Annotated in this window: 53 protein-coding genes (1 of these 53 cut by a window edge); 21 read left to right on the plus strand and 32 right to left on the minus strand. The window is 60.0% G+C overall.

Translation table 11 applies throughout. From position 1 onward, the window contains the following. Positions 1-144: 144 nt before the first annotated feature. The 6 genes from GRI44_RS00640 (at position 145) to GRI44_RS00665 (ending at position 5,654) form a co-directional block, all read left to right on the plus strand. Entirely contained in the window at positions 145-2,337 is a 2,193-nt protein-coding gene (locus GRI44_RS00640) for a hypothetical protein (RefSeq protein ID WP_160599383.1), read from the plus strand. Between the two features lie 192 nt (positions 2,338-2,529). Beyond that, positions 2,530-3,072: a hypothetical protein gene (locus GRI44_RS00645; RefSeq protein WP_202386111.1), complete on the plus strand. Its 543-nt coding sequence runs from the start codon at positions 2,530-2,532 to the stop codon at positions 3,070-3,072. 115 nt (positions 3,073-3,187) lie between these two features. Continuing rightward, complete coding sequence (locus GRI44_RS00650) at positions 3,188-3,586, plus strand: SnoaL-like domain-containing protein (RefSeq protein ID WP_160599384.1); 399 nt, start codon at positions 3,188-3,190, stop codon at positions 3,584-3,586. A 16-nt stretch (positions 3,587-3,602) separates the two neighbouring features. Then, a complete protein-coding gene (locus GRI44_RS00655) occupies positions 3,603-3,995 on the plus strand; it encodes a hypothetical protein (protein ID WP_160599385.1) in 393 nt (130 codons plus the stop codon). A 61-nt stretch (positions 3,996-4,056) separates the two neighbouring features. Beyond that, positions 4,057-5,031, plus strand: a complete 975-nt coding sequence (trhO, locus tag GRI44_RS00660) for an oxygen-dependent tRNA uridine(34) hydroxylase TrhO (protein ID WP_160599386.1) — start codon at positions 4,057-4,059, stop codon at positions 5,029-5,031. Further along, positions 5,028-5,654 carry a glutathione S-transferase gene (locus GRI44_RS00665; protein ID WP_160599387.1) on the plus strand — a complete coding sequence of 209 codons (627 nt, stop codon included), beginning with the start codon at positions 5,028-5,030 and terminating at the stop codon, positions 5,652-5,654. Before trhO ends, GRI44_RS00665 begins: the two co-directional genes overlap by 4 nt. A gap of 32 nt (positions 5,655-5,686) precedes the next feature. Here the strand turns inward: GRI44_RS00665 and GRI44_RS00670 are convergent, their stop codons facing one another. From GRI44_RS00670 to GRI44_RS00705, 8 genes are all read right to left on the minus strand, one after another. Further along, positions 5,687-7,507, minus strand: a complete 1,821-nt coding sequence (locus GRI44_RS00670) for a methyl-accepting chemotaxis protein (protein ID WP_232842932.1) — start codon at positions 7,505-7,507, stop codon at positions 5,687-5,689. Next, on the minus strand, positions 7,504-9,039 hold the full coding sequence (locus GRI44_RS00675) for a putative bifunctional diguanylate cyclase/phosphodiesterase (RefSeq protein WP_332872320.1): 1,536 nt from the start codon (positions 9,037-9,039) through the stop codon (positions 7,504-7,506). The genes GRI44_RS00670 and GRI44_RS00675 overlap by 4 nt, the downstream gene beginning before the upstream one ends. Positions 9,040-9,120: 81 nt before the next feature. Then, on the minus strand, positions 9,121-10,032 hold the full coding sequence (locus GRI44_RS00680) for a CheR family methyltransferase (protein ID WP_160599388.1): 912 nt from the start codon (positions 10,030-10,032) through the stop codon (positions 9,121-9,123). Further along, positions 10,023-11,057 carry a chemotaxis-specific protein-glutamate methyltransferase CheB gene (cheB, locus tag GRI44_RS00685; protein ID WP_160599389.1) on the minus strand — a complete coding sequence of 345 codons (1,035 nt, stop codon included), beginning with the start codon at positions 11,055-11,057 and terminating at the stop codon, positions 10,023-10,025. Before cheB ends, GRI44_RS00680 begins: the two co-directional genes overlap by 10 nt. A gap of 172 nt (positions 11,058-11,229) precedes the next feature. Then, positions 11,230-11,595 carry a response regulator gene (locus GRI44_RS00690; RefSeq protein WP_160599390.1) on the minus strand — a complete coding sequence of 122 codons (366 nt, stop codon included), beginning with the start codon at positions 11,593-11,595 and terminating at the stop codon, positions 11,230-11,232. A gap of 54 nt (positions 11,596-11,649) precedes the next feature. Next, on the minus strand, positions 11,650-12,096 hold the full coding sequence (locus GRI44_RS00695; RefSeq protein WP_232842933.1) for a chemotaxis protein CheW: 447 nt from the start codon (positions 12,094-12,096) through the stop codon (positions 11,650-11,652). Then, positions 12,093-14,471 carry a chemotaxis protein CheA gene (locus GRI44_RS00700; RefSeq protein WP_160599391.1) on the minus strand — a complete coding sequence of 793 codons (2,379 nt, stop codon included), beginning with the start codon at positions 14,469-14,471 and terminating at the stop codon, positions 12,093-12,095. The genes GRI44_RS00695 and GRI44_RS00700 overlap by 4 nt, the downstream gene beginning before the upstream one ends. 87 nt (positions 14,472-14,558) lie before the next feature. After that, positions 14,559-15,938, minus strand: a complete 1,380-nt coding sequence (locus tag GRI44_RS00705) for an MATE family efflux transporter (RefSeq protein WP_160599392.1) — start codon at positions 15,936-15,938, stop codon at positions 14,559-14,561. A gap of 143 nt (positions 15,939-16,081) precedes the next feature. On the opposite strand from GRI44_RS00705, the gene GRI44_RS00710 reads away from it, so the two are divergent. Then, the gene (locus GRI44_RS00710) at positions 16,082-16,843 is read left to right on the plus strand and encodes a class II aldolase/adducin family protein (protein ID WP_160599393.1); all 762 of its coding nucleotides are present in this window, start codon (positions 16,082-16,084) and stop codon (positions 16,841-16,843) included. Positions 16,844-16,870: 27 nt separating this feature from the next. Further along, positions 16,871-17,431, plus strand: a complete 561-nt coding sequence (locus GRI44_RS00715) for a (2Fe-2S)-binding protein (protein WP_160599394.1) — start codon at positions 16,871-16,873, stop codon at positions 17,429-17,431. A gap of 15 nt (positions 17,432-17,446) precedes the next feature. Here the strand turns inward: GRI44_RS00715 and GRI44_RS00720 are convergent, their stop codons facing one another. After that, a complete protein-coding gene (locus GRI44_RS00720; RefSeq protein WP_160599395.1) occupies positions 17,447-19,552 on the minus strand; it encodes a TonB-dependent receptor in 2,106 nt (701 codons plus the stop codon). 178 nt (positions 19,553-19,730) lie between these two features. Here GRI44_RS00720 and GRI44_RS00725 point away from each other — a divergent pair, with 178 nt between their 5' ends. Further along, a complete protein-coding gene (locus GRI44_RS00725; protein ID WP_160599396.1) occupies positions 19,731-20,075 on the plus strand; it encodes an ArsC/Spx/MgsR family protein in 345 nt (114 codons plus the stop codon). A gap of 60 nt (positions 20,076-20,135) precedes the next feature. On the opposite strand, the gene GRI44_RS00730 is transcribed toward GRI44_RS00725, so the two are convergent. Then, entirely contained in the window at positions 20,136-21,572 is a 1,437-nt protein-coding gene (locus tag GRI44_RS00730; RefSeq protein ID WP_232842934.1) for an MFS transporter, read from the minus strand. 179 nt (positions 21,573-21,751) lie between these two features. Between GRI44_RS00730 and GRI44_RS00735 the strand changes: the two genes are divergently transcribed. Beyond that, positions 21,752-22,321: a class I SAM-dependent methyltransferase gene (locus GRI44_RS00735; RefSeq protein ID WP_160601133.1), complete on the plus strand. Its 570-nt coding sequence runs from the start codon at positions 21,752-21,754 to the stop codon at positions 22,319-22,321. A 92-nt stretch (positions 22,322-22,413) separates the two neighbouring features. On the opposite strand, the gene GRI44_RS00740 is transcribed toward GRI44_RS00735, so the two are convergent. Then, positions 22,414-23,229, minus strand: a complete 816-nt coding sequence (locus tag GRI44_RS00740; RefSeq protein WP_160599397.1) for a glycerophosphoryl diester phosphodiesterase membrane domain-containing protein — start codon at positions 23,227-23,229, stop codon at positions 22,414-22,416. A gap of 66 nt (positions 23,230-23,295) precedes the next feature. Here GRI44_RS00740 and lipB point away from each other — a divergent pair, with 66 nt between their 5' ends. Together lipB and GRI44_RS00750 are read left to right on the plus strand one after the other, a co-directional pair. Then, complete coding sequence (gene lipB, locus GRI44_RS00745; protein WP_160599398.1) at positions 23,296-23,967, plus strand: lipoyl(octanoyl) transferase LipB; 672 nt, start codon at positions 23,296-23,298, stop codon at positions 23,965-23,967. After that, positions 23,964-24,293: a hypothetical protein gene (locus GRI44_RS00750; RefSeq protein WP_160599399.1), complete on the plus strand. Its 330-nt coding sequence runs from the start codon at positions 23,964-23,966 to the stop codon at positions 24,291-24,293. The genes lipB and GRI44_RS00750 overlap by 4 nt, the downstream gene beginning before the upstream one ends. A 65-nt stretch (positions 24,294-24,358) precedes the next feature. Here the strand turns inward: GRI44_RS00750 and GRI44_RS00755 are convergent, their stop codons facing one another. Further along, on the minus strand, positions 24,359-25,459 hold the full coding sequence (locus GRI44_RS00755; RefSeq protein ID WP_160599400.1) for an alkene reductase: 1,101 nt from the start codon (positions 25,457-25,459) through the stop codon (positions 24,359-24,361). A 58-nt stretch (positions 25,460-25,517) separates the two neighbouring features. On the opposite strand from GRI44_RS00755, the gene GRI44_RS00760 reads away from it, so the two are divergent. After that, on the plus strand, positions 25,518-26,483 hold the full coding sequence (locus GRI44_RS00760; protein ID WP_160599401.1) for a DMT family transporter: 966 nt from the start codon (positions 25,518-25,520) through the stop codon (positions 26,481-26,483). Positions 26,484-26,520: 37 nt separating this feature from the next. Here GRI44_RS00760 and GRI44_RS00765 read toward each other — a convergent pair whose 3' ends face one another. The 4 genes from GRI44_RS00765 to GRI44_RS00780 all read right to left on the minus strand — a co-directional run bounded on the left by GRI44_RS00765 (position 26,521) and on the right by GRI44_RS00780 (position 30,555). Then, positions 26,521-27,837: a DUF2254 domain-containing protein gene (locus GRI44_RS00765; RefSeq protein ID WP_160599402.1), complete on the minus strand. Its 1,317-nt coding sequence runs from the start codon at positions 27,835-27,837 to the stop codon at positions 26,521-26,523. 140 nt (positions 27,838-27,977) lie between these two features. Next, entirely contained in the window at positions 27,978-28,964 is a 987-nt protein-coding gene (gene nadA, locus GRI44_RS00770; protein WP_160599403.1) for a quinolinate synthase NadA, read from the minus strand. Next, the gene (locus tag GRI44_RS00775) at positions 28,961-29,701 is read right to left on the minus strand and encodes a DUF4230 domain-containing protein (RefSeq protein ID WP_232842935.1); all 741 of its coding nucleotides are present in this window, start codon (positions 29,699-29,701) and stop codon (positions 28,961-28,963) included. The genes nadA and GRI44_RS00775 overlap by 4 nt, the downstream gene beginning before the upstream one ends. Then, complete coding sequence (locus GRI44_RS00780; protein WP_160599404.1) at positions 29,686-30,555, minus strand: MBL fold metallo-hydrolase; 870 nt, start codon at positions 30,553-30,555, stop codon at positions 29,686-29,688. Before GRI44_RS00780 ends, GRI44_RS00775 begins: the two co-directional genes overlap by 16 nt. 78 nt (positions 30,556-30,633) lie before the next feature. Here GRI44_RS00780 and GRI44_RS00785 point away from each other — a divergent pair, with 78 nt between their 5' ends. Next, positions 30,634-32,118, plus strand: a complete 1,485-nt coding sequence (locus GRI44_RS00785; RefSeq protein WP_160599405.1) for a glycerol kinase — start codon at positions 30,634-30,636, stop codon at positions 32,116-32,118. Positions 32,119-32,123: 5 nt separating this feature from the next. Here GRI44_RS00785 and GRI44_RS00790 read toward each other — a convergent pair whose 3' ends face one another. Both GRI44_RS00790 and GRI44_RS00795 read right to left on the minus strand, forming a co-directional pair. Next, entirely contained in the window at positions 32,124-32,585 is a 462-nt protein-coding gene (locus tag GRI44_RS00790; RefSeq protein ID WP_160599406.1) for a DUF1465 family protein, read from the minus strand. 162 nt (positions 32,586-32,747) lie between these two features. Next, positions 32,748-32,945, minus strand: a complete 198-nt coding sequence (locus GRI44_RS00795; RefSeq protein WP_160601137.1) for a YdcH family protein — start codon at positions 32,943-32,945, stop codon at positions 32,748-32,750. Between the two features lie 204 nt (positions 32,946-33,149). On the opposite strand from GRI44_RS00795, the gene GRI44_RS00800 reads away from it, so the two are divergent. The 5 genes from GRI44_RS00800 (at position 33,150) to tilS (ending at position 38,819) form a co-directional block, all read left to right on the plus strand. Next, positions 33,150-33,305, plus strand: a complete 156-nt coding sequence (locus GRI44_RS00800; RefSeq protein ID WP_160599407.1) for a YdcH family protein — start codon at positions 33,150-33,152, stop codon at positions 33,303-33,305. Positions 33,306-33,409: 104 nt separating this feature from the next. Beyond that, positions 33,410-35,680 (plus strand): phosphoenolpyruvate--protein phosphotransferase, encoded by a 2,271-nt coding sequence (gene ptsP, locus GRI44_RS00805; protein ID WP_160599408.1) that lies wholly within the window; start codon positions 33,410-33,412, stop codon positions 35,678-35,680. 127 nt (positions 35,681-35,807) lie between these two features. Continuing rightward, the gene (locus tag GRI44_RS00810) at positions 35,808-36,692 is read left to right on the plus strand and encodes a helix-turn-helix domain-containing protein (RefSeq protein ID WP_160599409.1); all 885 of its coding nucleotides are present in this window, start codon (positions 35,808-35,810) and stop codon (positions 36,690-36,692) included. A gap of 173 nt (positions 36,693-36,865) precedes the next feature. Further along, positions 36,866-37,858 carry a tetratricopeptide repeat protein gene (locus tag GRI44_RS00815; protein ID WP_160599410.1) on the plus strand — a complete coding sequence of 331 codons (993 nt, stop codon included), beginning with the start codon at positions 36,866-36,868 and terminating at the stop codon, positions 37,856-37,858. A gap of 91 nt (positions 37,859-37,949) precedes the next feature. Then, positions 37,950-38,819, plus strand: coding sequence for a tRNA lysidine(34) synthetase TilS (gene tilS / locus GRI44_RS00820; RefSeq protein WP_160599411.1), 870 nt, complete (start codon positions 37,950-37,952; stop codon positions 38,817-38,819). 24 nt (positions 38,820-38,843) lie between these two features. Here the strand turns inward: tilS and GRI44_RS00825 are convergent, their stop codons facing one another. The 13 genes from GRI44_RS00825 to GRI44_RS00885 all read right to left on the minus strand — a co-directional run bounded on the left by GRI44_RS00825 (position 38,844) and on the right by GRI44_RS00885 (position 55,882). After that, complete coding sequence (locus GRI44_RS00825; RefSeq protein WP_160599412.1) at positions 38,844-39,497, minus strand: L,D-transpeptidase family protein; 654 nt, start codon at positions 39,495-39,497, stop codon at positions 38,844-38,846. Positions 39,498-39,595: 98 nt separating this feature from the next. After that, positions 39,596-42,391, minus strand: coding sequence for a phosphoenolpyruvate carboxylase (locus GRI44_RS00830; protein ID WP_160599413.1), 2,796 nt, complete (start codon positions 42,389-42,391; stop codon positions 39,596-39,598). Then, a complete protein-coding gene (gene eda / locus GRI44_RS00835; protein WP_160599414.1) occupies positions 42,388-43,002 on the minus strand; it encodes a bifunctional 4-hydroxy-2-oxoglutarate aldolase/2-dehydro-3-deoxy-phosphogluconate aldolase in 615 nt (204 codons plus the stop codon). Before eda ends, GRI44_RS00830 begins: the two co-directional genes overlap by 4 nt. A gap of 13 nt (positions 43,003-43,015) precedes the next feature. After that, entirely contained in the window at positions 43,016-43,984 is a 969-nt protein-coding gene (glk, locus tag GRI44_RS00840; RefSeq protein WP_160599415.1) for a glucokinase, read from the minus strand. A gap of 13 nt (positions 43,985-43,997) precedes the next feature. Further along, a complete protein-coding gene (gene edd, locus GRI44_RS00845; RefSeq protein WP_160599416.1) occupies positions 43,998-45,809 on the minus strand; it encodes a phosphogluconate dehydratase in 1,812 nt (603 codons plus the stop codon). Positions 45,810-45,864: 55 nt separating this feature from the next. Next, positions 45,865-47,304 carry a glucose-6-phosphate dehydrogenase gene (zwf, locus tag GRI44_RS00850; RefSeq protein ID WP_160599417.1) on the minus strand — a complete coding sequence of 480 codons (1,440 nt, stop codon included), beginning with the start codon at positions 47,302-47,304 and terminating at the stop codon, positions 45,865-45,867. Positions 47,305-47,452: 148 nt separating this feature from the next. Beyond that, positions 47,453-48,250 carry a transglutaminase-like domain-containing protein gene (locus GRI44_RS00855; protein ID WP_160599418.1) on the minus strand — a complete coding sequence of 266 codons (798 nt, stop codon included), beginning with the start codon at positions 48,248-48,250 and terminating at the stop codon, positions 47,453-47,455. Positions 48,251-48,296: 46 nt separating this feature from the next. Continuing rightward, positions 48,297-49,664: a 30S ribosomal protein S12 methylthiotransferase RimO gene (gene rimO / locus GRI44_RS00860; protein ID WP_160599419.1), complete on the minus strand. Its 1,368-nt coding sequence runs from the start codon at positions 49,662-49,664 to the stop codon at positions 48,297-48,299. 93 nt (positions 49,665-49,757) lie between these two features. After that, positions 49,758-50,849 (minus strand): potassium channel family protein, encoded by a 1,092-nt coding sequence (locus GRI44_RS00865; RefSeq protein WP_160599420.1) that lies wholly within the window; start codon positions 50,847-50,849, stop codon positions 49,758-49,760. Then, on the minus strand, positions 50,846-51,676 hold the full coding sequence (locus tag GRI44_RS00870) for a M23 family metallopeptidase (protein ID WP_160599421.1): 831 nt from the start codon (positions 51,674-51,676) through the stop codon (positions 50,846-50,848). The genes GRI44_RS00865 and GRI44_RS00870 overlap by 4 nt, the downstream gene beginning before the upstream one ends. After that, positions 51,673-52,434, minus strand: a complete 762-nt coding sequence (surE, locus tag GRI44_RS00875; protein ID WP_160599422.1) for a 5'/3'-nucleotidase SurE — start codon at positions 52,432-52,434, stop codon at positions 51,673-51,675. The genes GRI44_RS00870 and surE overlap by 4 nt, the downstream gene beginning before the upstream one ends. After that, positions 52,434-53,726 (minus strand): serine--tRNA ligase, encoded by a 1,293-nt coding sequence (serS, locus tag GRI44_RS00880; RefSeq protein WP_160599423.1) that lies wholly within the window; start codon positions 53,724-53,726, stop codon positions 52,434-52,436. Before serS ends, surE begins: the two co-directional genes overlap by 1 nt. A gap of 176 nt (positions 53,727-53,902) precedes the next feature. Next, complete coding sequence (locus GRI44_RS00885) at positions 53,903-55,882, minus strand: M61 family metallopeptidase (protein WP_232842937.1); 1,980 nt, start codon at positions 55,880-55,882, stop codon at positions 53,903-53,905. Here GRI44_RS00885 and GRI44_RS00890 point away from each other — a divergent pair. Next, complete coding sequence (locus GRI44_RS00890; protein ID WP_160599424.1) at positions 55,881-56,081, plus strand: hypothetical protein; 201 nt, start codon at positions 55,881-55,883, stop codon at positions 56,079-56,081. The genes GRI44_RS00885 and GRI44_RS00890 overlap by 2 nt on opposite strands. Before the next feature lie 393 nt (positions 56,082-56,474). Next, positions 56,475-57,014: a hypothetical protein gene (locus GRI44_RS00895; RefSeq protein ID WP_160599425.1), complete on the plus strand. Its 540-nt coding sequence runs from the start codon at positions 56,475-56,477 to the stop codon at positions 57,012-57,014. Positions 57,015-57,168: 154 nt separating this feature from the next. On the opposite strand, the gene GRI44_RS00900 is transcribed toward GRI44_RS00895, so the two are convergent. Further along, positions 57,169-57,671 carry the 3' portion of an IS1595 family transposase gene (locus tag GRI44_RS00900; protein ID WP_160599426.1) on the minus strand. Its footprint extends 421 nt past the window's final position, so only the last 503 of its 924 coding nucleotides appear in the window; its start codon lies beyond the right edge, outside the window; the stop codon is at positions 57,169-57,171.

Consider the following 57,671-nt stretch of genomic DNA (forward strand, 5'->3'; position numbering starts at 1 on the left):
AGTAGTAGATAAAGCTGAAGTACGGCTGTCTTCGATTTTACCGGAAGGTTCTTTGCGGTGTTGGTTTAGGAAATTGCGATTGTCTCTTCCCTCTTTATAATAGGGTCGGCACATTGGGGGTGGCACAGTGAAGGTGGCGGGGCGATGAACTTTATGGGGCGCACGAGCCTGGTGGTGAATAATTCTCCAGCCATGCTTGCGTCTGTCTTTGGTCCGTTCAGCCTAAGTATCGGTGATAACTCCGAAATCATTATTTCCAACCGGCGTGCCAGCGCGCTGCTGGCGATTTTGTGTACGATGCCGGGGGAGCCGCTGGAACGCGAGCATCTGAGTAAATTGCTGTGGCCCGGGCGGTTCGAAGCGCAAGCGCGTGCCAGCCTGCGGCAATGCCTGCTTGCGCTGGGCAAGATGTTCGAGCCGCTGGATGCTGATGTGCTGGACGTTAACCGGACGCGCATCTGCCTGCATCCGGGCGTTATCCAGACTGATCTTGATTTGCTGGAAGAAGCATTGGCCGCCGATGATGTGGCGCAGGCTTGCAGCTTGCTTATGCAGATTGGCGGGCAGGCGCTGTTGGGGCAATTCCAGTTCGGCCCTTCGTTTGACGAATGGATCTCGATCAGGCGGGAGCAGGTCGAAGCCCGCCTTCAGGGCGGTGTCCATGGCGCGCTTGACAGGTTGGCGCAGAACGGCCGAACGGTCGAACAGGCGCAATTGCTGGAAGCATGGATGCTGCGCGACCCAGCCGCCGGGCAGAAGGCATTGTTCCGCCAGCATGATTGCAAGATCCGGATTGCGGTTTTGCCATTCCACCAGATTGATAATGTGGGCGGCGAATTTTTTCTGGCTGACGGGGTGGTGGATGAACTGATCACTTCCCTTGGCAAAGTGCCGGGACTGCTGGTTACCGGCCGCACATCCTCATCCCATTTTCGCGATACAGAATTGCAGCTGCCCGAAATCGCGCAGGTTTTGCATGTCACCCATGTGGTGGAAGGGTGCGTGCACCGGCATGATGATGCGGTGCGCATTAATACGCGCCTCATTGACGGGGCAACCGGATTTGAAATCTGGACACATCGTTATGATGGCAGCGTGGAGGATATTTTCCGATCACGCGAGCAGGTTGCGCATCGACTGACGACCGGGCTGTGCGGAGCGGTCGATATCGAAACCCAGCCGCCGCCCGTCCGGATGATGACGGCCAATCGCGAAGCATACCGGCTGTATCTGCAGGGCCGCGCGTTGACGGTGCGCGCCATTGGCGACAATGTGCTGGCGAAGGCGATCGAGCTTCTGGAACGAGCATTGGAACTCGATCCCCTGTTTGCGGAATGCTGGACTGCGCTGGCCGAAGCGCATGTTTATACCGCCGTCTATACCCCTTGCCTGGAACGCATGAAGGAATCGGAACTGATGGCGCGCTGTGCCAATCGGGCGATTGAACTGGCGCCGATGCAAGGGCACGCACGGTCCATGCTGGCGATCCATCAATGGACGCAGAACGATATCGTGGGCGCGCTGGACCTGGCGTTCGAGGCCTATCGCCTGGAACCGGACAATCCCGATGTCGGCATCAGGCTGGGGTCATTCCTGCTTTATATCGGGCGCACCGCGCAGGCCCTGCCATATATCACGGCTGCCATTCAGCAGGATCCGGTGAACGCCCGCAATTATTCCATGCTCAGTGTGGCGCATCTCAACCTTGGTGATGTGGACGCCGCCATTGCCGCAGGGCAGCGCATGGTTGACCTTGGCTATCCATCCATGTGGCTGGCAGCGGCAACCGCGGCATCAGGTGACCGTGACCTGGCGGTTGAACAATACAAGCAGACGCGTCTGCTTATGAACACTGTCATTTTCCCGCCCGCCGGTGCCGCGCCGATGCCGCCAGAGGTGATGGAAGCCTATTGGGACATGGCCGCGCGCGGGCTGCATAGCGGCTGCGATCAGGCGCGGCGCAATTACTGTCAGGTTCTGGAAATGCTGCATGCCACATTGCCGGACAAATATGATTCCACCATCGTCCTGCCCGCCATCTGGATGGGTGATGCGCAAATGGTATTCCGCACGCTGGGTGAACAGATCACGCCGGCCAATTTCTTTGGTCTGATGTCTGTCTGGACGGATGTGGAGCCAACGCGGCAAGTGCGACTGCATCCTGATTTCATGGGGTTTGCCAAAAAAATCGGCATGGTGGCAGCGTGGGATAAGTATGGCTGGCCAGACCTGATGACGGCAGAAGCCGATGCCGATGCCGATGCCGATGCCGGTGCCGACCAATTGCAGGCAGCGACCGCCAGACCAAAAATTGCCATGCGATTGGTGACGGATTGACGCTGGTTTGACGGTTTATTGACGCTGGGCCGATTGACGGACAGCCGTGCAAAGGCGCACAAATACTGCATCGAATATCGAATGATTGCCTGAAATTATTGGCCGGGACGGGGGTCTTGTGCCGATAGCGGGACAGCTTTGCCGGTGCCGCAGGAAGGCGGATCATTGTCAGGACGCAGGAGGGAGCGGGCCATGAACATGAAACGTGCAAACCGCGCTGCGGCCGCTGACCGGCCGGGTTTGCTGGCACAATTTTCAAACGGGTCGCTCAATCTAGGGGTGAAGAGCATGAAATTGATGAAATCTGCGGCGTTGGCCAGCGTTATGATGATGGCACTGCCAGTTGCGGCGCCTGCCTTTGCGCAGGAAAGCAATTATGACCTCGGCAACGTCTGGTCCGCCAGCCGCATCAATGTCCTGCCGGGACAGTTTGAAAATTACATGGATCACCTTGCGGGCCAATGGAAGAAGGTCAATGAATTCGCCAAGGCCGAAGGCATGCTGGTGGAATATCATGTCCTGTCCACCAATAATGCCCGCGATGGCGAGCCTGACCTCATCCTGGTTATCGAATACAAGGACTATTACAGCAAAGCGCAGCAGGAAGCCTTCAACAAGAAGGTCAACGCAATGCTCGCCTCGGATGACCGCAGCCGGACAGCGGAATCGGGCGCACGTTCATCGATGCGCGAATTGATGGGTTCGACAGAATATCAGGAATTGGTCCTCAAATAGGGCCTGACCGAGTTGTCCGGCGGGCGGTGCTGCGACCCAATCGCCCGCCGGGCAATACACAATTTACAAATTCCCGGGAAAGGTCTTGTGACCGCCATGGCGACCTGCTGACATCATGTCGATTGCCCACCTCGCGCAGGATTTCTCCGCCCTGCTGGCCGCTGGCGAAACCCGCCGCGCCGCGGATAAATACTGGGCGCAGGATGTTGAATGGATCGCCCCTGAATGCAGCACCTGCGATGTCGTCGCGGGTGACCGCTTGCAGGGATCGGGTGGTTTCAACACCGCGCGCCGCAGGCTCGATCGCTGGCTGGCTGACAATATAGTTGAAGACGTGATGATCGACGGACCGTTCATTACCGGCAACACATTCGCGCTTTTCATCGACCGGATGGTGACGGACCGCAGGTCTGGCCAGGCGGCGCCGTTCAGCGAAATCGCAATTTACACCGTCCACGAGGACAAGATCATCGAGGAGCGGCATTTTTATGAACCTGCCGGGACCACGGCTTAGGCAGAAGGAGCGTATGATGGCAAATGGCATCGCCAATATCGCAGTGTTTCCTCCATCCATGAGCAAAACTGCGGCATCCGTCGCCGCACTGCTGTGCGCGGTGCTGCTTGGCATGCCAGCGCAAGCGCAGCAGAAAATGCCGCCAAAAGCTGCCGAAATTTTCGCCCGCGCTGCCAGTGATTATGACAAGAACAGTGACCATGACAGGAACAGGACCGCAGGCGCGGTGCCAGCTGAAACTGCCGGGCATGTAAGTGCCGGACCTGCAAATGCCGGACCTGACACAGCGGTGCCTGCCGCCAGACCCGTTCCCCGGCAAATTCCCGAAGCAAACCGTTTCCAGGAAAATTTCGATGGCTGCCGCTCGCAAAAGCCGCGGCCATGTATCTTGCCGCATATGCCGCATTGATGGGCCGAACTAATGGATAGCGGGTTGGACTAAGCAACCATCGGCACTAAGTAAGCGGCCTATGACGATTGATGATGAAACAAGCCGCCTGACGGGCGATGCTGCCTTGCCGGTTTGCGTTGCCGCACTCTACCGATTTGCACCGGTGGCGGACCGTGAAGGCAGCCGTTTACAGCTGGCGCAAATATGCGAAGAACAGGCTGTAAAGGGCACTTTGCTGATCGCGTCGGAAGGGATCAACGGCACCATTGCCGGCACTGACGATGCGATAGAACAAGTGCTGGCGGGCATTCGCCAGATTGACGGTTTTGCGGATCTCGAAGTCAAATTTTCACGTGCGCCGTCCATGCCATTCCACCGCATGAAAGTGCGGATCAAGCCTGAAATCGTCACCATGGGCCAGCCCGATATCGACCCTCTGGTCAATGTCGGCCAATATGTCGAGCCGGAAGACTGGAATGCGCTGATCAGCGATCCGGCGACCATCGTGATCGACACGCGCAATGACTATGAAACGCAGGTCGGCACTTTCAGGGGTGCCATTGACCCGGCGCTGAAAACCTTTCGCGAATTTCCCGAGTGGTTCCGTGCTGAACGGGCAAAGCTGATGCAGGGGGACACACCGCCCAAAGTGGCGATGTTCTGCACTGGCGGGATCAGATGCGAAAAATCCACCGCTTTCCTCAAATCCGAAGGGGTGGAGGAAGTGTTTCATTTGAAAGGCGGCATCCTCAAATATCTGGAAACAGTGGATGAGGAAGATTCGCTGTGGGAAGGCGAATGCTTCGTTTTTGACCAGCGGGTGACAGTGGGCCACGGCCTGTCGCAAGGCTCGTATGATTTGTGCCATGCCTGCCGCCGGCCGATCCTGCCAGAGGTCCGAACATCCCCGCTTTATGAAGCAGGTGTGAGCTGCCCCGGCTGTTATGACGAGCGGACAGAGGCCCAGCGGGCTGGCTATCGCGAACGGCAAAAGCAGGAATTGAAAGCGGCCGACCAGGGCATGGCGCATGTGGGCGCACGGCTGAAAAAATGACGGATTTGCCAGTTCTCTACAGTTTCCGCCGTTGCCCCTATGCCATGCGTGCGCGGCTGGCATTGATGGTGAGCGGCACGACGTGCACCATCCGCGAGGTGAAATTATCGAACAAGCCCGAAGCCCTGCTGGAGGCATCGGCCAAAGCCACCGTTCCGGTTCTGGTGACGACAAGCGGCGAGGTGGTGGATGAAAGCATCAGCATCATGCGGCTGGCGTTGGCACGAAATGATCCGGAAGGCTGGCTGGAGCGTCAGGATCATGACTTGATTGAGGCCAATGATGGCCCGTTCAAGCATCACCTGAACCGGTATAAATACAGCAACCGGCATGATTGCGACCCGCTTCCGCATCGCGCCGCCGCGATGGAAATGTTGCGCGCGCTAGAGACGCGCCTGGAACAGCAGGCCCATCTTTCAGGTGAAAAACGCGGGCTGACAGATATGGCGATCATGCCTTTCATCCGCCAATTTGCCGCCACTGACCGCGAATGGTTCGTCAGCCAGAATTTGCCGCAGCTTCACACCTGGCTGGCAGACCATACCGGATCGCCGCTGTTTCAGTCGATTATGCCCCGGTTAGCGCCATGGGCCGAGGGTGACCCTGAAATCACATTCGCCTGAAGCCGCATTGGTCTGAAATCAGTTCGGTCTTTTCAGCCGTCAGCGCGAATGCGGCGCATGAATCCATCTACGTGGTTGCGCAGATTGGCTGCCTGCCCTTCCAGATCGGTCGCGGAATTCAGCACTTGTGCCGCGGCAGCGCCTGTCGCCAGCGAACTTTCCCGCACATTGGTGATGCTGGATGAAACTTCGCCGCTGCTGCGTGCCGCCAGATCGATGCTACGGGCCAGATCCTGACCTGCCACCGATTGCTGGTCCACTGCAGAGGCAATGGAGATGGCGGTGGTTTCCAGCTGCTGCACTTGCTCGCCAATGGCGCGCAGGGCATGGACCCCGTCGCTGGTGGAATTCTGCATGGCGCGGATCTGGTCGGCCACTTCCTGTGTGGCGCGGCTGGTCTGTGCCGCCAGTTCTTTCACTTCTGATGCGACCACCGCAAAACCTCGGCCCGCTTCGCCGCCGCGCGCGGCTTCGATGGACGCGTTCAATGCCAGAAGGTTGGTGCGCCGGGCGATAGACTGGATCAATTCGACAATCTGGCCAACTTGCGACGCGGCCTGTGACAGGGTGGACATTTTCACATCGGCAAGATCGGCTGATTCCGATGCCTTGCGGGCCAGTTCGGCTGACGTGGCAGCCTGCCGGCTTATTTCCCCGATCGACATCGCGAATTCGTCGCTGGCGGCGGCTGCGGCAGTGACGCCGCCTGATGCTTCCTGCATCGAATGGGCCACGCGCCCGGCCTGACTGGAGGATGTTTCAGCGGATGCTGCCATGGCGCCAGCAGTGGTTTTAAGCTGGGTGGATGCCGCGGCCACGCTGCTGACCACATCGCCCACGGTCTGTTCGAACTTATCCGCCATGCGCTTGAGTATCTCGGCCTGACGTTCGCGCTGCTTCTCCCGCTCGCGTTCTGCATCGACCTGCATCTCCAGCTCCACCTTGGCCGCTTCGGCGCGTTCGGTGCTGAGTCTTTCATACCGCCAGGCAACCCTGCGGAAAATATCCAGCGCGCGGGCCATTTCGCCTATTTCATCGCTGCGATGTTCGAAGGGAACGTCAATATTCTTTTCGCCGGTCGACAGCGTCTTCATCGAAGCGGTCAGCCGCTGGATCGCATCCGAAATGTCGCGGGTGAGAAAGCGCGATCCTGCCGCCGCAACCCCGACCGCCAGTATCCCGACCAGAACGAGCACGACGAGCAAGCCATAGAAGAACCGGAAGCCGGTTGCTTCGGAAGCATCGGCTGCGGCCACAAAGCCAGCCTTGATATCATGCGCCTGCCGCGACAATGACGCGCCATTTTCGGCAATGGTTCTGGTCAGATCATCGCGTGTGCCCACATTGCTGCCGGTAAATGATGTCAGGCTGCCGATTTGCTGCGCATAGCTGGCCTGCTGAATTTCAAATCGGGCAATCTTGCTCTGCAAATCCTGGTCAGCATCAGCCGCCGCCAGCGCCAGCCCTGCCAGCAATCGCTGCGTTTCGTTCAGCGCCCGCCTGGCATCTGCCACATCGGCTGCATTGCGCGATGCAAAGGACTGCGCTGCGGCAAAGCGTGCGTCTGCCAGATGCGCGCCAAGGTCTGCCGATGTCAGCGCGGCAAGGTTGAGCCGCTGGTGCGCTTCATACCGCGCATCAAGCTGTTGCAGGCCAATAATCAGGGTCAGCGCAGTAATGCCCATCACCACGAAATTGGCGCGCGAGAACAGCCGCAGCTTGTCACTGATGGATCGCTGCGCAAACCAGCGGCGCAAGCCGCGCCCGCTGTCTGTCTGCGGATTTGCTGCCGGGGCGGCGACGACATCTTCATTGGTGACAATGTCTTTCACCACGTGCTCAAGCGCGCTCATGCTATTTTCTTCCCGTATGTGTCACGTTCGCATTCAAAGGGGCTGGCCGGTAGCAGCAAGTGCTGCTCGATTTCTTCAGGCGGCATGGGCCGGAAATACAGCCAGCCCTGAATCTGGTCACATCCGGCGGACCGGACCAGATCGGCCTGGGCCTGCGTTTCCACGCCTTCGGCAGTCACATCCATCTTCAGCGCGCGGGCCATCGAAATGCTCGACAGCATCATCGCGCGTGAACTTTCATCACCCGCGGAATCGACCACGAGCGACCGGTCGAGCTTCAATTTCTGAAAACGAAACTGCCGCAGGAAGCCGATGGACGCATAGCCGGTGCCAAAATCATCAAGTGCCACACTGACGCCAAAGCCGCGGATGATATCGAGGCTTCGTTCAGCCACCACCGGGTCAAGCACCAGGCAGGTTTCGGTGATTTCCAGCTCCAGACGTTCAGCTGGAAAGCCGGTTTCCTCGATAATATTGCCCAGCTGGATCGGAAATTCCGGATTACGCAGTTGGGCGGCCGAAATATTGACCGACAATTTGATGTTGCCCCATGCCAGCGCATCGCCGCAGGCCACCCGCAACACCCACAGGCCGATCGAATTGATCAGTCCGGATTCCTCGGCAATCGGGATGAACACATCAGGCCCGATCAATTTGCCATCCGGGCGGACCCAGCGAAGCAGGGCCTCGACAGAGACGACCCGGCGGCTCTTGGCGTCCACCAGCGGCTGGTATAGCACGCGGAATTCTTCATTGAGCAATGCGCTGCGCAGCTCGTCATCCATGTCCCGCAGCGCCTCGAGGTTGCGGTCAAATTCTTCGCGGAACCAGCTGCAGCGCATTTTGCCGCCACGTTTCGACACATACATGGCCACATCTGCCTGACGCAGCAATTCTGACGAATCGTATTGATGGGTCTTGCTGGTGCGTGCCAGACCAATGCTGGCGCCAATGCCAATGCGGCGGTCTTCAATGGCGATGGGGTGAACCAGGCGTTCCAGCACACCGCGGCAGATGCCTTCCAGAATGGTGCCAGACAAGGTGCCTGCCATGGTCAGCGCAAATTCGTCGCCGCCAAGGCGGTAGGTGCTGGCATTGCCGTCACACACCTCCCGCAATATCGATGCAACCTGCCTGATGACACTGTCGCCCACCTGGTGGCCATAAAGGTCATTCACCAGTTTGAACCCGTCAAGGTCGATGAGGGCAACCGCGACTTCTTCCCCGCTGTCCAGCACGGCCTGCGTATCATGGTGCAATGCACGCCGGTTGGGGAGCAGGCTGAGGCTGTCGGTGCGGCCAAGGCTTTCCAGCCGGGCAAGATTGCTGATGCCCATGCGGAACAGCATGGCTGCCGCGACGGCATATATGGCGACCCCGCCAGCCAGAAGTGCTGCAGCGGCCACGGTGGGCACATTTCCACTGATAAGGAGCAGGCCAGCCAGCAGGACGAAGATAGAGGTCAGCACCAGCAATGGCGCAATTACCAGCGCCTTGGGGTTAAGACCCGATTTCTTCAGAAAATTGAGCACCCAAACCCCCCAAGGTCGAGAGACTGATCCCTCGACAAAGACACTTAGCGTGCCGAGCCTAAAGAACTGTTAAATCGTGATTTACCCTCGTGCCCCGCCCACCAGCGGCATTAATGGCGGTGCGTTTTTCGCACTGTGCCCGGCCCGTGTTGGCGGCTGGTTGATGGCGGAATTGGGAAATGCGCGGCCATACAGGCCCTGCATACCCTTTACCGGTTCGAAACTTCCCGTCCGGCCCACTGTGGTCTCGCCCGCGCCCAGCATCAGCAGGCCGTCAGGCGCCATGCTCTGCGCCAACCTGTCAAATGCGCGCTCACGCGTAGGCCCATCGAAATACAGCAGGACGTTGCGGCACAGCACCAGGTCATAGCGTTGCAGACTTTCTGGCGGGTCCAGTATGTTGCGGACTTTGAAACGGACCATTTTCTGCAGTTTCGGGCTGGCTTTCCACCCCTCGGGCGTTTCCTCGAAATGGGAAATCATCTGGGTGACACCCAAGCCCCGCTGAATTTCGAATTGGGTGTAGCGCGCATTGCGGGCGGCTGAAATCGCCTGGGTTGAAACATCCGTTCCGTGGATGGTGATGTCCCATCCGGCCCAGCGTTTCGCCTGTTCTGTAAACATCATGGCAAGGGACAGGGCCTCTTGCCCGGTGGAGCAGCCCGCAGACCAGATGGCCAGTTTTCTGGTATCGGCCCTTCTTTCGGCAAGAGCCCGCAATGCCTGCTGGTCGAGCAGTTCGAACATGACCCGATCACGGAAAAAATAGGTTTCATTATTCAGCAACGCCTCGACCACCTGCTGCGCCAGTTCATCGCCGCTGGGTTCTGCCAGCAGGCAGACAAGCTGATCGACATTGCTTATGCCGCGTTCACGGAAAATGCCGGACAGGGCCGAGCCCACACGCCAGCGGCGACCTTCGGTCAGCTGCTGGCCGGACCGTGCGGTCAGAAGATCGGCAATGATCTTGTGGGAAATGTCGCTTACTTCCATGCCGCGGCTCCGGCATGGGCGGCAATTCTGAGCGCAATGGCTTCAGGCGGGAGAATGGCAGACGTCAGCCCGGCTTCGGCCACCGCGCGGGGCATCCCCCATACTGCTGAGCTTTGCTCGTCCTGAGCAATCACGGTGCCGCCTGCTGCAACCAGCTTGGCGGCGCCTTCCACCCCGTCGCGGCCCATGCCCGACAGGACGATGCCAAGCGCGCGGCTGCCGATAGCCTGGCCCAAGGTTTCGAACATGGGATCAACCGATGGCGTGCAGCCGCTGCTGACTGGATAATGGCCGATTGTGGTGCACAGGTCAGCGCCGTTGCGCGCAATCTGCATATGGCCGTCACCCGGCGCCACCACAATTGTGCCGCGCTCAATCCGCGTGCGATGGCCGGCAACCACAGCTTTGCGATTGCCAGCCACTTCCAACTGGCGCGCAAATACGTTCATGAACGATTCGGGCAGATGCTGGGTGACTAGGATGGGAATATCTATCTGGCGGGGAAGGTGGCGCAGCAAAATGCACAAGGCATGGATGCCGCCCGTCGACGCGCCGATTGCCAGAACCTGCGGCGATATCTTTGGCGAGGGGCGCAGAACAGGGGAGGTTGGCAGCACCGCGGCACTGACAGGTTCAGCCGCACCGCGGCGGGGGCATAGCGCCCTGATCTTGGCCAGCAATGCGGCGCGATATGGCTGGTCAAACCCGCCGGAGCGCGGTTTGAGCATGGTGTCGGCGGCGCCCATTTGCATGGCCGAAATAGTATGTTCAGCGCCATCATCGGTCAGCGACGATACCACCAGAACCTGCGCGCCATTGGCTTTCGCCAGAATTTTAGGCAGCGCATCCAGCCCGCCCATACCCGGCATTTCCAGATCCAGCAGGATGACATCGGCGGTAATCGTGTCGAGTTCAGCCAGAGCCAGTTCGGCGCTGCTGGCCTTGGCGACTATGTGGTAACCATCGGCATCGTCAATGATGCGCGACAATACGGTTCGCACAATCAGGGAATCGTCGACAATCATGACCCGCACTTCGGGCCGTGACCGGCTGGAAAGGCGCCCTTTGGATTGGTGCCCTGTGGATTGGTGCCCTGTGGATTGGTGCGCTGTGGATAGGGGTGCTGAGGAATGGTGCCCTGAAGAGTGGGAGCCGGGCGGCCAGGCAGGTTCGACAGGCGCGTTCACGGCCTGGCCCTCAGGCCATGCCCACCAGCTGCAATTTGATTTGCAGCGTTTCATGGTCAAATGGCTTCATGACATATTCGTCCGCGCCTGCGCTGATGGCTTCACGGATATGGGAAATGTCGTTTTCGGTGGTGCAGAAAACCACTTTGGGTTTGTCACCATCGTCCCGCTGGCGAAGCTGGGTGATAAATTCGATGCCGGTCATCACCGGCATATTCCAGTCGAGCAAAACGACATCGGGCATGGCCACAGTGCAGCATTCCAGACCGTCGCGGCCATTTTCTGCTTCTTCGACACTAAAGCCCAGCGATTCGAGAATATGCCGGGAAACCTTGCGGATGACACGCGAGTCGTCGACGATCAGGCAACTTTTCATGGATGCGACCCCTTATGTAAATGTTGCTTGTAAATGGCTGAGGTAACTAATCACTTAAGCCGCCAATCCGCGGATCGCCTGATCCGGCCCGGCCACCATTTTAGCAATATCTACCAGCAGCGCAGGTTCTGCGTCTGTTTCGATCATCCCGATTCCCACGCGTTCCCATGCAGCACCAAGCCCGCCTGGAACAGGGTGAGGCGCGGAACGGGCCTCGACCACATCTTCGACGGTATCGACCAGCAGCGCGTAGGGGTGGCCGCCCACTTCGACCACGGCGGCGCGGCTGTCTGCTGCGCTATCGCCGGCAAGGCCAAGCGAACGGCGGCAGTCAATCACGGTCAAAGACTGGCTGCGCAGGGCAGTAAGCCCGGCGATGAAATCGGGTGCGCGCGGCACGGGGTGGATAATTTCAATCTCGATCACGGCCTGCACTTCCACCGCGCGAAATGCCGCGCGCCGTCCGGCAATGACCGTCATCACTAGCAATTCGTCCATCATGGCCGTCCCCCGCGTGCGGTTCTGAGCGCGCCCAGCAGCGCATCCCTGTCATATCGGTAAATCCTGTCGGCTGTGCTCACCGGCGCTTCTGCATCGGCATGAAGGCAGATGATCTGGCCGTCATGATCGCTGGTCTCAGCGTCATCATTTTCCATCAGGATGGTGACATCGGCGGCTTCATCATCGGATGCGGCCAGCCTGTATCCGGCAGCTTTCACCAATGGTTCCAGCATTGTGCGGGCCCAGCCATCAGCGGCAGGCAGACGGCAGACAAGCGGGACGCTGCTTTGCGGCGGGCTACCATGGCGGGCAAACAGCTTCATGCCGTCAATAATACCCACCGGCTCTCCGCCGATCAGGGTTACGCCTTCGATCAGATCATCATCGGCGCCCGCAGGCACAATGGCACTGTCTATGACCGCTGCATCGGACACTTCGCGCACGGCATAGGCCAGTTCGCATGTTCCGTCCGACAGTCGCAGCAGCTTGAGTTTATCGGCCGGCATTGCGCCGCCATATGCGCCGACCAGCGGCAAAATTTCGCCGTCAATCACAATTTGCGCGCGCGCCCCTTCAATATCGATGGCGGCCACAGGCGCAATATCGATCCGGCGGACAATATCCATGTCCATGGCGCGGCGGCGTCCGTCAATGCCCACAAACAGCATGACCGGGCGGGTTTTTTCCGACACTTCGACATCCTCAGGTTCGACGCTGGCGGGGCGCAGGCGCACTTCGCTGACCAGCCCGTTTTGCTGCGCAATGGTCGGCATATCCAGCATCAGGATGGGGCTGCCATCATCCAGCAGCGTGGTGCCGGCATAAACGCCGGTGGCCATCACTGCAGGGGCCAGTGGTTTTACCACCAGATCTTCGTGATCATAAATCCGGTCAACTGCCACGGCAAACAGATCGCCGCTGCCCAGCCGGACCAGCACCAGCGTCTTGCCGCGCACGCTTTGCCCCCGGGTCATACCCAGGACATTGGCGAGCGAAAGGCAGGCAATGCGCTTGCCGCGGAATGTGACCAGTTCGCTGTCACCCACGGTGGAATATTCGAGCGAAGCAGCCGCGCCATGGACAATTTCTTCAACGTAGGACCGCGGAATGGCAAAACGCTGCCCTTCTGCGCCCACTGTCAGGCCCGCCACAATGCTCAGGGTCAGGGGGATTTCGAGGATGAACAGCGTGCCTTCACCAGCCTTGCTTCTGACCTGGATGGTGCCGCCGATTTTCTCCAGATTTGCCCGCACCACATCCATGCCCACGCCGCGTCCCGAAACATTGCTGACGGTATCGGCAGTGGAAAGGCCGGGTTCGAAGATGAGCTGCTGTAACTGATTGCGCGACATTTCATCAGCTTCGCGCTGCGATACAATATGGGCTGCCACTGCCTTGCTGGCCAGTTTCGCCAGATCCAGCCCGCGGCCATCATCGGTGATGGTGATAGTGATCTTGTTGCCGGACTGGCGCGCGGCGAAACTGAGCAGGCCAATTTCACGTTTGCCAGCAGCAAGCCGCGTGGCGGGCGTTTCAATCCCATGGTCAATGGCATTGCGAATGATGTGGGTGACCGGGTCGCGGATCATTTCAATCATTTCGCGGTCCAGCTCGACATCGCCGCCTTCGAGGTCGATCATCACCTGCTTGCCAAGGTCGGCGGACAGATCACGCACCAGACGGGGCAGGGCATTGTACAAATGTTCAATCCGCTGCATCCGCATCCGGGTCACAGCTTCGCGCACATCGGTCAGTATGCCGGTCAGCCGTTCAAACGGCCCGTCGATGGTCGGCTGCGCCCCTGCATCGCGCAAGCGCCGTGCCAGATCATTTCGCGCCAGCACCATGTCGGAAATGCCGCTCATCACCCGGTCCAGCAATTCCACCGGCAGGCGGATGCTGCGCGGGGTCACGGTCTGGTGCGCGCCGATGGTCTTTTCGTTCGTGTCGTCCTGCATGGTAGCACCGCTGGCAGCGGCGCCAACCCCATCGCCCTCTGCTTCTGTGGCATCTGGTTCCAGTGCGGCAATCAGATCGTCATCGCCCGTGCCGGGCAAATCTTGCCCTGCATCAATGGCATCGGCCATCTGGGATATCCGGTCGATGATGGCCAGGACGGCATTAACCAGCCCGACATCCGGCACCCGCCTGCCGGCACGCACTTCGGCCAGGACACTTTCAGCGGCATGGCTGAGTTTTTCCAGACGCGGAAAATCAAAGAAACCGCAATTGCCTTTGACAGTGTGGACAAAGCGGAAAATTCCGTCGAGCCGCGCTCTATCGGCAGGGTCGGCTTCCCAGGCGACGATTTCGCCCGCGATTGCTTCCAGCATTTCGCGCGTTTCGGCCACGAATTCCGCCAGCAAATCGTCCATCTGTCAAAACCCCCCGGCATTTGCTGTCCACTATCACTGGTGCAAATTCAGAAACCTCTATGAAGGGCGATGGTTAACGAAGCGTCACTATTGCTGCGAAGTGCTGGAAATTCCGTGCGATGCAGATCTGAGCGTGCGGCTGCGAAGGACACGCCACACGATGATAGCTGCCACAGTGCCACCAATGGCATTGGCCGCCAGTTCCGCAGCGTAGACGGCTTCTGCGCCCCAGGCTGGGCGCAGCAGCCATGCAAAGGGCAGCATCACCAGAAATACCCTGGCGAAGGACTGGATCAGCGCGGTTCCGGCGCGGCCCACAGAATTGAGCGCGCCATTGCTGACAATAAGCAGCCCATAACCGGCATAGCCCCATGCCGCGATGCTGAGATAGCTGGAAAAGGCGGCAATAACGTCTGCATCATCGGTGAAAAAGGCGGCAAACCAGTCACCCGCAGCAAACAGCATGACTGCAAGTGCGGCGCCATACGCAAGGCAGAAACCGCCCGCCCAGACCATGGCGCTACGCGATCTGTCCTGCTGGCCCGCGCCCCAGTTCTGCCCCACAATCGCCCCGATTGACGCCGAAAGCGCCAGCAACGGCACCACGGCAAAGCTCTGCAACCGGCCCGCTGCGCCAAACCCGGCCACTGCGTCCTGCCCCTGCGCGGCGACCAGCGCGGTCAGCACGGACAGGCCAATGGGGTTGATGGCGTTGGAAAAGGCGGCGGGCCCCGCTACGCCCGCAATAGAGCGGAGCGATGCGCCCATGTTGCAGTCTTTCAGCACCTTTATATCAATCGGCAATGCGGTGGAGCGCAGCAGAAACAGCCCCAGCAAGACCGCGATTGCCCATCCGATCAGCGTGGCATAGGCAGCGCCGGCAATGCCAAAGCCCTCCACACCGAGTGCGCCTGTGATCAGCAGCGGGTCCAGCACCCAATTGGCGCTGGCGTAAGTAAGAGAAATGACTGACGTGCGCTTGGCCTCGCCCTGGCCGCGCAGAACTCCGTTAATGCCCATGATCCCCATCAACAGCGGGAAACCCATGGCAAATGGCTGCATATAGATGCGGATATAGGGCATCAGATTATCGGGCGCCTGCATCAGGCGAAACAGCGGGTCCAGCGCCAGAAACAGGCCCAGTCCCATGACCGCGCCTAGCCCCACGGCAAACACCATGCCGAAATTGGCGCGCCGCGCTGCGCTGGCGCTGTCCCCTTCGCCAAGGGCGCGGGCGACCACTGAATTGATGCCCACCGAAACGCCCACCCCCAGGCTGGTGAGGGCAACGCTGATTGGGAAGATGAAGCTGATCGCCGCCAGCTGGTCCGCCCCCAGCTGCCCGATGAAATAGGAATCCACCAGCCCGATCGACATGATCGCCGCCACGCCAATAATCATCGGCACAGTCTGCGCCACCAGATGCCCGCGGATGGTCCCGCGTGTCAGTTTGGCATCCTTGCTCATCATCGCGGCGTTAGCGGTGCGTGCCGGATGTGCAAAGGGTTTTGGCAATTGTAGACAAGAACACCGCCAGCAGCCCCTGCCATCTTGTGCGCGGCGCTGTTGCCGTGCGATAGTGCGCGGCAGTGCAGGAACAGGAGTGTATCGTGGCAAGCCAGCTGAAACCGACCATGGAATGCAGCGAAGCGGAATGGCAGGCCCGTCTCGATCTTGCTGCCTGCTACCGCATTTTTGACCATCTGGGCTGGTCGGAATCGATCTATAACCACATTTCCGTGCGGGTGCCGGGCGAAGATGCTGCGTTTCTCATCAATCCTTTCGGCCTGATGTATTCAGAAGTGACCGCGTCCAATCTGGTCAAGATCGATATTGATGGCAACACGCTGGATGGCAGCACCTATCCGGTCAACAAGGCCGGATTTACGCAGCATGCCTATTTTCATCAGCATGTCCGTTCCGCCCACGCCATCTGCCACACCCATACCACTGCTGCGATGGCAGTATGCGCCAGCGAAGGCGGGTTGTTGCCAATCAGTTTTTACGCCTGCAATTTCATCGGCAAAATCGGCTATCATGATTTTGAGGGCATTACCGTGCGCGCCGAGGAAGGCGAACGCCTGCTCGCCAATCTGGACGGCAAGCATATATTGATGCTGCGCAATCACGGCCCGGTGGTGATGGGGCGCACAATTCCGGAAATGTTCGTGCAGGCATGGTCGCTGCAACGCGCTTGTGAAATTCAGGTGGCCACCATGTCGATGGGCCAGCCCATCCATGTTTCCGACGCGGTGATTGCGGTGCATCAGCGCGATCTGGGGCAAGCACAGGCACCGGGCGGGCCCGGTGTGGCCGATTTTGAGGCGTGGAAGCGCCGTATCGACCGCATCGACCGCGGCTGGCGCGAATAGCCGATACGGCGCGAAAGGCACATAATCATGTCAGCCATGACCGTAAATGGACGGCCCGTTCAGTTCAATCTGGATGGAGACACCCCCTTGCTGTGGGCATTGCGCGATGCGGCCAATCTGACCGGCACCAAATATGGCTGCGGCGTGGGCGATTGCGGTGCGTGCATGGTCATCGTGGATGGGGAGGCGCTGCGTAGCTGCCTCATTACCATTGCCGAAGCAGAAGGGCGTTTTGTCACCACTGTCGAAGGGCTGTCGCGTGACCGATCGCACCCCGTGCAGCAGGCGATGGTGGCTGAACAGGCCATCCAGTGCGGCTTTTGCACGCCCGGCATGGTGATGGCGGCAGCAGCGCTGATCCAGAAAAACCCCGCGCCGACCAAGGCGGATATCGAAGCGGCAGTCCCCAACCTGTGCCGCTGCGGGGTCTATCCAAGGTTGGTCAGCGCCATCCAGCGGGCAGGGCGCGTGGCTCAGCGTCAGGAACGCATCAGCGCCGCGCCCGCCCCCGGCATCAGCGCAGAAGATGCGGCCCGCACCGTGCCGGCAATGGCTGCACCTGAAACAGGCCCAGCCACTGCCGACTGATTTATAGCGTTTGGCCTATAGTGTCAGGCGCAGGCCCAGGCGGGCCGTTAGCGGCGCGCCGGGCTGGATATTGTTGTCACCATGCGCGCTGGCGTAGTAATTTTCGTCAAACAGGTTCTGGATATTGAGCTGGATGGTCGCATTGTCGGCCACTTCATAAAATGCCGCCGCGTCAAAGCGCCAGTATGACGGCAGCACGACATCGCCGGAATAGGATGCGAACTGGTCGTCCTGATAAATCGCACCTGCCCCAATCGCGAACCGGTCGGTAATCTGGAACCTGTTCCACGCGGAAATCTGGTGGCGCGGCAATTGCTGCAACCGCGTGCCTGCCGCGCCTGCATCGGTGGTGGTCCGCAATTCGCCGTCCATATAGGTGTAGCTGAGGCTGCCTTCCCAGTTGGACGTAATCTTGCCCACCAGGCTGAATTCTGCACCTTGCGTTCGGCTGGCGCCGGTCAGGATGGACAGGCCGGTGTTGGCCGGATCAGGCGCGCGGCTGTTGCTGCGGTCCAGCCGGAACGCCGCAGCCGTCAGGAACAGATCCGGTTTCAGCAGCCACTTTGCGCCTACTTCGTAATTGGTGAACTTTTCCGGTTCGAAGGCCTGAGTATCCGGCGTCAGCGCCAGGAACTGGTCGCCGGATTGCGGCAGGAAGCTGGTGGTGTAACTGGCATAGATCGACAGCGTATCATTGGGTTTTACCACCATGCCAAACCGCGGGCTGACCATTTCATCAACGCGCGAGCCTGCAACACCGCTCAGAAGTTCGACAGTATCAAGGTCGAACCGGTCCCAGCGCACGCCGCCGACCAGTTCCAGATGGTCACCAATCTTGATTTGGTCCTGCGCATAAAGCGACAGGGTTTCAAGCTGGCTGTCGCGGATGCGGGCCGGGTCGGTCAGTGACACCGGCGGCACGAAAATCTGCCGCGCCAGCGGGACGGTGGCAGCCGAGGCAAGGCCAAAGCCGGTATCGAACAGCACGTTCTGGCGGCTGTTCTGCGTATCTTGCCAACCGGCTTCAAGGCCAATCATGATGGTATGATCAACGCTGCCAGTGCCGGTTTCCCAGACCAGATTTGCCTGGCCAATCAGATTTTCGCGGGCGGTAACATCGCGGTATCCGGTCAGGTCGACTGTGGTGCCATTGGTGCTGCGCGGCAGGACATTGGCATAGGCCTTGTCATAATTGGCATATTGCACCGACGCATTGGCAGTCAGCCCTGCCGAAAAGCGATGGTCGATGCGCGCGCGGCCAATATGCGCCTCGGATGTCGCGTAGTTGAAATTCGCATCACCGAAAAACGTCTTGTCATATCCGGACAGGGGCAGGCCGCCCAGCGCAGGCACACCGCGATCGGTGACGCGGGCATCATCATCATAGGAATAGCTGGTGGTTATGCGGGTATCCGCGCCCAGTTCTGCGGTGATGGTGGGGGAAATGCCAATAAAGCGCCCTTCGTAAAAATCGCGGGCATTGGCGAATTCCTCGTAAGTGGCGTTCAGCCGCGCACCCACTGTCCCGGACAGCGGCTGGTTGAGGTCGGTCGTGAGCGCAAATGCGCCGAAATTATCCACCGACCCTTCGAATTCGGCAAATTGATCGGTCAGGCTGGCTGTCTTGCTGACGCGGTTGACCACACCTCCCCCGCCGCCGCGCCCGAAGATGAGCGCATTGGCCCCTTTCAGCACTTCGATCCGTTCGACATTGTAAAGCGAGCGGTAATATTGCGCATCATCGCGCAGCCCGTCGAGATAGAAATCCGCGCTCGATTCCTGTCCGCGGATGAACACTTCGTCGCGGTGGCCTTCGCCGGTTTCCAGCGAAATGCCGGGAATGTAGCGCAGCGCATCGCCAAGCTGGCGGATGGCCTGATCCTGCAACTGGTCATCCGTGATTACAGACACGCTTTGCGGCACGTCGATCAGCGGTGTGGGGGTTTTGGTCGCGGTGGAACCATCATTGGCGGAATAGCCATCAGCCAGGCCGGTCACGACAATTTCCGACGGCAGATAATCGCGCTCCGGCTCTGCTTCTGCAGCGGCAAATGCGGGCGCTGCAGGAACGGCCAGAATGGCACTGGCCAGCAGTGCGGTGCGGAATTTGGTAAAGTACATGGAGATCCCTTATTGCGACTCGTTCTCGCTTCTGGCGTCCTGCTATTGCGAATGGTTTGCAATTGCAACCATAGTCTGGGGTGGCGCGGCAAAAATGTCATGCCTTGGCGTCAGTTCGCATGGGCGTTAAAGCAAATGGCGGCCAAGGCGGGCCTATGAATATCAACGGAGAATAAGCGTGAAAGCCACCATCTGGCACAATCCCAACTGCGGCACTTCGCGAGGGACGCTCGCAATTCTGGAAGCGAGGGACGGTGTCGACCTCACTGTCATTCGCTATCTGGAAACACCGCCAACGCGCGAAAAGCTGGCGCAATTATTTCGCGATGCCGGCATGAGCCCGGCGGAAAGCCTGAGGATGCGCGGCACGGATGCAGAAGCGCGCGGGCTTCCCGCCGCTGATGACGATGCCGTGCTGGACGCGATGGTTTCCGACCCCATCCTGATCGAACGCCCGCTGGTGGAAACGGAAAAAGGGGTGGCCTTGTGCAGGCCGAAGGAAAAGGTCGAAGACATTCTCTGATATGCGCCCAGCTTCGGCCTGAACTTTGGCCCGGGCGTTTGTGTCAGGCCGTGCGGGTGATCAGCTGGCGCGTTCGGTCGTCATCACTTCGTCTGCGGTAAGGGACCGCCAGCCGATTGCCACAACTGCCGCACACAGCGCCACAATGACTGCAAAGGCCAGCCAGTCGGAATGGCCGTAAAGCCACACGCCAATCGCAGGCGCCACCACAAATGCGGCGCCCGTGGCGGACGCTACCACCCCTGATGCCTCGCCCTGTTCCCGTCGGCTGACCGCAAGCGATGCGCCCGCGTTGAAACCGGGGCGGAACAGGCCGAAGCCCAGCGATGCAATGGAATAGCCCAGCGCAATGCCATGCAGTTCCTGTGCTGCGCCAAACAGGATAGTGCCTGCCGCTGCCAGCACCGCGCCTGACAATACTGCGGCGCGCGGCCCCAGGTTCAGCCGCGGGATCAATCCCCATTGCGCCAGCAAGGTGGCGATCGCCCCGCTCATCAAGACAATGCCAATCGGCCCTGTCGCAAGGGCGGGCGTTTCGCGCAGGCCCAGCCGGTCCAGCACCAGAAATCCGGAAATGCCCAGCACCATGGCTTGTGCATGGCCGCCAAGCAGCCCGGCAATCACCCATGGTCTGAGGCGCGGTTCCCACCAGCCCAGCCGTTTGGCCGGCGCGCCATTGGCCGCCGGGTCAGGCACATCGCGCTGGTCATCTGCGCAAACTTCCTGTGCGCCGCTCTCATCAGGATCGTCTTCTTCAGCGGTTTCGTGCTGCTGCCGGCTGGAGCCGCCGGAACCATAGGGCGCATCATAGGCCGTTCCGCGTGCGGCAAATTGCGGTTCGTCATTGGGCAGATAAATCCGCAGCGCCACCAGCGTGGCAATGCCCAGCAGGGTAAAGGCGGCAAATGGCCCGGTCAGGCCAAGGCCGGGAAATACCAGCAAGGGGGCAAGGGCAGGGCCGATCACCGTGCCAAGCCCGAAGCTGGAAGCAATAAGCGACAGCGCCTGCGTCCGCTGTGCGCGCGGGGTGCGTGATGCGACATAGGCCTGCACCGCTGGCGGCGCGGCAGAACCAAAACCGCCATACAGGCTGCGCGCTGCGGCGAATATCAGCAGGGTCCACAGCGCGGACAGCCAGCCAAGCAGGCCAAACCACAGGATAAGACCGCACAGGCCCATCGACACGATAAAGCCAACCAGACCAAGCGCCATCATGGCCTTGCGCCCGCGCTGGTCGGACCGGCGCGCCCAGATCGGCGCGCAGATAACCCACAGCAGCGCTGACCAGCTGTAAGCCAGGCTGATCCACACATCGTTCACCCCAAGCGACGTGCCAATGGCAGGCATGACAGATTGCATGGCCGTATTGCCCGCCGCAGTGGTCAGCATCACTGCGAACAGCAGGATCATGCGATTGCGGGATATGGCCGGTGCGGCAGGGCCGGTTTCTGCGGTGGGCGCAGGCCGTGCGGCGGGTGATGGTTTGGGCTCGTGCATCGCGCCACAGGGGCTAGTCGTGCTTTGCGATGCTTGCAATGATGATGCTTATTTGCCAACGCCGCGCAGGAGTCTGGCGGCAATGGCCGGGCACGTTGGACGGGACGCATTTCTTGAATAATACCAGCCAGGTTACAATCGCACCACGCCGCACTGCCGGCAGCCGTTTTGGCCGCCTGATGAGCCAGTGGGGCGTTTTCTTCCGCGGGTTTCTCGAACATCCCAAGATGGTCGGGTCGATTATTCCGTCTTCACGCTTCACCATTGCCAAGATGCTGGCCCCGGTAAAATGGAATGAATGCAAATTGTTTGTCGAATATGGCCCGGGGGTCGGCACATTTTGCGGTCCCGTGCTGGAGCGCCTGCGCCATGATGGCGCGCTGATTGTGATCGACACAAACCCGCTGTTCATCGATTATCTCAACCGAACAATCACTGACAGCCGCTTCACCGCGGTTCTGGGTTCTGCTGAAGATGTGGAACAGATTGTCAGGGACCACGGCCACGATCATGCCGATTATGTGCTGTCCGGCCTGCCGTTTTCAACGCTGCCTGACGGTGTTGGCCCTGCCATTGCAAAGGCCACATATGACATATTGCGTCCGGGCGGCGCATTTCTGGTCTATCAGTTTTCCGCTGCCGCGCGCGATTTCATGGCGCCGCATTTTGCCCGTATCGACCAGGGTTTTGAATTGTGGAATATCCTGCCGTGCCAGCTTTTCTGGGGTTGGAAAGACGGGGCCATCTGATGGCAGCCTCTAGTGGCGCTGTCTAAAAGATCGTTACCCAGAAAAAGGGCGGCCCCGGGGCCGCCCTATTTGTTCGGTGATCCGCTTCGTTCCTATTCGAACGTATCGGATACTTGCGCGGCAGATGGCCCCGCCAGCTGGCGATAGGATGCGCTGAGGACCGAAACGATCAGCACTGCCCAGACCGCGCCGATCAGCCCGTTAAGCGCGCCTGCGACCATCGTGCTGACCGCGCCGGTGCCAAGCATGGCGACCAGCAGCCCGCTGACCAGCCCGAATACAACCGCCACCACGATAACTGCCAGCATCAGCAGGATGTAGAACAACAGCAACCGCACGCTGTTGCCTTTGGTCACATCCCACGATGTCTTGAGCGCTTTTGCCGGGTTCAGCACGCCGGCAATCACCATGACGGGCGCCAACATGGAAAATTTCACCATCACATAGACCAGCAAGACAAAGGCAATGATGCCCACCAGCGCGCCTGCCGTGGGGCCGCCTGCTGCAAATGCAAGGCCAATGGGAACACCCAGCACCACAGCCAGCAGCAGCACCAGCAGGATCTGCGCCAGCAGATAGGGAACCAGCGTGATCGCCCCTGTCTTGATCGCATCGCCCACCGTGGGGCGCCGGTCAGTGAACAGGGCAAACAGCGCCAGCGAGCCAATGGCCTGGACAATGGCGAGAAGGAAAATCCACACGCCATTTTCTGAATAGAATGCCGTCATGGCCGCCATCGGGTCTTCAGGATTAACCTCCGTCGGCCCGGCCACCATTTGCGGCGCCACAATGGCCATCACCAGGCTGGGAAGAAACACAAAGATGGCCGCGATGATCGCAACCAGCTCGCGATTTGCGCCAATCAGGCCGGTCGCGTCGTTCCACGCACGTCCCATATCGAATTTCATTTTGTGATACTCCCCCTGGTTCAATATCTGCTTGATAAGCGAGGCAGCCCTTGCCACGCAATCCTCATGACAAAAAACATCATGTCCGGCGTCGAATTTCGGCAGGAGGCTGAACAGATTGGGTATCGCGATGCCCTGGCCGCGATGGACGAGCGCAACCGTGCCATTGCCGCCGGTGATGCAACAGAACTGATCTGGCTGCTGGAACACCCGCCGGTCTATACCGCCGGCACCAGCGCTGCTGCGGATGAATTGCTGGCCCCGCGCTTCGAAGTGGTCGATGCGGGCCGCGGCGGCCGATACACCTATCACGGCCCCGGCCAGCGGATTGGCTATGTCCTGCTTGATCTTGGCAGGCGGGGGCGCGATGTGCGCCGCTTCGTCCATTCGTTGGAAGGGTGGGTCATCGACACTCTGGGCGATTTTGGCGTGGAAAGCTGGCGCGCAGAAGGGCGGATCGGCATCTGGACGCAAGATATTGACGGCGCCGAAGCCAAAATCGGCGCGATTGGGGTGCGGGTGCGCCGCTGGGTCACGATGCACGGATTTTCGGTGAATCTGACCCCCGATCTGGAGCATTTTTCCGGCATTGTGCCGTGCGGTATCGCCGAATATGGCGTCACCAGTCTCGCGCGGCTGGGGATCGATCTTGCGCCCGAGGCATGGGATGAGGCATTGCTGGCACGCGCTGGCGATTTCCTGGCTGCGCTGGACACACGTTGCGGAGAATCCAAGTGAAGCGAAATGTCGCGAACCTGCCCGGCCTGATGATGGCGGGCCTGATGCTGCTTACAGCCTGCGGCAAGGAGCCTGAACCTGCCCCGACCAGCGGCGGCCAGGGCAATGCTGCCGGCGAAGTGCTGCCCGGCTCTGTCAGCGATGCAATGCTGGCGCTGGACACGATCGAGACGCAGGCGCCTTCACAGCAGGATACAGCGCCGCAGGAAACTTCGGCGCAAAAACCCGCGGGCGACGCTGCCACGGGCGAAGGCGATTCTGCCGCAAATTCAGACAGTGCGGCCGATAGTGCCGAACCGGGCGCAGCACCGTCACCAACCCCGTGATCTGCTGAAAAACAAAAGCGCGCCCGGGCGGCAGCCCGGACGCGCAATGAAGCAGATATCAGTAATCAGGCGTTTTCTTCGGCCATGGTCGGATAATCGATGTAACCCGCTTCACCCGGCAAATACCAGCTTTGCGGCACATTCACATTGGGTGCAAATTCCGCCCCTGCACGAATACGCGCTGGCAAGTCGGGGTTGGAAATGAACGGCCTGCCATAGGCAATCGCATCGCACTTGCCCGCTTCCACATCGGCTGCGCCTTCTGCTGCGGTGTAATCGCTGTTGAGAACCAGCGGGCCGGTGTAGATCTGGCGGATCATCGGACTTTGCTTGGGCACGTCTGTCGCGCCGAAGGTGCCGTCAGGGCCGGGTTCGCGCAGTTCGAGGAAGCCAAGGCCAAGATCCTGCACAACCTGCGCAGCGGCGCCGAATGTGGCCGCTGGGTCGCTGTCATCGCAGCCTTGCGTCTCGCCATTGGGCGATAGTCGCACGGAAACGCGGTCAGCGCCCCATACCGAGATGAGAGCTTCCAGCACTTCGCGTAGAAAACGCATGCGGTTTTCTGGCGGGCCGCCATATTCATCGGTCCGCAAATTGGTGGAATCGCGCAGGAACTGGTCCACCAGATAGCCATTGGCGCCGTGCAATTGCACCCCGTCAAAACCGGCTTTCTTCGCGTTTTGTGCGGCATGGCGATAATCTTCCACCACGCGGGCAATGTCTTCGACTGACAATTCGCGGGCCTGTTCATAATCCTTGCGGCCATCGGGCGTGTGGGCATGGCCCGGCGCAGTGGTGGCAGATGCGGATACCGGCGGTTCGCCGCCGAGGAAATCAGGATGGACGATGCGGCCCATGTGCCACATCTGCAAGACGATCTTGCCGCCTTCTTCATGCACCGCACTGGTGATGGCTTTCCAGCCTTCAACCTGTTCATCGCTCCAGATGCCGGGCGCAGATGGCCAGCCAAGGCCTTCCACACTGATGCCGGTGGCCTCGCTGATGATCAGCCCGGCACTTGCCCGCTGGCGGTAATATGTCGCCATCAATTCGTTGGGCACAAAGCCGGGCACAGTCGCGCGGCCCCGCGTCAGAGGCGCCATGAGGATGCGGTTCCGCGCTTCGATAGCGCCGAGCGAGATGGGTTGAAACAGAGCGTCGTTCAAAATGTAGGCCCCTTTAATTGGTGATATGAATTTTCATAGTGGCAGCTAAGGGGGCAGCATGGTCAATTCAACCACCTCGGCTGATGAAGTGCGGCAGGAACGCGATTATCCGCGCTGGCTGCTGCTGGCGGCATTGCTGGGCGGGAATGTGGCGCTGGCACTGGGGCCCTGGGCAGTGCGGCTGGCGGATAGCGGGCCTGTTTCGGCAGGGTTCTGGCGGCTTTTCCTGGCGTTACCCTTCCTCGCGGTGCTGGCGCGGGCCAATGGCGAAACGCTGGGCAACATTGCCCGTCCGGTGCTGGTGATGGTGATGCTGGCGGGGTTGGTTTTCGCATTTGATCTGGCCAGCTGGCACATTGGTATCGAAGCCACACGGCTGGGCAATGCCACCTTGTTTGGCAATTCCGGCAGTCTGGTGTTGATGGTGTGGGGTTTTATCCTGTGGCGCAGGCTGCCCCGCGCAATGGAATGGCTGGCCATTGCGGCAGCGTTCAGCGGGGCTGCGATCCTGATGGGCCAGTCACTGGAAATTTCCCTTGCGACACTGGTGGGCGATCTGTTCTGCCTGCTGGCGGGGCTGTTTTATGCAGGGTATCTGCTGATCCTGCAGAAAGCGCGGGCCAGCCTTGGCAGCTGGAGCCTGCTGACCTGGTGCAGCCTGGCGGGCGCGCCGGTGTTGCTGGCGATTGCGCTGTTTCGCGGAGAACCTGTGTGGCCGCACAATTGGACGCCGCTGATTGCCCTGTTTGTTCTCAGCCAACTGGTCGGGCAGGGGCTGCTGGTCTTTTCGCTCAAGCATTTTCCGCCGCTTGTCATCGGTCTGGCACTGCTGACGCAGCCTGCGGTTGCAGCGTTGTCGGGGTGGTTCGCCTTTGGTGAAACGGTGGGGCTGGTGGATATTGCAGGAATGGCGCTTCTGGGGCTGGCGCTGGTGCTGGCGCGCGGCAGCAAAGCCCAGCCAGCGGCCGATTTACCGGCAGAAGCTGAGGAACCTACCTCAAATTTTAACAGCAGGCGCGATTAGAGCGCAGCATTGCCGGCATCGTCCGCAGGCGCGCGCCTCAACCGCCCAGCTTTTGCCTGACCGAGATATAGCGCGCTTCCACTTCGTCCATTTCCGGACCCCTTAGGTTCAGCCGGGTCTGGATCATCAGTTTTTCTGCTTCCTTGGCCAATTCGCGGGTGCGGCTTTCATCATTCAGCGTGCTGCCGGTGTTCACCAGCGTATCCAGCATGATCAGCGTGGCAATCCGGTTGGTCGAAACTGCGCTGCGCATGGCGCCAAAACCGCGCGCTATGAAATGGGCATAATCATCATTCAGGGGGACGACGCGTTCTTCCTCCCCCTCATCATGGAATGACCGGCGCAGATCACGCCGGCCCAGTTCAGCCGTGGCTGCGCCCAACCAGTGCAAGGCGGTAATCGCGGTAAACGGGTCGTTGATGCCGGGTGACAATGCGCGCAACGCAATTTCCGCCAGTTCATCGATTAAAAATTGCATATCCTGCGCCGGCGTCCGCATCCCGCCCAGCCCGAAACAATCGCGAATTTCATCGTCAGGCGATTGCTGGTCTGCGTCCAGATCTTCCCATAATGCCAGCGTCATGGCGGGATGAAGAAAATCGCCCGTGCGCACAGCAAGCTGCAGCTTGCCGTTTTCGCGTTCCGCAATTTTTTGCAACGTATCGAAATCAATCCGCTGGATGTAACCGGTTTCGACCGTGGTGATGGGGTCGCCCTGGGGCGTGTGCGTTTCGACACTGCTGCGGGCAGGCCGGGGAAACAGCCGCTTGATGTCAATAATCAGCCGTTCGCCAATGCCTTGCAGCACGGTGTTGATGCGGATTGATGCGGGAATATGGTTCAGGAAAAATACCAGCACCATGATTGAAAGGGCCATCAGCCCATAGGCAACCAGCAGCGATAATTGCGGGACAAAGCCGCTGGCCGTATCCGGGTTGCCGATCAGCAGCGGCTGTTCTTCGGCTGTGCGCACCACCCGCAGAACGGTCAGCGCATAGACAAAGGTGCCGATGAATGTGGCCAGACTGAGCTGATTGCCCTTGTCTTCCATGAAGTTGGTCAGCAGGCGGGGGCCATAATTGCCGCTGGCATAGGCCACAGCGGCAATGGTGATGGAAAACACCGTCGAGGCAACGCCGATCATCGAGCCAGAAATGACCGTGAGCATATTGCTTGCCCCCTGCGGACGGGCAGGCTGCAGCCATTCAATATCGCCGAGAAAATCTGCCCAGCCGATTCGGTCGAGGTAAATCGTCCCCAGCGCCATGAACAGCGATATGATCGCAAACAGGGCCGGATAAAACCAATAGCTGGCGTTGGCCTTGGTCCATAATGACTGGATCTGACTGAACATTTTTGCCCCAATACCGGTTGCCGGCACTTATTTTCCGCACTGGCCAGCCATTCTGGCCCCATATTGGCCCCCATAATGGGCCAGCGCCAGGCTTCAGGCCATCAAACGCGCTAAACCATGATCGGTTGCATCAGCAACAATCAGGCGCGGCCCAGATCGCCCATACCGATGGTGCCACTGGCCATTTCCAGCATCCGGTCGAGGCTTTTCTTGGCCGCAAGGCGCAGGTTTTCCTCGATCTCGATCCGCGGTTCCAGATCACGAAGGGCGGTATACAGCTTTTCCATGGTGTTGAGCGCCATGTAGGGGCAGATGTTGCAATTGCAGTTGCCGTCTGCGCCCGGCGCGCCAATGAAATTCTTTTCCGGCAGCGCCTTTTCCATCTGGTGGATAATATGCGGCTCGGTTGCCACGATCAGCGTGTCACCGGGAAAATTCTTTGCAAATTGGAGGATGCCGCTGGTCGAGCCGACATAATCGGCATGCTCGACAATATGCGCGGGGCATTCAGGGTGGGCAGCAACCGGCGCATCGGGGTGTTTCTGCATCAGTTTCAGCAATTCGCTTTCGCTGAACGCTTCGTGCACGATACACACACCGGGCCACAGCAGCATTTCACGGTTGAACTTGCGGTTGAGATAGCCGCCAAGGTGACGGTCAGGCCCGAAAATGATTTTCTGGCTTTCAGGTATCTGCTGCAAGATCGTTTCGGCAGACGAACTGGTCACGATGACATCGGACAGCGCCTTCACCTCGGTCGAACAGTTGATATAGGTCAGCGCAATATGGTCAGGATGGGCTTCGCGGAACGCCTTGAACTTTTCCGGCGGGCAACTGTCTTCCAGACTGCACCCTGCATCCATGTCCGGCAGCACCACGATCTTGTCGGGGCTGAGGATTTTGGCGGTATCCGCCATGAACTTGACGCCGCAAAAGGCAATGACATCGGCATCCGTTTCAGCGGCAAGCTGGCTCAATTGCAGGCTGTCACCCACAAAATCGGCAATGTCCTGAATTTCGGGCCGCTGGTAATAATGGGCCAGAATGACCGCGTTGCGGTCCTTGCGGAGCCGGTCAATTTCAGCGCGCAGGTCAGTGCCGGTGGGGAGCGGGTTTTGTGCAGTCATTTTGAGGCTTTCTCTCCGTCGAAGCGGACATTGACAGTCACGTCGCCATATCCTGCGACGCTAAGGGGTATAGCAAGGTTCTGGCGGATTGCATCCTTTGCAGCCCCGCGCGCCAGGTTCATCAACACCGGGTTGGCCGCCTGTTTCACGGCCTGCTGTTCGGCAAGCTGCGTGTTCTTGCGGGTCAGATTATCCTGCGCTTCGCGGGTGATCCAGATGCCTTCGCGCAAATATTGCGCCCGCGCTTCATCCAGATTGGGCTTGCCCACCTTGATCGCGGGCAATTGCACGTCCAGCGTGTGCTTTTCTGCATCCCACGCCAGACGTTCCGCGCCGACCTGCGACAAATCCAGCGTATAATCGACGCGTGCGGGAATGACCGCCACCTGGCGGCTCTGGATGGTGCCGAAGAAACGGCTGTCATTGCTGGCGACGACGGGGGCAAGCTGCGCACTGAAAACAGTCAGGGAATTCTGTTTTTCAAATGCCACAAGGCTGGTGGCAAGGGGATCGCCCAGATCGTTTGCGCCAAATGCGCGCCAGCCCAGCCATGCGGCCAGCGCCAGAACAATGATGAACAGGAGCCACGGCAGCGCCTGCACCCAGGCCAGCGATCGGTCCTGCTGGCTGGTAACGTCATTCCGGGTGGACACATGCTCCGGAGCAACAGTGGTGGTGCCAGAGGCAATAGGGCCCGCGGAAGACGCGGGCATTTCGTTTTTCAGTTCACTGTCCATATTTCACCTGAACGGCTGACCATGCCGCGTTGTTCCAGATCAATAAGATGCGCCTTTACCGACATGCCGGCGGCCCCGATCAGGCGTTCATCCAGCCCCTTGTACATTTGCGGGACCAGATCTTCGATGGCTTGGGCCTGTTCACCCAGCAGCCGCCGGATCTGGTTTTCCCGCTGGCGCCGATGGCCGATCATGCCGCGCACCAATTGGCGCGGGTTTTCAATCGGCGCGCCGTGGGCAGCGTAATAGATCCGGTCTTCGCGGTCGTATAATTTGGCCAGGCTGGCCATGTAATCGGTCATATTGCCATCAGGCGGGACCACCACGCTGGTGGACCAGCCCATCACATGATCGCCCGTGAACAGCGCGCCGCTTTCTTCCAGCGCGAAACACAAATGGTTGGATGTATGGCCCGGCGTTGCCACTGCCGTGAGCGTCCAGCCGCGGCCGGTCATGCTTTCGCCATCTTCCAGCACCCGGTCGGGCGCGTAAGTGCGGTCAAACGGCGCATCGGCGCGCGGGCCATCATCGGGCAGGACCAGCGGCGCGCAGCCGACAACGGGCGCGCCGGTGCGCTGTGCCAGGGGCACTGCAGCGGGCGAATGATCGCGGTGGGTGTGCGTGCACATGATGGCTGTTACCTGCGCGCCGCCAATGGCCGCTTCCAGCGCTGCCAGATGGTCAGCATCGTCGGGCCCGGGATCAATCACGGCAAGCTGTCCGGCATTGCCCACCAGATAGGTCTGTGTGCCGGTATAGGTATAGGGCGAAGGGTTGGGAGCCAGCACGCGGCGCACCAGTGGTTCGGGCTGTTCGACCATGCCGGTCGGCCAGGGTTTGGGCGGAATGGCCATACTGTCTGATATGGGGTGACGTTTGGGGCTTGTCGAGCATTAGCGGAAGTCTTTATCAGCTAGCCATGGGAGACACAGATGCCTGAAGGCACGGACGAGAAGTTGCTGCTGGTGCTGGACGAAGGGACAACGTCTACCCGTGCCATGCTGTTTGCCGCAGATGGTACGCCGGTGGGCAGTTGCAGCCAGCCATTGACGCAAGCGTATCCGGCCCCGGGCCGGGTGGAACATGATCCGCGTGAAATCTGGCACCGCACGCTCGCCTGCGCGCGTGAAATGGTGGAAAAGGCCGGCGGGGCCGGCCGCATCGCCGCCATCGGCGTCACCAACCAACGCGAAACGGTTGTCGCATGGGACACGGCCACGGGCGAACCGCTGGCCAATGCACTGGTATGGCAGGACCGGCGGACGGCTGATTTTTGCGAAACCCTGCGCCATAAGGGCTATGAAGACGAAGTGCAGGCGCGCACCGGCCTTGTGCTTGACCCGTATTTTTCCGGCACCAAAATGCGCTGGCTGGTGGAAAACGAACCGGCGGTTGCCGAAGCTGCCAGCGCAGGCAGGCTGGCGCTGGGCACGGTTGAAAGCTGGCTGGTTTTCAAACTGACCGGCGGGGAATTCCTGTCCGATGCCAGCAATGCCAGCCGCACAATGCTGCTGCCGCTGGATGGAGCCAGCTTCGACCAAGGCTTGTGCGATCTGTTTGATGTGCCGCACCGCGCCCTGGCGCAGGTGGTGGACAATGCGGGCGAATTTGGCACCACTCTGCCGGAACTGCTGGGCGGGCGAATTGCCATTACCGGCCTTGCCGGCGATCAGCAGTCTGCCACCGTGGGGCAGGGGTGCCTGCTGCCGGGGCAGACCAAGGCAACCTATGGCACGGGGGCATTTGTGCTGTCGAACAAGGGGCATGCCATTCCCAAATCCAGCCACCGCTTGCTGGGAACTGTCCTGTTCCAACTGGCCGGAAAACGCACCTATGCGCTGGAAGGGTCGGTGTTCGTCGCCGGAAGCCTGGTGCAATGGCTGCGCGATTCCCTAGGGCTGCTGGGGACAGCGGCAGAAACAGAAACGCTCGCCCGGTCGATCGAGGATAGCGGCGGCGTGGTGATTGTGCCGGCCTTGTCCGGCCTTGGCGCGCCGCATTGGCAGCCTGAAGCGCGCGGCGTGATTGCCGGCCTCAGCTTTGCGACCGGGCGCGCACAGATCGCGCGTGCTGCGCTTGAGGCGATGGCCCATCAAACAGACGATCTGGCTCGCGCCTTTGCCGCAGACGGGGCGGGCTGGACATCGCTGAAAATTGACGGCGGCATGAGCGCCAATGACTGGATGGCGCAGGATATCGCCAATGTGCTGGATATCCCCGTCGAACGGCCCGATTTTGTCGAGACCACCGCGCTGGGCGCGGCCATGTTGGCAGGGGTGGGTGCCGGGCTGTATCCGGGGCTGGAGGATGCCGCTGCCGCGATGCGCGGGTCGGTGCGCCAGTTCATGCCCGATATGGCGGATGATGTGCGCAGCAGCCGCGCTGCGGGCTGGCGCAATGCGGTCAGCGCAGCATAGCGGCTTCAGCCTTGTGAAATGGCTTTGTTCAGCCGTTCATGCAGGCTGAGAACGCCTGATTGGCGGCTTTCGAAACGGGCACTCCACTGGTCATCCAGCCGGGCGATCCGCTGGTGCAGCCGCTGCGATTCCAACGCCAGTTTGCGTGTTTCAGGGGACAGAAGCACAAGGTTTTCTTCATCAGGCGCACGGTCTGCCGGAAGTTTGCTGTGCCGCCGCAGCTGGAATTCCGACAATTCGCCGGCAAAAAATGCCCGGTGGTTCAACAGCCATGCAAGCACATGCATCACCCGCGTGGTGGTGCGCAGCCCTTCGACAGAAACTGCCAGCCTGATGCGGTCGGCCTGTTCGCCAGTTTCGCGCACCGGGGTCAGGTCAAACACCGAACGCACTTCGTCAGCCAGCATCAGGGCTTCGCAATAAAGATCTTCAACGATCGTGCGATTGAGGTCGGCAGGCATATGCATTGTGCAATACAGCTATATAAAAGGCAGGCAGCGCGCCAGTGGCAGTCGGTTTTATACAATGCCCAAATTTGCACTGTCCCGCGATGGAACGCTTGGCGTTGGTGAAGGTGGTGCCTGAAATCTGTGGCGGCAAACGGTGGCCGCAGACGAAAGGCGCAGAAATCAGGCGATAATGTCCGGCAGCAGCGCGTCTTCGACCATGGCGATCTGGTCTTTCAGCAGCAATTTGCGTTTCTTGAGCCGCGCAATCTGCAACTGGTCGGTAGAGCCTGCCTCCAGCAATGCATCGATGGCGGCGTCCAGATCGCGGTGCTCTGTCTTCAGGCCCGCCAGCCGTTTACGCAATTCCTGCTCGTTCACCCGGATCAGTCCTTTCGCCTCAAACAGCGCTTTCACTTCACCGCTCAATACCGGTGCCTCGTCGCTTATGGATCGCTTAGGGGAAAGACAGCACTTCGCAAGCTGCCTTCGATATGTTTCTATGGCTGCCAAGGCGACTCGTTCGCTCAGGACGAGTCGCCTTCGAAGGCAGGCCAGCTTTTGGCCAAATCGAAGGAGAGCCCGATGGAGTCGTCCCACGTCATTGCCCTGCAGAGCAAACATGCCGGTCTCGATGCGAAAATCCGCGCCGAACTGAACCGCCCGGCGCCTGACGAAGTGATGGTCCAGTCGCTCAAGAAAAAGAAATTGCGCATCAAGGAAGAACTGGCTCAGGCCTGATCCGGGCCATCTGGTTCATCTTTCCGGAACATGTGTGCCGGAATACGAAATCAGGCGAGTGGTGAGCAGTATCATTCATCGGCTCTGTGTTGTAGGCATGGGCCATGAAAGCAGCTGCCTCCGCTCGCCAGATTCTGACACAGCTTCACGAGGTCATGGCCTCGCGCATGCATGCGCAGGGCAAGCTGGACCGGGTGGTCGAAATCGTCGGCGAAAGCCTCGATAGCGAGGTTTGCTCGATCTATCTGCTGCGCGACGGGATGCTGGAATTATATGCGACGCGCGGCCTCAATGCCAGCGCGGTCCATGTCACCCGCATGGCCATTGGTGAAGGGCTGACCGGCACAATTGCCGAACAGATCGAAACGCTGAACCTGGCCGAAGCCAAGGCCCATCCTGACTTCCAGTATCGCCCCGAAACAGGGGAGGAGAAATTCCATTCCTTTGCCGGTGTACCGATTGTGTACCGCGAACGGGCCGTGGGCGTCTTGTGTGTCCAGCATGTCGATCCGCGCCGTTATGAAGATGTCGAGATCGAAGCATTGCAGACCACTGCGATGGTTCTGTCCGAACTGATTGCCCATAATGAACTGGTCGATGAAGAAGCCGTGCGGGGGCTGACAGCAGCGCAGACCGGGCCAGTGACCATCGAAGGCCTGTCACTGGCCAAGGGGCTGGCCAGCGGCGTCGCCGTTTTCCACCAGCCGCGCATCACCATTGATCAGGTTGTGGCGGACGATACAGAGGCGGAGCGTCAGCGCGTGTACCGCGCTTTCGACAAGATGCGCGAAGGCATCGACACCATGACCAGCCAGGCGGAATTTCGCGTGGGCGGGGAACATGCCGAGGTTCTGCAAACCTACAAGATGTTCGCTTATGACGAAGGCTGGTCCCGCCGGATCAACGAAGCCATCGATTCAGGGCTGACTGCGGAAGCCGCCATCGAACGTGTGCAGCAGCGCACCAGAATGCGGATGCGCGAGATTGACGATCCGCTGCTGGCCGACCGGATGCACGATCTGGAAGATCTGTCCAACCGCTTGCTGCGGATTGTATCGGGGCAATTGGGCACAGCGGCGACCCACGGCCTGAGGCGTGACACCATCCTGATTGCCAAAAACTTGGGGCCGGCTGAATTGCTGGAATATGACCGGCGGCGCCTGAAAGGCGTGGTGCTGGAAGAAGGCTCGCTCACGTCCCATGTGGTGATTGTGGCGCGCGCCATGGGTATTGCGGTGCTGGGCCGTGCGCGGGGCGTGCGCGGGATAGTCCGCGAAGGCGACGAAATCCTGATTGATGCCGATGCCGGCACAGCCATTGTCCGGCCCGCCCAGCAGATGCTGACCGCATTTGAAACGCGGTTTGCCAAATCGCGCGAGCGTCAGGCGCTGTATGCAGAATTGCGGCATGTGGAACCGTTCACTCGCTGCGGCACGCGCATTCAGGTGATGATGAATGCCGGCCTGCGCGAGGATATATCCAGCCTCAGCCTGGTGGGCGCAGATGGCATTGGCCTGTTCCGGACAGAATTCCAGTTCCTGGTATCATCCACCCTGCCGCAGCGCGAAAAACAGTTCAGATTATACCGCGATGTACTGGACGCGGCAGGGGACAAGCCGGTTATCTTCCGCACCGTGGATATAGGCGGCGACAAGGCTGTGCCCTATCTGCGGTCGGGCGAGGCGGAGCATGATGAAAACCCGGCGATGGGCTGGCGCGCCTTGCGTCTTGCGCTGGAACGCGAAGGCCTGCTGAAAGTCCAGGCCCGCGCCCTGATCGAGGCGGCAGCGGGGCGGACCTTGCATGTCATGTTCCCGATGGTGTCTGAACCGTGGGAATTTGATGCGGCCAAGGCCGTCTTTGAAACCCAGCTGAAATATCTCAAGGCGCAGAAGAAAACCCTTCCCGAAGCGATCAAATATGGCGCCATGCTGGAAGTTCCGGCGCTGGCTGAAGTGTTGGATTTGCTGATCCCGCGCCTGTCATTCCTTTCCGTCGGCACCAATGACCTGACCCAGTTCCTGTTTGCCGCTGACCGGGCCAATCCCAAGCTGGCCGAACGGTATGACTGGCTCAGTCCCGCCATCCTGCGCTTCATGCGGCGCATTGCACTGGCCACCGAAGGGCGGGAAGTGGAACTTGGCGTGTGCGGCGAAATGGGCGGCAGGCGGCTCGAAGCTTTGGCGCTGCTGGGCCTTGGGTTCCGGCGCTTTTCCATCACTCCTGTATCTGTCGGGCCGATCAAGGAACTGGTCCGCAAGGTGGACCTGCAGCAATTGTCAAAAGTGATGATGGGGCTGTTGTCGCAGCCACCGGAAAGCATTCGGTATGAATTGCAGGAATGGGCCACTGCCAACGATATTGACGTAGATTGAGTTCACCGCGCAGCGAAGCCGCCTCGTCGAATTGGCGTATGCCTTGCTCGCAACCTGCTTGACAGGCGACCACGCGCATTCTTCTGATGCGTCAAAATAGAAATACCGGGGGCGCAAGGGATCGGAAATGTCGGACGTGGAAGAAAATTTTGAAGACCAGCTGCCGCTCGAAGGGGTGGGCCAGACGCTGCGCCGGGCGCGGGAAAAGAACCGCATGTCGCTGGAACAGCTTGCGGCAGAAACGCGCATACCGCAGCGCCATCTCGAACTGATCGAAGCGGGCGATTTTGCAGGCCTGCCTGCGCGCACCTATGCCATCGGCTTTTCGCGCAGCTACGCCAAGGCCGTGGGCCTTGATGACCGGCTGATTGCCGATCAGGTGCGGGCCGAACTGGCCGAAACAGGCAGTTCTGATCGCGGCAGAACCGTCGGCTTCGAACCCGGTGATCCGGCGCGCATCCCGACCCGCGGGCTGGCATGGCTGAGTGCGCTGGCAGCCATCTTGCTGCTGGTCGGCGGGTTTGCCTATTTCCGCGATTATTTCATGCCGGGCGCAGGGCCGGGGCCACTGCAGGAAGCGCCGGCTGTTACGCCGGCAGCGCAGGCAGCGGGCACGGCACTGGCAGAACCCATTAACCCTGCCGGACCAGTGGTGTTCACCGCACTGGAAGATGGTGTGTGGGTACGGTTTTACGATGCCGCCGGTACCCGCCTGATGGAAAAGGAAATGAGCAAGGGCGAAAGCTACACCGTGCCAGCAGACGTGGAAGGCCCGCGTCTGTGGACCGGGCGGCCTGATGCGCTGGAAATCACCATCGGCGGCAAACCGGTGCCGAAACTGGCGGAAGAAGACCAGATCATGCGCGATGTCGCCATTGGCGCACAGGCGTTGCTGGCGCGGCAGGCTCCGGCTGCTGCATCGGGGACAGTTTCCTCCGCCCCTACTGGCGGCCCTGCGCCTGAAAATGCTGCGCCCGCTGGCGCGGTCACTCCCGGTGCCGCAGCCAACTGATCAGACACAGGCTTTCCCCCGATTTACCGGCCCCAGCCTCGACAAGTAAGCCATGGTGCGGCAAGAATCCGGGGCGATGATACAAGGCGCTGTTCAGCCGCGGTTACGCATGGCGGCGCAATGCCGGTCCTTTGATGGGCGACAAGTTTTAGATTACAGGAGCGTTTCGCAAGATGACCACCCGTTTCAGCCGTGCAGTTCTCAGCGGTCTGGCGATTGTCGCCATCGGCGCAGCCGCAGCGCCTGTCAGCGCGCAGGATAATGACGAAACGCGCATCCGCAAGCTGGAAGCCGAAGTTCGCGCCTTGCAGCGCAGCGTGTTTCCGGGCGGGGCGGGAAAATATTTCGAACCTGAAATTACCGGCGCAACGGCTAGGCCCGCCACTTCTGTCACGCCATCATCCACAGCCGTGACCGATATTCTGGCGCGAATGGATGCGCTGGAAATGCAAATGCAGTCCCTGACCGCGCAGACGGAGGAAAACACCAATTCCGTGCGCCTGCTCACCACTCGCCTTGCCGCGTTGGAAGTAACCACGGGCGCTGCAGCGTCAGAAGCGGCCAGCAGGCCGCCTGCCGAAATGTTGGTCGGCGCTGCAACGCAGCCAGCAACGCGTCCTGCTGCCAATACGACCGCAGCCAACACGTCGGCAGCAAATCGGCCGGCGACCACCACACCGGCAGCGACTACACCGGCAGCCACTACGCCGGCAGCTTCCGGCCCGACCGCCGCACGGCTGGCCGCAGTGCAGCAAATTGCCAAGCCGCAAACCGACGATGCTGCTGACGATGAATATAGCTACGGTTTCCGCTTGTGGGAGGCCGGCTTCTACCCCGAAGCGCAGCAGCAACTGACGCTGTTCGTGGAAAAATACCCCACCCACAGCCGCATCAGCTATGGCCGCAATTTGCTGGGCCGCGCCTATCTTGATGATGGCAAGGCCAAGGAAGCAGCCCCCTGGTTCCTGCGGAATTATCAGTCGGACAAGCAATCTGCCCGTGCGCCTGACAGTCTGCTCTATCTGGCTGAAGCCATGATTGCGTCCAAGGATACCAGCCGTGCCTGTATTGCGCTGGCCGAATTTGGTGAGACTTATCCGGCACTGGCCTCTGGCCGTCTGGCAAGCCAGTATCAGGCCAATCTGCGCAAGGTGAAATGCAATTGACCGGACGGTTGACCCACAACTGATAGCGCGTTTCCGCGCGGATCTGGCAGGCATCTGGCCCACAGGCGCTGGCCCGAACGGCAAGATTGGCTTGGCGGTTTCTGGCGGGCCGGACAGTCTGGCCATGCTCCTTTTGGCGCATGGCAGCATGCCGCGCACTTTCGAAGCAGCCACCGTTGATCATGGCTTGCGGCCTGAAGCCGCCGCAGAAGCAGCGCATGTCGCGCAAATCTGCGCGGAAATGGGCGTTCCGCATCAGATTTTTCGCGTCAATGTGGCTGCCGGTAATGTGCAGGATGAAGCGCGCAATGCCCGATATGCTGCCTTGGCCGCGTGGGCAACGGACAGAAATCTGGCCGCGATTGCCACCGCGCATCATGCCGAGGATCAGGCAGAAACCATGGTCATGCGCCTCAATCGTGGTAGCGGCCTGTCAGGCCTGACCGGCATCAGGCAGCAAACCATCGTGCCCGGCAGCCATATTCCGCTGCTGCGCCCCCTGCTTGGCTGGCGCCGGCAGGAATTGGCCGAGGTGGTTGAGGGCGCGGGCATTGCGCCTGTTCATGACCCATCCAATCTGGATATGCGGTTTGACCGGGTAAAAATGCGCCAGCATCTGGCCCGGGCGGAATGGATCGATCCGCTGGCGCTTGCTGCCAGCGCGAGACATCTGGCCGATGCCGAAGATGCATTGGCATGGGCAGTGACGCAGGAATGGGGCCGCTGCGTCCGTCAGGAAGGCGCGACGTGGCGCTATAGCCCTGCTGCGCCGCGCGCCATCCGGCTGCGCGTCGTGACGCAAATACTGGAGCAAATGGGCGGAAACCCACGCGGCAGCGCCGTTGCGCGGCTGGTGGACGCACTGGAAAGCGGCGAGGGCGGCCCGCTGGCAGGCGCTCTTGCCAGGGTGGACAATCAGGACTGGGTTTTCGTGCCGGAGCCTGGGCGGACGCAACGGTAAAACCGCCAGCCGGATGATGGAATCTCAGATGATGGAATCGCCCATGCCGATCATCTTTCCGCGGGTAATGATGACAGTGTCACCCTTGCTCGCAACGGCAAACAGCTTTGCCGCAAATTCATTTGGCGTGCCGATACAGCCATGGCTGGCAAAGCCGTTCTCCACCGGCGAACCGTGGATTGAAATGCCATCCCATGTCAGCCGCAATGTATACGGCATGGCCGCGCCATAAATGCTCGAAACATTGTCGCGCTTTTTTTGCAGGATCGGGAAACTGCCCAGCGGTGTAGGGTGGTCCTGCGTGCCAAGCAGGACAGCAGTGGCGCCAATTTCATAGCCATTGCGGAAGACCGACAGCACGCGCGCTTCAAGATCGACTGTCATGACCAGCGGCCCGGCAGGCACCCCGTCTTCATCCCAGTGCCATTCGCCATATTTGATCGGGCCGTCGATGGGCAGGATCCGCTTGATGACGAAAGGTTCGTCCTTCGCGGGCACCGGCGCAGCAATCGTCTGCTTTGTGTTTTCCAGCGGTTCGGTCGCCGAAGGCTGGTCTGCTGTCAGTGTGCTATTGGCAGGATCGTTCCGCTCCAGCAGATCGCCAGCAAGCGTTGCCCCGCCGAACGCAAGGGCAGCGGCGGCGGCGGCCAGGGTAATCCATTTCAACACGCGTTCCATGACAGCCTAATGCCTGAAAACGCAAAAGAGCGCCAGCACCTGCCCCTGTGCGTCCCTGTTTGAAACGCGCAGGCGTCAAATGTTAATGGCCGGCCCGGTCAGCCATGCGCGCCAAATTCATTGGCAATGGCCGTGGTGATCTGGAGGGCCAATTTGTAAGAGCGTTCCAGCGGGTCGATATAATCGCGCTGGATGGCGGTATACCCTTCGCCAGTGCCATCGGGATAATCGCTTGGCTCTTTGACGTCGAAATCATCCAGCTGCGGGAAACTGGTGGGATAGGCGCGGCGCAATTGCGCCAGTGCTTCGTCGATCCGCAGGGTAAAGACCATTTCCAGCACATCGTCCCGGCTGATATCATTGGCGCGGCTGAATGCCGGGATCGAGACGGCTTTGAGAAACATATGCTGGAGCAGCGCCAGCCGAAGCGATTGCAGCACGCCAATCGTGCGCCGCGTGTCTTCACGGTCAGGCAGGGGGGATTCGTCGGGAATAAGGTCCAGGAGCCGGTGCAGTTTCAGCGCATCCACCCGCAGGCGCGAGGCAAGGCGGCGGAACACGCCCGTGCGGTCATCCTTGGTCAGATATTCCGCCAATGCTTCGCACGCGTCGGACAGATGGCCTTCCATTCCGCGATAGGGGCGGCTGGCCCAATAGGCGGAATTGAACAATTCGCCAAAGGCCGCCACGGTCTTGATGCTGGCCAGCGCATTGGCGGCGCGCAGCAGGCGCACCAATTGACGGCCACGTTCACTATCCTGCAGCAATTCGGCCACATCTTCATAATTGCCGTCAGCCGCGCTGCCGACACCGGCGATGACATTCACCGGATAGCCGAGCTGCTGCAGTATCGCATTATGCGGAATGGCGCGGATCTGGCGCAGGTTCATGTCCCTGTCCGCCGAAAGGTCGGACTGGCGGCGGGATTTGCGGCTACCGGTTTCGTTCAGCAGCCCCAGCCCGAATGCGGTAATGGCCCGCGCATAAGTCTTGCTTTCCAGATGGCCGCGCTGGTGTGAACGGATGGCGCGATAGAAATCAAGGCTGAGATCGGTGCGGCGGTAAAAGGAATCGGTCGGCGCGTCCTGGTCAGTATCGGACGGGCGGTTTTCCGTGATCCGCGTCAGTGTGGCCAATGCCAGTTCAGGCGTGGCGAAGAACAGATAGCCATCGCCGCCCTGGAAGCTGACTTCCGGTTCCAGCCGGATACCGGCGCGCTTAAACCTGCGCCGCGCCCACGGGCTGATGGGCCATGCCAGACGGTCGGTAAAACTTTCCGGATGGGCACCGCGGCCCATACTTTCACCATGCGTGTTGAAAATCAGCGCGGCCACATCCTGCAGCCGGTTTTTCCGCATTGCGTCAGCCAGCCGGCCCTGCAGGCGTTCGATGGCAAGGCTGGCGGGGATCTGGCCAACGAACCTTCCGGCATCGGAAAATCCTGTCTGGATGGCCACCCTGCCGCGCGTTCGGGCATACGCCTGATAGACAGGTTCTGCCAGCAAGGCGTCAAGAAAGCGGCCACCATGTTCCAGCGCGCTTTCCGTTTCGAACAGGGGCGATACGTCGACCTTGTCTTCGATGCCGAACAGACGGGAGAAATAGAGCGCGGCCAAAATGGTGGAGGGTTGTTCACACTCGGCAATCAGCATGCGGATGGGCGCATCACCGTCCACATGGTGAAGGATTTGCGCCATCACCAGAAACTGGCGAATGGCGGTGCTGCTTTCAATCGCCAGCGCGGCAAAATTGGACCGCAGCGGGGTCACGGTCTCCAGCAATTCGCGCAAGGTTGCCATGGCGCCCTTGCTGCCCAGATCCAGCGTGTTGTCAGGGTCGATCCGCCGGCGGATGGCATTGTGAAGCTGGCTGGAATTGACCCGGAAATGGACCCAACCCATGCCCAAGCCATCAGCCCGCACGGCCGCGGCCAGCGTCTTGAGTGCGATTGCCCGTTCAATGCTTGCGGCGGCGCCGGCGGCTTCTTCTTCCAGCGCTGCAATAAGGGGGGCGAGCGACAATAGCTTGTGCGGATCATCCTGCGTCAACCTGTTGGCCGCTGCCGACAGGGCCGCAGGTTGGGTCAGGTCACTGCGAAAATCTTCCGTGCGCGCATGGGCATATTGCGCCGCGCCGCGCAGTTTTTCCAGCAGCGGATGGCCCGTATCGATAGCTTCCAGCGATGCTGCATAGCGGTCCAGCCGCTGGGCCTTTTCCGACAGGCGGAAGCCGATGGAATCGAACCATTTGATGTCCGTCCGGCCATCCATGTCATAGCCGACCCAGCTGGCGAAGCGGATTGGCAGGGGGGCAAGACTGGTCCATTTGTCCGGCCAGCCTTTTTGGGCAGTCGACAGGGCCTGGCCCACGATGCGGTCACGGGCATCCTGCGCGTGGGAAATTGCCTGCATGGCGCGGCCATGTTCGTAGGCCAGCGTGATATCCGGCCGGTCGCCGGGCGCAGGGCAGGCTTGGCGGGCAATCTGGTCATCGCTGCTGGCAGAACGGGCCACGGCATCAGTCTGGGCCGGGGTCAGCAGAAATGTGGGATGTGCGGTGAACACTGCGTGCATGCCGGGCTGTTCCCAGCGCGCACGATAGGCCTCGAAATCTTCCGCGGCATCATGGGCGGCCAGCACGACCATATTGGCGCATGGGGCCACCGGCGAGACAAGGCGGCGCAGGCGGCGTGCGCGGCTTTGCAAGGCGTCACATTCAAGCTCCGCCACCAGCTGCTCGACAGCATCCAGGCTTAATTCGCCGCTTTCCAGCTTGCGCGACACATCTAGGGATAGTTGGAAGACCGGGTTGAATAGCGGGGTTTCGCGCGTTTTGAGATGCAGTTCCTGCAACCGGTCCTTCAGCCCCTGAATGGTGGCAGAAAAATCCGTCATGGCCGCAGCCCCACGGCCTTTCGTGCCAGCGCTTCGATGGCGGCTTTGTCAGGTGCGCCCTTGGGCGCAACCCAGCTGCCGCCCACGCATAAGACCGGCCCGAATGCCAGCCATTCGCCCGCATTTTCGGGGCTGATGCCGCCGGTGGGGCAAAAGCGGCACTGGCTGAACGGCGCTGCCAGCGCTTTCAAGGCTGGCAGGCCGCCTGCCGCCATTGCGGGGAAGAACTTGAAATGCGTGAGCCCCAGATCCAGCCCGCGCATGATGTCACTGGCATTGGCAATGCCGGGCAGGAACGGCACATTATGGCGGATGGCGGCCCGGGCCAGCGGTTCTGTCAGGCCGGGTGAAACGATGAATTCGCTGCCTGCTTCCAGCGCATCTTCCAGTTCTTCCACATTGGTGACAGTGCCTGCGCCGACAATGGCCCCTTTTACCTGCTTCATGGCGCGGATTGCATCCAGTGCCTGCGGGGTGCGCAAGGTCACTTCCAGCGCACGCAGACCGCCTGCCACCAGCGCTTCTGCCAGCGGAACAGCATGGGCCAGATCCTCGATCACGATGACAGGGACGACCGGCGCTATGCGCATGATGGTTTCAATGTCGCTCATGGTGATATCTTCCTCAATTATGTTCGCGGCAAAACGCAGCAGCAGCGCCAAACAAGCCTGGCTGCGGATGGACAATCAGCTTGACCGGAATGGCGGCCATCAGGCTTTCAAACCGGCCCTTGGCCGTAAAACGCTGGGCAAACCCTGATTTCAGCAGCGTATCGCGCAGCCTGTAACCAAGCCCGCCAGCAACCACCACGCCGCCAAAACCGCCTTGTGCCAGCGCAATATCGCCCGCCACACTGCCCAGCGACAGGCAGAAACGGTCAACGGCGGCCGCCGCAAGGCTGTCTGTTCCGGCCATGCCCTGCGTCCAGATTTCAATGTCGTCACGCTGGCTGACGGCGCGTTTTTCCATCGCCGCCAATGTCTCGTAAATATCGCTGATGGCCGGGCCGGCCACCACCCGTTCCACCGACACGCGGTTGTGGCGTTTGCGCAAGCGGGCCAGAATTGCATCCTCAATCGTGTCGAGCGGCGCAAAATCGATGTGGCCCCCTTCGGTCGCCTGCACCCTGTATTGCCCGTCGCCGCGCCATAAATGCGCTACGCCCAGCCCGGTGCCGGGGCCAAGCACGCTGATTGTACCATTGTCCGCCAGTGGCTGGTCTGGCCCTGCCAGATGAAGAAACTGGCTTTCATCAGCGCGGGCCACGGCATGGGCCACTGCTTCAAAATCATTGACGATGGTAAATTGTTCAACGCCCAGCTTTTCCTTCACTAGGCGCGGGCGGATAATCCACGGATTGTTGGTGAAACGGATGACATCGCCGCCAACCGGCCCGGCAATCGCCATGGCCACACGCGGGGGCAGAGTACCGCCGTTCAATCGCCGAAAATCTTCCCAGGCGGTCTGGAAACTGGCGTGATCATCAGTGTGCAGCGTCACTGGCTCGGACAGCGCGATGGATCCATCATCGGCCACCGTGGCAATGGCAAACCGCGCGTGTGTCCCGCCGATATCGACTGTTACCAGATCCATCCGACTGTTCCTTTCAATAGCCTGCCGCAGCAAGCATGGCTGACCCGCCTTTTTCCGCCTCGTCAGCACCGGCGCGGAACATGCCGTAAATTTCGCGGCCCGTTCCTGTGGCTGGCAGCGGTGCTGTGGCAGGCGTTCGGCTAGCCAGATCAGCCGTGGTGGAAAGCGTGCCATCCACCGCGCACAGCCGCACAATGTCGCCATCCTGCAAACAGGCCAAGGGTCCGCCGCCCAAGGCTTCCGGCGTGCAATGGATGGCCGCTGGCACCTTGCCGCTGGCACCGGACATGCGCCCGTCTGTAACCAGTGCCACCTTGTAACCACGGTCCTGCAACACGCCCAGCGGCGGGGTCAGCGCGTGGAGTTCCGGCATGCCGTTGGCGCGTGGACCCTGGAACCGCACCACGACGATGACATCGCGGTCCAATTCGCCATTGGCAAACGCCTGTGCCACAGCGTGCTGGGTCGAAAACACCCGGCATGGTGCTTCGATTGTATAGCGTTCGGGCCCGACCGCGCTGGTTTTGAAAATGGCGCGGCCAAGGTTGCCTTCCACCAGGCGCATCCCGCCATCAGGCAGGAACGGCGTGGCGACCGGGCGCAGCATGGTGTCATCCGCGCTGCTGCCGATGGGCCGCCATGTAAGACTGTCACCATCAAGCCCGGGTTCCTGCGCATATTGGCCCAGATCAGCGCCGCTGACAGTCATGATGTCGCGGTGGGCAAGGCCTGCATCCAGCAATTCGCCAATGACATAGCCGATACCGCCGGCGGTGTGGAAATGGTTCACATCGCCTGACCCGTTGGGATAAACCCGCGCCAGCAGCGGCACCACGGCGGACAGTTCGGAAAAATCGGTCCAGTCGATCTGCACTCCGGCAGCGCGCGCCATGGCGGGAATGTGGATGGCATGGTTGGTCGATCCGCCAGTGGCCAGCAAGCCAACCACCGCATTGACGATGGCCTTTTCATCCACACAGCGGCCAAACGGGCGGTAATCATTGCCATCCTTGCCAATGGCAGCCACCCGGTGGACAGCTTCGCGGTCCAGCGCCTGGCGCAATTTTGTGCCCGGCTGCACAAATGCGGCGCCCGGGATATGAAGGCCCATCAGTTCCATCATCATCTGATTGGAATTGGCCGTGCCATAAAATGTGCAGGTGCCGGGCGAATGATAGCTGGCGCTTTCGCTTTCCAGCAATTCGTCGCGGCCTACCTTGCCTTCGGCGTAAAGCTGGCGGACGCGCTGTTTTTCCTTGTTCGCAATGCCGGACGGCATGGGGCCGCTCGGTACGAAAATGGCTGGCAAATGCCCGAATTGCAGCGCGCCGATTACCAGTCCCGGTACGATTTTGTCGCAAATTCCCAGCAGCAATGTGCCATCATACATCGCATGGCTGAGGGCGACGCCAGTGCTGAGCGCAATCACATCGCGGCTGAACAGCGACAGTTCCATCCCTGCTTCGCCCTGCGTCACCCCATCGCACATGGCCGGTGTGGCGCCAGCCACCTGGGCAGTGGCGCCCACTTCGCGGGCGTAGATTTTCAGCCGTTCGGGATAGCGTCCATAGGGCTGATGAGCTGACAGCATGTCATTATAGGATGTGACGATGCCGATATTCGGCCCGCGCCCCGTTTTCAGCGCCTGCTGGTCTTCCAGCGCGCCGGCATAGGCATGGGCAAGGTTGGAACAGGAAACGGCGCTGCGATCAGGCTGGTGATCCGCCTCGTGCGCGATCAAATCGAGATAGCGTTTTCGCGTGTCTTTCGATCGTTCGATGATCCGCTGCGTAACGCGCTCAACCGTGCTGTTCAATGTGCTCATGACTTTTCTTTCAGCCGATCATTCATGCCCATTTTTCGTGCCCTCATTCATGCCCTCATTCATGCCAAGTGACGCCGTCGCGTTCCGCCAGGGCAATCGATGCGCTCGGCCCCCAGCTGCCCGAAGTATAGGTTTTGGGTTCCAGTGACTGGGCATCCCACAATGCGCGAATGGCATCGATCCATTCCCACTGCGCTTCCACTTCATCGCGGCGGACAAACAGGGTCTGGTCGCCTTCGATCAGGTCCAGCAGCAGCCGTTCATAGGCAATCCGCCGGTGCGTGCCGGTAAAGGCATCGGGCATGGCAATATCCAGCGGCACACTGCGCAGGCGAATGCCTTCACGGTCAAGGCCGGGCACTTTGGCCATCAGCGACAGGCTGATGTTTTCCTTGGGCTGGATACCGATCACCAACCGGTTGGGCGTCATTTTTGCGCCCTTGTCGGCAAATATGGAATGCGGGACACAGCGGAACTGCACGACAATTTCGGTCACGCGTTCCGGCAAGCGTTTGCCGGTGCGCAGGTAAAAGGGCACGCCCTTCCAGCGCCAGTTATCGACATGGGCCTTGATCGCCACGAATGTTTCGGTGGTGGAAGCCTTGCCCAGTTCCTCGTCATAACCGGGGACCGCCTTGCCGCCGATGGCACCGGCGCGATATTGGCCGGTCACGGTCTGGCTTTCTTCTACCTTGCGCAAGGATCGCAGAACCTTGACCTTTTCATCGCGCACCGCGGTCGCATCGAAACTGCCCGGCGGTTCCATTGCCACCAAGGCCAGCAATTGCAGCATGTGGTTCTGCACCATATCGCGCAGCGCGCCGGCATCGTCATAAAAGGCGACCCGGCCTTCCAGCCCGACAGTTTCGGCAACGGTAATCTGCACATGGTCGATATGGGCTGCATTCCACAGCGGTTCGAACAGGATGTTAGCAAACCGCAGCGCCAGCAGGTTCTGCACCGTTTCCTTGCCCAGATAATGGTCAATGCGGAAAATGCGGTCTTCCGAAAATGCCGAAGCTACCGCGTCATTGATTTCCTGGCTGGAGCCAAGATCAGTGCCGAGCGGCTTTTCCAGCCCGATGCGGACATTGCCGGTGGCAAGGCCCGCGTGCTGCAAGCCGGCAATGGTGGGTTCGAACAGGCTGGGGGCAGTGGACAGGAAAATGGCCAGGCCCTTGCTGGGTTCGCCCACTTTTTCCGCCAGCGCGTCAAACCCGTCCAGCGTTGTCGCATCCAGCGTCTGGTAACTCAGCCGCTTGAGGAAGCTGGCCATACCGCCGCGCCGGTCTGCAGGCAGGAATTTTTCCAGTGCCTCACGCGCAAAATCCTGAAATTGGGCATCGGACATTTCCGACCGGGCCGTGCCAATGATGCGCAGCGCCGGGTCCAGCAATTCATCAGCATCCAGCGCGCATAGCGATGGCAGCAGCATACGCTGTGAAAGATCCCCGGTTGCCCCGAAAAGTAACAGGCGGTCAGCAGTGAATTTCATGCAGCATCAATCCCCGTCAGCAAACTTTTATTGCAAGTGACAGTGATGTCCTAGCATCCGCGCCATGTCCATGCCACGGGCCGCAATCGTATTCATCAGATGGGCTGATGCCTTGCCGGTGAGGCAAAGGGGATTCAGGGGGGCAGATTCAGCAGACTTCGACGCTGACAGTCTTTTCCAGAAAATTGCTCGGCCCAAAACTGGTCAGGAAGCTTACATCGGCGGCATCGCGTCCCACGCCGATTTTGACGGTCTGGGCCGGGTCTGCCATGTCCGTTGCATCCACAATGTGCCACGCGCCGCCGCCATCTACGGTGGGGTCGGCCAGAAAAACTTCGGCAACAGCATGGAAATCCTGCGGAGTTACGCGGGGTGCAAAGCAGCTGACGTAACGTGCAGGGATGGTGGACGCACGGGCCAGCATGATCAGCACATGGGCATAATCACGGCAGATGCCGCGCCGTTCGATAAAGCTGTCCTCGCCCGTGGTGTTGGCGTTGGAACTGCCGGGAACATAGGTGAAATTATCCGCAATCCACTGGCGGATGGCGATGACGCGGGCGCCGCCGCTGGTGCCGCCAAATTCCGCTTCGACGAAAGACTGGAACCGGTCTGCCGGGCAATACCGCGAATCCAGCATGTAATGCACAGCCTCGCCGGGCATGTCATGCGGGGCCAGCTGATCAAGCCCGGCAATATCGGGAACCATGCGGTTCACTTCCACTTCGACCGAATAATTGACGTCGAACCGCCCTTCGGAACGGATCCAGACCCGTTCGCCAATATCATCTTCTGCCGCAACCCGCGCGCAATGTTCAGATTGCGTCATGGTGGTTTCGACATTGTTCAATGTCTGTTCGGGTATCTGGGCTGCTTCGAATTGCAGCAGCAAATCGGTCGCGGTGTCAGTTTCGAAAGCGAAATGGGCAGTTATTTTTACGGTCATGAAGGGCGAACGCGCAAGACGCCGAACCGTGCCGCGAAATTTCGGCTCAAACCACTACCCCGAATAGATCATGCGCATCGGCGTCTTCGATTTCCACCTGGACAATATCGCCCTGCGCCAGATTATCCGGCACATTGCGCAGATAGACATTGCCGTCGATCTCGGGCGCATCGGCCTGGCTGCGGCCGGTGGCGCCAATGTCGCCGTCTTCGTCCGCTTCGCCGACCTCGTCGATAATCACGGGCATGGTGCGGCCAACCTTGGCTTCCAGCTTGGCCGCGCTGATCCGCGCGGTGACTTCCATCAACCGGGCGTAGCGTTCTTCCTTGATGTCCTCTGCCACCTGGTCGGGCAGGGCATTGGCCTGCGCGCCGTGAACAGGTTCAAACCGGAATGCGCCCACACGGTCCAGCCGGGCTTCTTCCAGCCAGTCCACCAGATATTGGAAATCTTCTTCCGTTTCGCCGGGGAAGCCGACGACGAAGGACGAACGCACGGCGATATCCGGGCAGATGTCCCGCCAGTTTTTCAGCCGTTCCAGCACCTTGGCTTCGTTGGCAGGGCGTTTCATGCGTTTCAGGACGCTGGGTGATGCGTGCTGGAATGGAATGTCGAGATAGGGCGTCAGCAGCCCCTCGGCCATCAGCGGTATCACGGCATCGACATGGGGGTAGGGGTAAACGTAGTGGAGGCGGACCCAGGGGGGCACGCCGCCGCCAATGTCCAACTGGCCCAATTCGCGCGCAAGGTCGGTCATATGGGCGCGCACTTCGCGGCCCTTCCACTGGCGCGGGTCGTGGCGTGTATCGACACCATAGGCGCTGGTATCCTGGCTGATGACCAGCAATTCGCGCGTGCCGGCTGCCACCAGCTTTTCCGCCTCGCGCAGCACCGCGTCGATCCTGCGGCTGGCAAGTTTGCCGCGCAGATCGGGGATGATGCAGAACGAGCAGGAATGGTTGCAGCCTTCCGAAATTTTCAGATAGCTGTAATGCCGCGGCGTCAGCTTGACATCGGGCTGGGGGATCAAATCGACGAAGGGGCCCTGGCTGGGCGGTGCAGCTTCATGCACGGCGGCCACCACATCTTCATATTGATGCGCGCCAGTTACGGCCAGCACTTGCGGATGGGCGGCGCGGATGGCGTCGGCTTCATCGCCCATGCAGCCGGTCACGATCACGCGGCCATTTTCGGCAATCGCCTCGCCAATGGCGGCCAGGCTTTCTTCCTTGGCGCTGTCGAGGAAGCCGCAGGTATTGACCAGCACGACATCGGCGCCCGCATAATCGGGGCTCATCGCATAGCCATCGGCGCGCAGGCGCGTCAGGATGCGTTCGGAATCGACCAGAGCCTTGGGACAGCCGAGGCTGACCATGCCGACTTTCTTGGCGGGGGGGAGAGTGGTTGTGTCCATGGTGGACGCGCCTCTACACCTGTGCGCGCCATTACGCCATATGTGCTGTTATCTGCCGGTGCCGCCAATTGGCGACTGAATGCCGGTTTTGGCCTAGTCGCCTTGCCCGTCACCCATTCTGGTGCCATTTTCGGTCGGGATAATTTCCACCACAATGTCGCCTGCCTGCAAGCTCTGGCATTCCGCTTCCCAGAAACCCAGCGCTTCGCCATTGCGATAGACCCGCAGGCCGCGCCCGCCTGTCTTGAGATCTGTTATGGATGTGCCGCATTCTTCGGCCGTTATTTCGCGCTCCACCAGCTGAACCCGCCCGGTTACAGACGCAAGATCGGCCAGATAATCGGCAATATGCGCGCCCTTGGCAGACCCTGCCAGCAGCAGGCCGGTAAAACGCACCGGATTGATCACATTATTCGCGCCTGCCTGACGGGCGAGGAATTCATTGTCATCAGCGCGGACCACCACGCTGATGGGCACGTTGGGCGCCAGATGGCGGACTGTCAGCACCATCAGGATGGACGTATCGTCGCGCCCGGCTGACACCAGCACGGTCTGCGCTTCGCTGATGCGCACGGCGTTGAGCGTATCATCGCGCGTGGCATCGGCTGCCATGACATTGCAGCCCAGCGCTTCTGCATGGGCAATGCGTTCTTCGGATGGGTCGATCACCACGATGCTGCGCGGATCGGTGCCGCGCTGGATCAGTTCGCTGACCGATTCCGATCCGCTGACGCCATAGCCCAGCACCACGATATGGTCCGAGAGTTTTTCCTGGATATGGGCCATGCGGAACTTCTCCCAACTGCGTTTGATGATGAAATTATAGGCAGTGCCGACAAAGATGAAGAACACCGCAAAACGAATGGGCGTGACGATGATGGCTTCGACCATGCGCGCCCGGTCACTGATGGGGGCAATATCGCCAAAACCGGTGGTGGTGATGGAAATCATGGTGAAATAGACGACATCGAGAAAGCTGATCTGGCCATCCAGATTATCCACCAACCCGCCGCGGTCCGCCCAGTGGATCATTACCACGATGAATACCAGAAACAGCGCAATCCCCAGCCTGATGCCTAGATCGCCCCATACGGGAATTTTCACCGCGCGCCGAAGCGGCTGGTAACGGGGGCCCTGCAACGTGCGCCCTTCGGCACCGGGAACCCGGCTTTTATCGTCGGTCATCGTGCGCGCTTTGCCGCCATTTTTACAGCAGGGTCAACCGGCTTGCCATCCTTGCGGATTTCAAAGTGCAATTCTGTCCGCTGTGCATCGCCGCTGTTTCCGGCGATGCCGATGCGCTCACCGCCTTTTACCACATCACCCTTTGCCACGGTCAGCCGGGCCAGATGGCCATAGGCGCTGCGCCAGCCATTGCCGTGATCGATAATTACCATAGTGCCAAACCGCACAGGTTCTGTGCCGGCAAACACCACGGTTCCTGATGATGAAGCCCGCACCATGTCGCCTGTCCTGGCCGCAAAATCCACTCCGTCATGCCCCTTGCCATCGGGCCGAACTGCATAGGCCAGCAGCACTTTGCCATCGTGCGGCTGGCGGAAATAGGGTTCTGGCGGAGTGGCCCGAGCAGATGAGGACGCCGATGCGGGGGACAAGGGGGATGCGGATGCCTTGGGCGCCGCCATGATCGCGGGAATGATCAGCCGCTGGCCCGTGCGCACATCAAACGGCGGTGCCAGCCGGTTGGCCACCGCGATGCTTTCAAATGGAACGCCGTAACGCAGCGCGATGGCAAAGCCGGTTTCCCCGTTCTTCACGGTGTGTGACCGCTGGCGCGGGATGACAAGTTTCTGACCAAAACGCAGCCTGTAGGGCGCAGAAAGGCCGTTTGCTTCTGCAATAACCACTGCGGGCACCCGCGCGCGATTGGCAATGCCGCCCAGCGTTTCGCCTTGTTCTACCACATGCTCTGTCTCGGCCGAAGGATTGGCAGATGCCATCACTATCGGGGCCACAATAAGGGCGGACAGGGCCAGCGCCATTCGCTTCATGGCGCAAACCTTTGAGCGATTTCGCCAAGTGACGTATGATGCGTCAGGTCCAGTTGCAGCGGCGTGACCGAAATATACCCGTCATCGATGGCTTCCAGATCAGTCCCGTGGTCCAAAGTATGTTCGATGGGTTCCAGGCCGAACCAGTAATATTTATGGCCACGCGGGTCGCGCCCTTCCACTACGCTGCCGCGCGAATAATCATGAAATCCCTGCCGCACAGCGCGAATGCCCTTGACTGATGCGGGCGGCAAAGGCGGGAAATTGACATTGACCAATGTGCGTTCGGGCAGCGGCGTGTCCAGCAGCGGGGCCAGCACTTTCGCGCCCCATTCCCGCGCTGTATCAAACGCACTGTCACCGTTCCATTCGCGCGTGTAAACCTGGCTGAAGGCAATGGCGCGCACGCCTGCCAGCGCCCCTTCGATCGCGGCGGAAACTGTGCCTGAATAGGTGATGTCATCGCCCAGATTGGCACCGTGGTTGACCCCCGACAGGATAACGTCGGGCCGCAGGTCCATCACCTTGCGCAGGCCAAGCGTCACCGAATCTGTCGGCGTGCCGGTGACGGAAAAGCGGCGTTCGCCATGTTTCTGCAGGCGGACAGGCTTGTTCAGCGTAAGCGAATGGCCCGCGCCCGACTGTTCCTCGCTTGGCGCGCAAATCCAGATATCATCGCTGAACTGCCGCGCAATTGCTTCCAGCACCGCCAGGCCTGGTGCGTGGATGCCGTCATCATTGGTCAGCAGAATGCGCATCAATTCTCCGCGGTCAGCCGTTCCAGCCCGCCCATGTAGGGCTGCAACACACTAGGCACCATTACGCTGCCATCTTCCTGCTGGTAATTTTCCAGCACGGCAACCAATGTTCGCCCTACTGCCAGACCAGAACCATTAAGTGTATGCAGAAATTCCGTTTTCTTTGCCCCTGCATCGCCCAAGGCCGGTTTGTAACGCGTATTCATCCGGCGGGCCTGGAAATCACCGCAGTTGGAGCAGGAAGAAATCTCGCGATAGGCGCCCTGGCCCGGCAGCCACACTTCCAGATCATAGGTCTTGCGCGCGGTTGCGCCCATATCGCCGGTGCACAGCAGCATGGTGCGATAGGGCAGTTCCAGCGCTTCCAGCACTCCTTGGGCAGCTTTCAGCATCCGTTCGTGTTCGGCATCGCTGTCTTCCGGGCGGACAACGCTGACCAGTTCCACCTTTTCAAACTGGTGCTGGCGGATGAAGCCGCGCGTGTCCTTGCCCGCCGCCCCGGCTTCGCTGCGGAAACACTGGGTCAGCGCCGCCATGCGGATGGGCAGGCGGTCTTCATCCACAATCTGTTCGCGCACGGCATTGGTCAGGCTGACTTCGGCAGTGGGGATCAGCCAGCGGCCATCGGTGGTCTGGAACAGGTCATCTGCAAATTTGGGTAACTGGCCCGTGCCAAAAACCGCCTCATCACGTACCAGCAGGGGCGGGGCGCATTCGGTATAGCCATTCTGGCCAGTTTGCCGGTCCAGCATAAACTGGCCCAGCGCGCGATGCAGGCGGGCCATGCTGCCGCGCAGGAAGGTGAAGCGGGCACCGGCGATACTGGCACCCGTTTCAAAATCCAGCCCCAGCGCAGGGCCAAGATCAGCATGTTCTTTCGGGGTGAAGCTGAAGTCGCGCGGGCTTCCCCATTTCCCCAGCTCGACATTGTCTGCCTCGTCGTTGCCCTGCGGCACATCGTCTGCCGGCAGATTGGGGAGGGCAGCCAGCACGGCTTCCAACTCAGCCGCCAATTGCCGGTCTTCTTCTTCCAGCGCAGGCATGACCTGCTTCAGTTCGGCAACTTCGGCCTTAAGCGCTTCTGCGGTGTCCTTGTCACCCTTGCCCATGGCTTGTCCGATGGCCTTGGACGCATCGTTCCGGCGGCTCTGGCTTTCCTGCAGGCGCGTGGTGACAGCGCGGCGGCGCGCATCAAGGTCAAGGATTCCAGCCGCAGCAGGCGCTGCCCCACGCCGGGCAAGTCCGGCATCAAAAGCTTCAGGATTTTCGCGAATAAAACGGATGTCATGCATAGCGGCGGGCTATGGCGGGTTTTTCAGCCAGCCTCAAGCACGCGCCGCTATGTTTTATGGCACGCTATCCCGCGGTGCCGCCATGGTGCCGTGGGCCAACTGGCCGAAACCCCATGGTCAGCAAAAGAAGTAGCCCTGCGTCATGCTGCGTCAGCGCGGCGCAGGGCTGTCATGCTTCAGTTCTTGGTACGTGCCGCCAGCAAGCGGTCGAACGGCTGATTGCCCTTGCCCGCAGGTTCCAGCCACGGATAGCGCAGGCCGCCGGTATAGCCGATGGTGATCGTATCATACCGGTCACCGCGCTTCACCAGCAACTCGATCGGGCTGGCAGCAGCGTTGGAAGCGCCGCCAGCCGTGCCGCCAGCCTTGCCCGCGGCAGTGATGGCATCTTTCATCCCGTCCTTCGAATAGCTTTCGCCGTTCACCGCGATAATCTGCGAACCGTTGACGATGCCTGCGTTAAAGGCAGGCCCGTCCCACCGGGTCGAGGTGATTTTCCCGGAATTGTCGATATTGACGCCAAGCGAATAAAACAGGTCGAGATATTTCTGACCAGCCATCCGCCCCTTGTTATAGGGGTTGGGTGTGTCTTTCCAGACAAGCGCATAGCCCGCCATTTCAACGCCCTTGAGCGGCGCAGGCTGATTGGCCTGACGCAGGCGGGTATCCAGAAACTCTGCCCAGTCATACGCATAAACGCTGCCCAGAACGCGGACGATTTCATCGAAATCATATGTCAGCTGGCCAAGATCACCCGGTATTCCGCCGAAAAAAATACGCGCAAAATCATCCAGACCTTTTTTGCCCGCTGTGCCTTTGCGAATGATCTGGTCCGCTTCCAGCCAGGTCAGCGCCCCTTCCACGTAATAATCCTCTGACCGGTTGAGCGAGGAATAGGGCACGGGGCGGCGCGCATTGATGATGGGGTCGTTGGTGGTGTCAGCAACCGATCGCCATTCGCGGCCCGGCTGGCCTTCGGAATAATTGGCCACCGCATTGGCGAATTGGCCAAGAACCGTGTCTTTTTTCTGCAAACCGGACCGTGCAGCCAGCACCCAGCCCCAGAACTGGGTCTGCCCTTCATACATCCACAGCAGCGAATCCTGCATCGGCGTGCGATAATCAGGCGTCCACAAGTCGGCCGGGCGGCGATATTTGCCGTTCCAGCTATGCACCAGTTCATGGGCGACCACATTATGGTCCCAATCCATTTCGTCCCACTCGACGAAGCTTTGCGGTTCATACTGGTTTTCAGCAGAACGCTGATGTTCCAGGCCGATCCCGCCCATCCGGTCAGTCAGCGCCAGCAGAATGTCGTAATGGTCGAAGTGACGTTCCCCGAACAGCGTATCGGCTTCGTCCACCAGCCTTTCAAAAGTTGCGAGATTTTCCGGCTTGATTTCAAGCTGCGATGGCTTGTCAGCAACCACATCCAGCCTGACAGCAGGATCAAGCTTCCACTGCTTGGCAAATTTGCCCGCGAAAATCGGCGAATCCACCAGCGTTTCGTAATCGACGCGGTCCCACCTGACCGTGTCGCCAGTGCGGCCAGCGCCGTCCAACGCCGTATAAACCTGCCATCCGGCGGGGAATGTTACCGTCGGATCAATCGCAATGCGGCGGGTATAATGGCCCGCCGGATAAAAGCTCATTTTCTCCCACTGCAGGTTGAGCATTTCCTGCGTCATGGTGACACGGCCTTCGCTACCGGTAATCGGGCTGGTGTGGACGAAATCCGCAGTCACTTCGCGCGTGCCTTCGGGCAGCATCACGTCGATCTGATAGACATCCAGCGGGTTGCGCATCCACGTCAGCGTTTTTCCGTTCGCGGTGAAGTTGAACCGGGAAACAAGGTTGATCGGGCCACGCGCGGCATGGTTGCCGGGCAGCCATTCAGGAAACAGCAGCGTCAGCGTCCGCATGCTTGCGGGCACCGGAATGGTCTGTTTAACTTTATAGATGCCGCGCTGTGTGTCGGTTGCGTCAATGTCCAGCTTGATCGGGCCGCCCGGCCACGGCGTATCGCTGGGCAGGGGCACGGCGCGGTCAACCTGAACCTGGACAGGCGCGCTGCGCTCTGTCTGGGCTGCGACGGGGAAGGCAGGGGCGGCTGCGGCCAATGCCGCCATGGCGGAACATGAGAGATATTTTTTCATGATTCGGTCTGTGGCGTCAGCACAAGCGATTGGCAAGTTTGGCTTAATCACACACCCGACCTTGTCCCATGAATTTGCACTCCTGCCGCCTTTTGGCTCATCTGGTGACAGCGGCTGGGATGTATCGCGCTTCCTGGGCAAGGTCTGGGCGTGGAAGCAAAAGCTGTTCAGGGAGTTTTCGCGGATTTCGTTCGGATGAAGCGGGCCCTGCTCTTGAGCTCAGAATTTGTCGGCTGCACTCTAGGTTCGGTTGCAAAGCAACTGCCCGCTGGAAATGGCTCGACTGCCGCAAAAGAAAGGCGTTATTATACATTGCGTACCCACTGCGCAGGAGGTATGTATGACCTCGCGTGACAGGCCGGTGCGTCTCGTCGCCCTCGATGGGGGGTTTCGAGCATGACTAAGATTTGTGAGATGTCTGGCGTTCGGAGTGATGACGGACTACCGGTAGAGTTGTGGCGGTGTGTGCGTTCCGGCAGGCTCGTTGTTCGCGCTTACAACGAGGGTGGGTGCAGTTATACGGAGATAGACCTGTGGGATCTTGTCGATTGGATGCAATCTGGCCAGAAAAACTTCTTCGTAGCACCCGCAAATGAGTCAATTGGCGGGCCCACTGGACATAATTCTAAATGACATCGAGCGGGCCTTAGATACCCGTCTATGGTATGCGGCTCTTGCGGTAACACTTTCTCTGCCGGATATCTGTTCATTGCTAGAACTACCCCCAGAAGAGGGCTGGTCTAAGGGTTGGAAATACGCTGGCTGGTTTGACAGGAACCTTGCGCAGTACCACCCTGAATTTACAGGAGGGGACTGCTACAAACTCCGAGGCGGACTTCTTCACAACGGGCGAGTACGTAGAGACGAAGCGCGCTGGGACCATATCGCATTCACGACTCCTGATTCACCAGGGCGATTGCATCGATGTGTTTTTAGCAACAACGGCGGCATCGACGAAACTGCGCTCATGTTGGATGTCGAATTCTTCTGCCGCGATGTTATGGAAGCTACGCGAATTTGGTTCTCTGCAAATTTAACAAACACTATTGTTCAAGCGAACCTTCCGAACTTGCTGGCATTGCGCCGCGACGATATCGGGCGTCAGGTGTCGGGCGGCGGGTTTCTGCGCTAAGCGGAAGGCTTTGTCCGAGCATCCCGAATTAGGGCGTCGAGCGCGGCTTCGGCCTCGGTGGGGCTTAGTTCGCCAGCGTCGATTAGCCTTTGAGCCTCTTGCTTGAACCGTTCGCTTTGTTGCTCCGGTGTTTCCAAGTTCTGTTTCTTCGGCATTAGACCGCACTAGCTCCTTTGTAGGTCAGGCGCTTGCCGACTATGCCCTTGAGCATCGCGTCGGCACGGTCACCGTCATTGCAGCCCAACGCTACTCGGTTGTTATACCGGAACTCAAACTCCGCGAGATAGCGATGCAAGTGCTGCTCGCCGCAGAACTGATAGACGCCCTTCATGCCGCGCTTGAAGATGCTGAAATAGCCTTCAACCGTGTTGCTGTGGATGCTGCGGTCCTCAAGGTTCACATACTCACCCTTGCCGTGGCTGGTAGTCCCGTGGGCGGCAAAAATGTTCTTAACATCGCGGTAGCCGCTGTGCTCGTCAGTCATTACGCGCGCCTCGCGGGCCACGTTCTCAAGGACGATTGGCATAAGCGTAGTGGCGTTCACGTTCTCGATTACCATGGTGCGAGCCTGTCCGCTGTCGCGGTCCACCAGCGCCAAAACCTTCATCTTGTGGTGGAAGGCGCGCTTCACCGGCGCGCCCTTGAGCTTGCCGATAA

Source organism: Allopontixanthobacter confluentis (assembly GCF_009827615.1).
Taxonomy (GTDB): domain Bacteria; phylum Pseudomonadota; class Alphaproteobacteria; order Sphingomonadales; family Sphingomonadaceae; genus Allopontixanthobacter; species Allopontixanthobacter confluentis.

Bases quoted from the DNA above. Each gene is read 5' to 3' on its own strand.
- GRI44_RS00640 (WP_160599383.1), top strand. From the start codon at position 145: ATGAACTTTATGGGGCGCACGAGCCTGGTGGTGAATAATTCTCCAGCC.
- GRI44_RS00645 (WP_202386111.1), top strand. From the start codon at position 2,530: ATGAACATGAAACGTGCAAACCGCGCTGCGGCCGCTGACCGGCCGGGT.
- GRI44_RS00650 (WP_160599384.1), top strand. From the start codon at position 3,188: ATGTCGATTGCCCACCTCGCGCAGGATTTCTCCGCCCTGCTGGCCGCT.
- GRI44_RS00655 (WP_160599385.1), top strand. From the start codon at position 3,603: ATGGCAAATGGCATCGCCAATATCGCAGTGTTTCCTCCATCCATGAGC.
- trhO (WP_160599386.1), top strand. From the start codon at position 4,057: ATGACGATTGATGATGAAACAAGCCGCCTGACGGGCGATGCTGCCTTG.
- GRI44_RS00665 (WP_160599387.1), top strand. From the start codon at position 5,028: ATGACGGATTTGCCAGTTCTCTACAGTTTCCGCCGTTGCCCCTATGCC.
- GRI44_RS00670 (WP_232842932.1), bottom strand. From the start codon at position 7,507: ATGAGCGCGCTTGAGCACGTGGTGAAAGACATTGTCACCAATGAAGAT.
- GRI44_RS00680 (WP_160599388.1), bottom strand. From the start codon at position 10,032: ATGGAAGTAAGCGACATTTCCCACAAGATCATTGCCGATCTTCTGACC.
- cheB (WP_160599389.1), bottom strand. From the start codon at position 11,057: ATGATTGTCGACGATTCCCTGATTGTGCGAACCGTATTGTCGCGCATC.
- GRI44_RS00690 (WP_160599390.1), bottom strand. From the start codon at position 11,595: ATGAAAAGTTGCCTGATCGTCGACGACTCGCGTGTCATCCGCAAGGTT.
- GRI44_RS00695 (WP_232842933.1), bottom strand. From the start codon at position 12,096: ATGATGGACGAATTGCTAGTGATGACGGTCATTGCCGGACGGCGCGCG.
- GRI44_RS00700 (WP_160599391.1), bottom strand. From the start codon at position 14,471: ATGGACGATTTGCTGGCGGAATTCGTGGCCGAAACGCGCGAAATGCTG.
- GRI44_RS00705 (WP_160599392.1), bottom strand. From the start codon at position 15,938: ATGAGCAAGGATGCCAAACTGACACGCGGGACCATCCGCGGGCATCTG.
- GRI44_RS00715 (WP_160599394.1), top strand. From the start codon at position 16,871: ATGTCAGCCATGACCGTAAATGGACGGCCCGTTCAGTTCAATCTGGAT.
- GRI44_RS00720 (WP_160599395.1), bottom strand. From the start codon at position 19,552: ATGTACTTTACCAAATTCCGCACCGCACTGCTGGCCAGTGCCATTCTG.
- GRI44_RS00730 (WP_232842934.1), bottom strand. From the start codon at position 21,572: ATGCACGAGCCCAAACCATCACCCGCCGCACGGCCTGCGCCCACCGCA.
- GRI44_RS00735 (WP_160601133.1), top strand. From the start codon at position 21,752: ATGAGCCAGTGGGGCGTTTTCTTCCGCGGGTTTCTCGAACATCCCAAG.
- GRI44_RS00740 (WP_160599397.1), bottom strand. From the start codon at position 23,229: ATGAAATTCGATATGGGACGTGCGTGGAACGACGCGACCGGCCTGATT.
- lipB (WP_160599398.1), top strand. From the start codon at position 23,296: ATGACAAAAAACATCATGTCCGGCGTCGAATTTCGGCAGGAGGCTGAA.
- GRI44_RS00760 (WP_160599401.1), top strand. From the start codon at position 25,518: ATGGTCAATTCAACCACCTCGGCTGATGAAGTGCGGCAGGAACGCGAT.
- GRI44_RS00765 (WP_160599402.1), bottom strand. From the start codon at position 27,837: ATGTTCAGTCAGATCCAGTCATTATGGACCAAGGCCAACGCCAGCTAT.
- nadA (WP_160599403.1), bottom strand. From the start codon at position 28,964: ATGACTGCACAAAACCCGCTCCCCACCGGCACTGACCTGCGCGCTGAA.
- GRI44_RS00775 (WP_232842935.1), bottom strand. From the start codon at position 29,701: ATGGACAGTGAACTGAAAAACGAAATGCCCGCGTCTTCCGCGGGCCCT.
- GRI44_RS00780 (WP_160599404.1), bottom strand. From the start codon at position 30,555: ATGGCCATTCCGCCCAAACCCTGGCCGACCGGCATGGTCGAACAGCCC.
- GRI44_RS00785 (WP_160599405.1), top strand. From the start codon at position 30,634: ATGCCTGAAGGCACGGACGAGAAGTTGCTGCTGGTGCTGGACGAAGGG.
- GRI44_RS00790 (WP_160599406.1), bottom strand. From the start codon at position 32,585: ATGCATATGCCTGCCGACCTCAATCGCACGATCGTTGAAGATCTTTAT.
- GRI44_RS00800 (WP_160599407.1), top strand. From the start codon at position 33,150: ATGGAGTCGTCCCACGTCATTGCCCTGCAGAGCAAACATGCCGGTCTC.
- ptsP (WP_160599408.1), top strand. From the start codon at position 33,410: ATGAAAGCAGCTGCCTCCGCTCGCCAGATTCTGACACAGCTTCACGAG.
- GRI44_RS00810 (WP_160599409.1), top strand. From the start codon at position 35,808: ATGTCGGACGTGGAAGAAAATTTTGAAGACCAGCTGCCGCTCGAAGGG.
- GRI44_RS00815 (WP_160599410.1), top strand. From the start codon at position 36,866: ATGACCACCCGTTTCAGCCGTGCAGTTCTCAGCGGTCTGGCGATTGTC.
- GRI44_RS00825 (WP_160599412.1), bottom strand. From the start codon at position 39,497: ATGGAACGCGTGTTGAAATGGATTACCCTGGCCGCCGCCGCCGCTGCC.
- GRI44_RS00830 (WP_160599413.1), bottom strand. From the start codon at position 42,391: ATGACGGATTTTTCTGCCACCATTCAGGGGCTGAAGGACCGGTTGCAG.
- eda (WP_160599414.1), bottom strand. From the start codon at position 43,002: ATGAGCGACATTGAAACCATCATGCGCATAGCGCCGGTCGTCCCTGTC.
- glk (WP_160599415.1), bottom strand. From the start codon at position 43,984: ATGGATCTGGTAACAGTCGATATCGGCGGGACACACGCGCGGTTTGCC.
- edd (WP_160599416.1), bottom strand. From the start codon at position 45,809: ATGAGCACATTGAACAGCACGGTTGAGCGCGTTACGCAGCGGATCATC.
- zwf (WP_160599417.1), bottom strand. From the start codon at position 47,304: ATGAAATTCACTGCTGACCGCCTGTTACTTTTCGGGGCAACCGGGGAT.
- GRI44_RS00855 (WP_160599418.1), bottom strand. From the start codon at position 48,250: ATGACCGTAAAAATAACTGCCCATTTCGCTTTCGAAACTGACACCGCG.
- rimO (WP_160599419.1), bottom strand. From the start codon at position 49,664: ATGGACACAACCACTCTCCCCCCCGCCAAGAAAGTCGGCATGGTCAGC.
- GRI44_RS00865 (WP_160599420.1), bottom strand. From the start codon at position 50,849: ATGACCGACGATAAAAGCCGGGTTCCCGGTGCCGAAGGGCGCACGTTG.
- GRI44_RS00870 (WP_160599421.1), bottom strand. From the start codon at position 51,676: ATGAAGCGAATGGCGCTGGCCCTGTCCGCCCTTATTGTGGCCCCGATA.
- surE (WP_160599422.1), bottom strand. From the start codon at position 52,434: ATGCGCATTCTGCTGACCAATGATGACGGCATCCACGCACCAGGCCTG.
- serS (WP_160599423.1), bottom strand. From the start codon at position 53,726: ATGCATGACATCCGTTTTATTCGCGAAAATCCTGAAGCTTTTGATGCC.
- GRI44_RS00890 (WP_160599424.1), top strand. From the start codon at position 55,881: ATGATTCGGTCTGTGGCGTCAGCACAAGCGATTGGCAAGTTTGGCTTA.
- GRI44_RS00885 (WP_232842937.1), bottom strand. From the start codon at position 55,882: ATGAAAAAATATCTCTCATGTTCCGCCATGGCGGCATTGGCCGCAGCC.
- GRI44_RS00895 (WP_160599425.1), top strand. From the start codon at position 56,475: ATGAGTCAATTGGCGGGCCCACTGGACATAATTCTAAATGACATCGAG.